The 57,671-nt window shown below is 52.0% G+C and carries 40 protein-coding genes (2 of these 40 cut by a window edge); 5 read left to right on the top strand and 35 right to left on the bottom strand.

The genetic code is table 11. From position 1 onward, the window contains the following. The 5 genes from ACX93W_RS20795 to ACX93W_RS20775 form a co-directional block, all read right to left on the bottom strand. Positions 1-1,158, bottom strand: the 5' portion of a protein-coding gene (locus ACX93W_RS20795) for an MFS transporter (RefSeq protein WP_459394282.1). The gene continues 210 nt to the left of window position 1, outside the view; 1,158 of the gene's 1,368 nt are visible here — the first part of the coding sequence; its start codon is at positions 1,156-1,158; its stop codon lies beyond the left edge, outside the window. Beyond that, a complete protein-coding gene (locus ACX93W_RS20790; RefSeq protein ID WP_459394281.1) occupies positions 1,151-1,636 on the bottom strand; it encodes a MarR family winged helix-turn-helix transcriptional regulator in 486 nt (161 codons plus the stop codon). Before ACX93W_RS20790 ends, ACX93W_RS20795 begins: the two co-directional genes overlap by 8 nt. Positions 1,637-1,749: 113 nt before the next feature. Then, on the bottom strand, positions 1,750-3,069 hold the full coding sequence (locus ACX93W_RS20785; protein ID WP_459394280.1) for an amidase: 1,320 nt from the start codon (positions 3,067-3,069) through the stop codon (positions 1,750-1,752). 98 nt (positions 3,070-3,167) lie between these two features. Further along, complete coding sequence (locus ACX93W_RS20780) at positions 3,168-4,136, bottom strand: MBL fold metallo-hydrolase (RefSeq protein ID WP_459394279.1); 969 nt, start codon at positions 4,134-4,136, stop codon at positions 3,168-3,170. Positions 4,137-4,276: 140 nt separating this feature from the next. Further along, on the bottom strand, positions 4,277-4,726 hold the full coding sequence (locus ACX93W_RS20775) for a GNAT family N-acetyltransferase (protein WP_459394278.1): 450 nt from the start codon (positions 4,724-4,726) through the stop codon (positions 4,277-4,279). 388 nt (positions 4,727-5,114) lie between these two features. Between ACX93W_RS20775 and ACX93W_RS20770 the strand changes: the two genes are divergently transcribed. Further along, positions 5,115-6,818, top strand: a complete 1,704-nt coding sequence (locus tag ACX93W_RS20770; RefSeq protein ID WP_459394277.1) for an RICIN domain-containing protein — start codon at positions 5,115-5,117, stop codon at positions 6,816-6,818. 212 nt (positions 6,819-7,030) lie between these two features. On the opposite strand, the gene ACX93W_RS20765 is transcribed toward ACX93W_RS20770, so the two are convergent. From ACX93W_RS20765 to ACX93W_RS20755, 3 genes are all read right to left on the bottom strand, one after another. Then, the gene (locus ACX93W_RS20765; protein WP_459394276.1) at positions 7,031-7,840 is read right to left on the bottom strand and encodes an alpha/beta hydrolase; all 810 of its coding nucleotides are present in this window, start codon (positions 7,838-7,840) and stop codon (positions 7,031-7,033) included. 75 nt (positions 7,841-7,915) lie between these two features. Then, positions 7,916-9,433 (bottom strand): glycoside hydrolase family 43 protein, encoded by a 1,518-nt coding sequence (locus ACX93W_RS20760; RefSeq protein WP_459394275.1) that lies wholly within the window; start codon positions 9,431-9,433, stop codon positions 7,916-7,918. 115 nt (positions 9,434-9,548) lie between these two features. Further along, positions 9,549-10,577 (bottom strand): endo-1,4-beta-xylanase, encoded by a 1,029-nt coding sequence (locus tag ACX93W_RS20755; RefSeq protein WP_459394274.1) that lies wholly within the window; start codon positions 10,575-10,577, stop codon positions 9,549-9,551. A gap of 267 nt (positions 10,578-10,844) precedes the next feature. On the opposite strand from ACX93W_RS20755, the gene ACX93W_RS20750 reads away from it, so the two are divergent. Continuing rightward, the gene (locus ACX93W_RS20750; RefSeq protein WP_459394273.1) at positions 10,845-12,551 is read left to right on the top strand and encodes an SGNH/GDSL hydrolase family protein; all 1,707 of its coding nucleotides are present in this window, start codon (positions 10,845-10,847) and stop codon (positions 12,549-12,551) included. Between the two features lie 175 nt (positions 12,552-12,726). Here the strand turns inward: ACX93W_RS20750 and ACX93W_RS20745 are convergent, their stop codons facing one another. The 11 genes from ACX93W_RS20745 to ACX93W_RS20695 all read right to left on the bottom strand — a co-directional run bounded on the left by ACX93W_RS20745 (position 12,727) and on the right by ACX93W_RS20695 (position 29,416). Then, complete coding sequence (locus tag ACX93W_RS20745; protein ID WP_459394306.1) at positions 12,727-15,012, bottom strand: glycoside hydrolase family 95 protein; 2,286 nt, start codon at positions 15,010-15,012, stop codon at positions 12,727-12,729. Positions 15,013-15,148: 136 nt separating this feature from the next. Further along, a complete protein-coding gene (locus ACX93W_RS20740; RefSeq protein ID WP_459394272.1) occupies positions 15,149-16,483 on the bottom strand; it encodes an endo-1,4-beta-xylanase in 1,335 nt (444 codons plus the stop codon). 113 nt (positions 16,484-16,596) lie between these two features. Continuing rightward, a complete protein-coding gene (locus ACX93W_RS20735) occupies positions 16,597-17,541 on the bottom strand; it encodes a carbohydrate ABC transporter permease (RefSeq protein ID WP_459394271.1) in 945 nt (314 codons plus the stop codon). Positions 17,542-17,557: 16 nt separating this feature from the next. Beyond that, positions 17,558-18,505 carry a carbohydrate ABC transporter permease gene (locus ACX93W_RS20730; protein ID WP_459394270.1) on the bottom strand — a complete coding sequence of 316 codons (948 nt, stop codon included), beginning with the start codon at positions 18,503-18,505 and terminating at the stop codon, positions 17,558-17,560. Continuing rightward, positions 18,502-21,054: a DUF5696 domain-containing protein gene (locus ACX93W_RS20725; RefSeq protein WP_459394269.1), complete on the bottom strand. Its 2,553-nt coding sequence runs from the start codon at positions 21,052-21,054 to the stop codon at positions 18,502-18,504. Before ACX93W_RS20725 ends, ACX93W_RS20730 begins: the two co-directional genes overlap by 4 nt. 16 nt (positions 21,055-21,070) lie before the next feature. Next, positions 21,071-21,697 (bottom strand): YIP1 family protein, encoded by a 627-nt coding sequence (locus tag ACX93W_RS20720; protein WP_459394268.1) that lies wholly within the window; start codon positions 21,695-21,697, stop codon positions 21,071-21,073. Next, the gene (locus tag ACX93W_RS20715; RefSeq protein WP_459394267.1) at positions 21,694-23,151 is read right to left on the bottom strand and encodes a hypothetical protein; all 1,458 of its coding nucleotides are present in this window, start codon (positions 23,149-23,151) and stop codon (positions 21,694-21,696) included. Before ACX93W_RS20715 ends, ACX93W_RS20720 begins: the two co-directional genes overlap by 4 nt. Positions 23,152-23,163: 12 nt before the next feature. Continuing rightward, positions 23,164-24,024 (bottom strand): carbohydrate ABC transporter permease, encoded by an 861-nt coding sequence (locus ACX93W_RS20710; RefSeq protein ID WP_459394305.1) that lies wholly within the window; start codon positions 24,022-24,024, stop codon positions 23,164-23,166. A gap of 17 nt (positions 24,025-24,041) precedes the next feature. Then, entirely contained in the window at positions 24,042-24,998 is a 957-nt protein-coding gene (locus ACX93W_RS20705; RefSeq protein WP_459394266.1) for a carbohydrate ABC transporter permease, read from the bottom strand. Between the two features lie 17 nt (positions 24,999-25,015). After that, positions 25,016-27,907 carry an extracellular solute-binding protein gene (locus tag ACX93W_RS20700; RefSeq protein WP_459394265.1) on the bottom strand — a complete coding sequence of 964 codons (2,892 nt, stop codon included), beginning with the start codon at positions 27,905-27,907 and terminating at the stop codon, positions 25,016-25,018. 132 nt (positions 27,908-28,039) lie between these two features. After that, positions 28,040-29,416, bottom strand: coding sequence for an ABC transporter substrate-binding protein (locus ACX93W_RS20695; protein WP_459394264.1), 1,377 nt, complete (start codon positions 29,414-29,416; stop codon positions 28,040-28,042). Positions 29,417-29,692: 276 nt separating this feature from the next. Here ACX93W_RS20695 and ACX93W_RS20690 point away from each other — a divergent pair, with 276 nt between their 5' ends. Further along, a complete protein-coding gene (locus ACX93W_RS20690; protein WP_459394263.1) occupies positions 29,693-30,511 on the top strand; it encodes a helix-turn-helix transcriptional regulator in 819 nt (272 codons plus the stop codon). A 136-nt stretch (positions 30,512-30,647) separates the two neighbouring features. Here the strand turns inward: ACX93W_RS20690 and ACX93W_RS20685 are convergent, their stop codons facing one another. Continuing rightward, positions 30,648-35,189, bottom strand: coding sequence for a bacterial Ig-like domain-containing protein (locus tag ACX93W_RS20685; RefSeq protein WP_459394262.1), 4,542 nt, complete (start codon positions 35,187-35,189; stop codon positions 30,648-30,650). Between the two features lie 314 nt (positions 35,190-35,503). Between ACX93W_RS20685 and ACX93W_RS20680 the strand changes: the two genes are divergently transcribed. After that, positions 35,504-36,532 (top strand): pectate lyase family protein, encoded by a 1,029-nt coding sequence (locus tag ACX93W_RS20680; protein ID WP_459394261.1) that lies wholly within the window; start codon positions 35,504-35,506, stop codon positions 36,530-36,532. Positions 36,533-36,652: 120 nt separating this feature from the next. On the opposite strand, the gene ACX93W_RS20675 is transcribed toward ACX93W_RS20680, so the two are convergent. The 13 genes from ACX93W_RS20675 to ACX93W_RS20615 all read right to left on the bottom strand — a co-directional run bounded on the left by ACX93W_RS20675 (position 36,653) and on the right by ACX93W_RS20615 (position 52,887). After that, a complete protein-coding gene (locus ACX93W_RS20675) occupies positions 36,653-37,543 on the bottom strand; it encodes an ABC transporter ATP-binding protein (RefSeq protein ID WP_459394260.1) in 891 nt (296 codons plus the stop codon). Positions 37,544-37,546: 3 nt separating this feature from the next. Beyond that, entirely contained in the window at positions 37,547-40,426 is a 2,880-nt protein-coding gene (locus tag ACX93W_RS20670) for an ABC transporter permease (protein WP_459394259.1), read from the bottom strand. A 49-nt stretch (positions 40,427-40,475) separates the two neighbouring features. Further along, positions 40,476-41,528, bottom strand: coding sequence for an efflux RND transporter periplasmic adaptor subunit (locus ACX93W_RS20665; protein WP_459394258.1), 1,053 nt, complete (start codon positions 41,526-41,528; stop codon positions 40,476-40,478). Beyond that, positions 41,497-42,180, bottom strand: a complete 684-nt coding sequence (locus tag ACX93W_RS20660) for an ABC transporter ATP-binding protein (protein WP_459394257.1) — start codon at positions 42,178-42,180, stop codon at positions 41,497-41,499. Before ACX93W_RS20660 ends, ACX93W_RS20665 begins: the two co-directional genes overlap by 32 nt. Before the next feature lie 117 nt (positions 42,181-42,297). Next, positions 42,298-43,359 carry an efflux RND transporter periplasmic adaptor subunit gene (locus ACX93W_RS20655; RefSeq protein ID WP_459394256.1) on the bottom strand — a complete coding sequence of 354 codons (1,062 nt, stop codon included), beginning with the start codon at positions 43,357-43,359 and terminating at the stop codon, positions 42,298-42,300. Positions 43,360-43,561: 202 nt separating this feature from the next. After that, positions 43,562-44,041 (bottom strand): GyrI-like domain-containing protein, encoded by a 480-nt coding sequence (locus ACX93W_RS20650; RefSeq protein ID WP_459394255.1) that lies wholly within the window; start codon positions 44,039-44,041, stop codon positions 43,562-43,564. Positions 44,042-44,043: 2 nt separating this feature from the next. Beyond that, on the bottom strand, positions 44,044-44,820 hold the full coding sequence (locus ACX93W_RS20645; RefSeq protein ID WP_459394254.1) for a hypothetical protein: 777 nt from the start codon (positions 44,818-44,820) through the stop codon (positions 44,044-44,046). After that, positions 44,817-45,362, bottom strand: a complete 546-nt coding sequence (locus ACX93W_RS20640) for a sigma-70 family RNA polymerase sigma factor (RefSeq protein ID WP_459394253.1) — start codon at positions 45,360-45,362, stop codon at positions 44,817-44,819. The genes ACX93W_RS20645 and ACX93W_RS20640 overlap by 4 nt, the downstream gene beginning before the upstream one ends. Before the next feature lie 356 nt (positions 45,363-45,718). Further along, positions 45,719-46,657 (bottom strand): carbohydrate ABC transporter permease, encoded by a 939-nt coding sequence (locus ACX93W_RS20635; protein WP_459394252.1) that lies wholly within the window; start codon positions 46,655-46,657, stop codon positions 45,719-45,721. A 17-nt stretch (positions 46,658-46,674) separates the two neighbouring features. Beyond that, on the bottom strand, positions 46,675-47,649 hold the full coding sequence (locus tag ACX93W_RS20630) for an ABC transporter permease (RefSeq protein ID WP_459394251.1): 975 nt from the start codon (positions 47,647-47,649) through the stop codon (positions 46,675-46,677). Positions 47,650-47,745: 96 nt separating this feature from the next. Continuing rightward, positions 47,746-49,440, bottom strand: coding sequence for a type 2 periplasmic-binding domain-containing protein (locus ACX93W_RS20625; protein ID WP_459394250.1), 1,695 nt, complete (start codon positions 49,438-49,440; stop codon positions 47,746-47,748). 113 nt (positions 49,441-49,553) lie between these two features. Then, positions 49,554-51,296 (bottom strand): sensor histidine kinase, encoded by a 1,743-nt coding sequence (locus ACX93W_RS20620; RefSeq protein WP_459394249.1) that lies wholly within the window; start codon positions 51,294-51,296, stop codon positions 49,554-49,556. A 25-nt stretch (positions 51,297-51,321) separates the two neighbouring features. Then, positions 51,322-52,887 carry a response regulator transcription factor gene (locus ACX93W_RS20615; protein WP_459394248.1) on the bottom strand — a complete coding sequence of 522 codons (1,566 nt, stop codon included), beginning with the start codon at positions 52,885-52,887 and terminating at the stop codon, positions 51,322-51,324. 125 nt (positions 52,888-53,012) lie between these two features. Here ACX93W_RS20615 and ACX93W_RS20610 point away from each other — a divergent pair, with 125 nt between their 5' ends. Next, positions 53,013-54,173, top strand: coding sequence for a glycosyl hydrolase family 8 (locus tag ACX93W_RS20610; RefSeq protein WP_459394247.1), 1,161 nt, complete (start codon positions 53,013-53,015; stop codon positions 54,171-54,173). Between the two features lie 92 nt (positions 54,174-54,265). Here the strand turns inward: ACX93W_RS20610 and ACX93W_RS20605 are convergent, their stop codons facing one another. Then, positions 54,266-56,251 (bottom strand): glycoside hydrolase family 43 protein, encoded by a 1,986-nt coding sequence (locus ACX93W_RS20605; protein WP_459394246.1) that lies wholly within the window; start codon positions 56,249-56,251, stop codon positions 54,266-54,268. A gap of 626 nt (positions 56,252-56,877) precedes the next feature. Next, positions 56,878-57,671, bottom strand: partial view of a response regulator transcription factor gene (locus tag ACX93W_RS20600; protein ID WP_459394245.1) — the 3' end only. The gene runs 838 nt beyond the window's last position; 794 of the gene's 1,632 nt are visible here — the last part of the coding sequence; its start codon lies beyond the right edge, outside the window; its stop codon occupies positions 56,878-56,880.

The following is a 57,671-nucleotide window of genomic DNA, read 5'->3' as shown; positions in this document are numbered from 1 at the left end:
CAGCAGCAGGGATACAAGCTTAGACATGGATGATTGAATAAATACAACGCCAATATTGGGTAATATTAAAGCAACCGCCACTACCCATGCTCCAGCCCATGACAATCCGGCAAGCAGCACGAAACCAACAATCATCATCGATGCGGCCATCAATAATATCGGTATGCTGCCAAAACGATCTGTCCAGCGTCCGCCGATTCGCCCCATCAGCGCAGCAACAATTGCCGCCGGGAACAATACCAGACCTATTTTGTCCGATCCAAGTCCAAATGACGCTTTCAGCATAAGCGGAATAACAAGCATCATGCTGAACCCGGCCACGGATGACAGAAAGATGGCCAAAATCGCATATCGAAACGGGCCTTTCGTAAACAACGAAAGAGAAATGAAAGGCTCCTGCGAGCGTTGGCTTCGCATAATAAATGCGCCCATTAATAAGATGCAGAGCGCGCCATACAGCAACGCTATTGCCGTGCCAAAACTAGTGATGGTTAACATCAATAAAGATACAGCTCCTGCAAGCAAGACGGCCCCAATCATATCGATCCGCCCTGAACGGCGCGTTTCCGTCGGTAACGAACGCCGAAGAAATGGCAGGACAACCAATGTTCCCAAGGATAGCAAAAACAAAAATTTCCAATGAAGGCCACCCGCTACGATCCCCCCGATAATGGGGCCAATACCTGAAGACAGCGCGATGAATGAAGCAATAAGACCCATCACCGCGCCTCGTTTGTCGGGCGCAAAGTAACGCGCCGGAATCATCATAGCTAACGCCGGAATGGAGGAGGCTCCCGCCGACTGCACGATCCGGCCAACCAGCAGCCATACATACCCTTGCGACAGAAAGCCGATCAAAGAGCCCGCTGCAAAAATAAGGATACCGATCGTCATCAGCCGCTTCAGCGGAAAAATGTCCGCCAGCTTGCCATAGAGCAACGCCCCGATCGCATAAACCATGGCATAGCCCGTACTAACCCAGCCTGCAAGCGAAGAGGAAATCTGAAGATCTCTTGAAATATCAGGCAGCGCAATATTAAATACGGTCACGTTCATAACCGAAAATAACAAGAGACAGCCAAGCAAATAGATGATGCCTTTTCCTGGCTGTGAATGGTCATTGACCGAAGAAACAGGAGGTTTCCTTCCATTATCCATTGTGCTTTCCCTCCTCTTTTTGAAGCACCATGGCATGTATATTATTAAGCATTCGCTTGATAAAAACGAGGAACAGCTCGTATTCTTCATTGCTAAAACCTGTGCGTCCAATCATCATCAGCTTGTATAGGCGTTCTTTCACTTTTGGCACTACAGCTTTGCCATCCTCCGTCAAATAAAGATGGTTGCAACGCTGGTCCTCCGGCGATGTAACGCGTCTTACATAACCTTCTGCCTCCAGCTTATTAATCGCCTTTGCGGTTGTTGTTTTGTCAATAAGCAGCATCTCGCTTAGCGCCTTTTGCGTTATACCCTCCAATTCCGCTATTTCCAATAAAAAGATAAATTGCCCGCTTCCGATTCTAAATTGTGCTAGTTCATCGGAAATGACGATTTGGAGATGCCGATAAATCGCCGACACGTATTTATTCGCCGATTCAAATACAAGCGGCTTCTTCTCATCACCGTTCTGATCCATATTGATCCTCCTCGTTTCTACAAAAGAGAAATTAGCATGTTATTGCAACTAATTTTTGTGTAGATGGAGTATATCAATAATAGGATGTTATTGCAACTATATTTGATTGCTGTTTAATTACTCCGCTGCAATAGTTGTGCTATTGAAACCGCATGATGCAGCAGGATTTCGTCCTGCCCGAATTCAGCAATACATTGAAAACCAAGCGGAAGCCCTTCTACCTGACCTCCGGGTAGGCTGATTGTCGGCAATCCGGCATAGGTCCAGATCGCGGTCATGCCAGGCCAGCCGGTACGCTCGCCATGCGGCGGAGCTACGCCGCCTTGGGAAGGCGAAATCCAAAGATCGATTCCCTGCGAACGCCTGAATTCCGCGAGTTTATATCTTAGGCTCAATTGTCCCTTGCGATAACGATCCAGCTCTTCTTCACCAACCGTTTTTCCCTGCTGGATGGCTTGTTGTACCGCTTTTCCATATTCTTCGCCGTGCTCATTAAACCATTGTTCGTGCACCTGGGCCATTTCTGCCTGAACAAAACGAAGCATGGCATCCCCGCTAATGAACTCATCATCCCAAGGCATGGCGACAGATCGCACTTCATAACCTGCTTGGCTTAGCCTGGCCACCTGCTTCCGGAATGACTTTTGAACCTCGTCGCTCATAAACCTCATGTAGGTGCCGACAGGAATTCCAAGCACCGGCTTACGGTCCAGGTCAAGCTGTTCTCTTCCTTGCAAAGGCGATGTCCAACCGGGAATAAGATGCGGCGCAACCGCGGCCATTGAGTCAGCATCCGCAGTAAAAATTCCCGCAGTATCAAAGGAAGGCGACAATAATATAGCCCCATCCAACGGAATGCGGCCATAGCTTGGTTTAAACCCAGTAACTCCGCAGAATGAGGCAGGCGCCGTTACGGAGCGCAGCGTTTGGGTACCAATAGCAATCGGGCACATGCCGGACGCTACGCAAGCTGCCGAACCCGCGCTTGAGCCGCCTGAAGTGCGCTCCGGGTCATGCGGATTGCGGGTTGGAATCGGCCCGGCATACGCAAACTCCTCGGTTTCGGTTTTTCCGGCTATCCAGGCCCCTTGTTCGCGAAGTCTATGAATCAAGCTTCCTTCGCCACCCGTCAATACAGATGGCGGTAGAGAAGATCCCGCATTTGTCAGCAAACCGTCGGCATGAAACAAATCCTTAACGCCGACCGGCATGCCGTACAATGGCGGTTTTGCTTGACCCGCGAACCGGTTTCGTACCTTTTCAGACTCTCGCCGGATGCGCTCCTCTCTATTCTGTTCGTTGACAAAAGCACGAATTGTCGGTTCCGCAGCGCGGTAGCGTTCCAAGTGCCTATTGCATGCAGCGTCAACAACGCTTTCCTGATCCTCTGGCGAAACCTCCGATAACCTCCAGCTTTCCGTAAAAACAACCATTAGGCCCTGCCTCCTTCTGCTTTGTTTTGCCGAAGTCCCGCTAATTCAACAAAACGATGGCTCTGTGCCATCGCTTTGTGTTTTCATTCGTTGCAGCTTTATTGCTCCTCTGATTGATTGACCATGTCATAAACTTTACTTACATTTCCCTTAAAATAGCTCGTAAAGTACCACTCCCGGTACCTCTCCGGCACTTCAACTTCATCTATGCTTTTTTGGCTTCGAACAGCTTCCGTCGCTACAGCCATTATATCGTTTAAATACCCCTTTACCTCGTGAAGCTCTTGCATCGAACATACTCCGCCATGTCCCGGCACAATTGTTTCTACTTCCAGCAGCTCGATCTGCTCCAAAATCGTCAGCCAATCCTGAGGGGCCGCGTATGCCAAAACAGGGTGATGGTTGGAGACCACCAGATCCCCTATGAGAAGAATTTTATCCTCCGGGATATACACGATGGCATCGCTTTGCGAGTGTCCCCCTCCATATGTAATAAGTTGAATGGAGCAATTACTGCCATGGATCGTCATCTGCTGTTCAAACGTCATCGTTGGCAGCGATAAAACGAGATCGGGGAGAATTTTCGTAAATTCACGGTCCGTCGCATTTTCCCAGATCATTTCCCTTTTTAACTTTTCATCACTCTCTTGTTGAATTTGCTCTTGTAGTTCGTTAATGGCTTGATGGAACTGATCCGGATTCCCCTGGAATCGGGCCAGCCTGTCTCTGGCGAATGTATCCATAATATGACGGGTCGCCGATGTTGAAATGATTCCAGCCGAAGGGCTAAACACTTGATTGCCAGAGGTATGGTCACTGTGCCAATGCGTATTGATGACATAGGATACTGGTTTTCCCGTAAGATGCTCCGCCGCTGCTTTCAAATCCTCTGCGGCCTGTATGGTCGCGAATGTATCCACAACAACCGTTAAATCGCCCAGATCAAGAATCGTGGAATTGGACAAAGAACCAGTGCCTGGGATCGCAATTGCTGCAACGACACGATCAGAGATGTAATTCAGTTGAAAATGCTTGGAGCCGCTAAATGTTTCTATTCTATTTTTCATAGTCATCTCTCCCATCCAATATGGGAATACATTATATGCCAAATTCATGCGGTAGACAATGGCTTATTTCCAAAAAGCAGGATATAAAACCAACTCAGCCGAAAATCCAATCGAACAGTGCCAGCAGGCGGTAAATGTCTTTATGATCCCGCTACCATTGACATAAAAATATCTACGGGATCTTCGCTATCTACTTTAAACCCAAATCGTTCATATAGGCGCCTTGCCGGACTCCCTTGAAGAACATTTAAAGAGACACGTTTTCCTAAAACATAATTTTGTGCAAGGAAATACTCCAACACTTGGCTGCCAATGCCTTTACCTTGATAATCGGGATGAATGTAAAAATGCTCCACTAAGTAGCCCTCGGATGCCGGTTTGAAAGCAATACAACCAATAAATTCAGAATCCGATTTGATAATCCATGTATGTTCCGGGTCGAAGGAATCCCTCAAGCGCTGACGAACCTTTTCATCATTAAATCTGCCTAACCTTGTTAAGTCATCATAAAGCACGACCGCCCTTAAATTGGCAATCGCCTCAACATCACAGGATTCAGACTTATCAAGTGTAAAATTAAATTCGCTCATCTAACGTGCCTCATTTCCTTGTTCCAATCTTGGGCTTCATACTAGTAGTTTAACAAATAATGATTCATGGCGTGCGCCTATGCCAATATTGCTAGGGTTACGCAGGCGTTTATGCTAGCATCAGACAGGTTGTTTTCCCCCTTCCGCGGATAGTAAACTCACATTAATGAAAGCGCATACAAAGAAGATGCAACCTCCGCTAACCTTTTCTTCACTTCAACCCGTTCTCATTCATTCAAATTTGTTCTAGTCCATTCCAGTTCTTTCTAGTCCTTTCTAATCAATCCTTATCCTTTCTGCTTCCGGACAACCTGCTTCTCTTTTCTTTTGCCTGCGAACTTCCATGAATTCACATAAAAACTCTATTAAAAAGGAGCTGGTATGAAAGATGAAGTTGAAAAGCAGTCTGGCCGTAAAGTTGTTGCTTCTCCTTGCGCTATTGTTATCGCCGATGGCGTTAACCGGTGCTCCGGCGAATGCATGGGTGGGCATGCCGATGTCCAAGCTGCATGTGAGCGGCAACCAATTGGTTAACAGCAGCGGGCAGCCGGTTTTGCTAAGCGGTTGGCATCAGCCCTCCGGATCGTATTGGACGTATCAGAGCAGCAGCTATTACCTGAATCAAAACGGAGGCAATCGGCACGCAGCCATCTTGGCGTATTTGAAAGATATTACCGACACTTTTACGAGCACATCTCCCAAATACGGAAATAATCACGGCTGGTATATGAATCAAGTTCGTTTGTTTATCGACCGCGAGGACATGGGCGATGTTGCGGCCGGAACTTACAGCTTCTCCGGATTGCAGGCAGTCACCCAAAACGTCATTATTCCGTATATCGCCTATGCCAAAACAAAAGGGCTTTACGTGACGCTCGGCCTGGATTTCACTCTTTCCAACGATCGAGCGACAACCCCGGACAACCTTGCCAAATTCAATGAAATTTGGGGATACCTCGCCAGTCAGCCGGAAATTAAAAGCGCAGATAACGTTATGTTCGAGCTGATCAACGAACCGGTATTATCAGATGTAAACGGCGTATGGGGCGGACATCCCTCCCAGCCCAATTTTGCAGCCTATTGGAACTCGCTCAAAAACTTCCAAAACTCCTTAATCTCCACGATTCGAAGCAAAGGCGCGGATAATGTCATTTGGGCGGCGGGACTTGGCTGGGATCAATATTATCAGCTTTGCGCGACCTACCCGCTAACCGATCCTTTGAACAACATCGGTTACTCCGTGCACTGGTACCCGGGTTATGGCGCTGGCGACAATTTTGCGACCTTGCAGCAGCAGTGGGATACCAATATCAAGCCTTGCGCCGACAGCTACCCAATCAACATTACGGAGACGACATGGTTCAAAACGCTACCGGGAGATTCGGCTTATTGGAGCTTGTTTAACGGATCCAACGAAGGATTCGGCAAAAATACAAAAGCAATCTTTACAGCAGCCGGAAATGTCAGCATCGCTGTTCATATGAACGGATTTTTGCTTCAGCCGGGAACAAGAAGCTCCTTTGCGGACCCGACGGCAGGTCTATTATATGACGGCAATGCAGCTCGGGACGGCATGGCGCGGTTTATTTTCGAATGGTATTACGAGCGGGCGCAATTCAACCCTTGGAACGGCATATGGAACGGCATTTCGTCGGGATCCACATATAAGCTCGTTAACCGCGCAACGGGCAAAGTTCTTGAAGTTCCAGGCGGACAAAATACAACCAGCTTGCAGCTGCAGCAGTGGCCGGATAACAATGCAACGGCGCAGCGCTGGACGATTACCGATCAAGGCACCTATAACAACTTCTACAAGCTGCGCAGTGTCAGCTCAAGCGATAACAAAGTCATGGATGTGCGCAACGGGACAAAAAACAATGGCGAAGCAATCCAGCTTATGACCGATTTATCCAGCGCGGCCCAACAATTCAGGCTAATCAAGTTAAGCAACGGATATTGGAGCATCCTGAACGTAAACAGCAACAAGGCAGTCGAAGTGGCCGGAGCTTCAACGGCGGACGCAGCCAAAATTCAGCAAAATATGTATCGCGGCGATCTTCATCAGCAATGGAACCTCATTCAGATTAATTAAGGAACTTGCTTGTATTGAAAAAGAGTTTTGGGATGAACTTCTTAAGTGAATGTGTCAAGCCCATCAGACATGTCCGGCATTTCACTGTAAATAAAAAACTGCACTCCCTAAGCAGCTGTTCTGCTGCTGCGGGGTGCAGTTTTTATATAACGGCATGCGGACGATTGCAACATAGCCAACCTCCGTGCCGCAGCCTTACATCCGCTTGTTCGTTACGCTTGCGATTGATCCTTCTCCAAACGAGTCGACTGCTTGGACCATTCCAGCGCATCAACAATTTTGTCATTCCAAAACTCCCAGGTATGGCTGCCGGGCGATTCCCTGTACGTATGCCGTACCCCTTCATCCTTCAGAAATTGACCAAGCTCCCTGTTTACATCCAGCAAAAAATCCTCGGTGCCGCAAGCCATATAGATTTCGGGAACGGGAGAACCGCTTGCTTTTAAACGCCGAACAAGCGCTTCCGGGTCTTTGTCGCTGCCACGAACGGAGTCCAATTCTCCGAAGACGGCTCTGTAGTAACTATATCCCGCTATGCCGTTGTGAGTGCCGGGTTGAATATCGGCGACTCGATAAGATAGAATAGCCGATGACAAAGCGATGATTTGCCCAAATGTCTCCGCATAATGCAGGCCATTTCGGAGAGCGCCGTAACCGCCCATGGACAAACCGCCGATCAGTGTATCCTCCCGCCGATGGCTGATCGGGAACATCCGCCGGGTAAACTCAACCAGTTCCCTGCCGACAAATTCGCCGTATAAAGCCTCTCTTTCCACATCGTCCAGATAAAAGTGGTTTTCGCCTGATGGCATAAAAACGGCCAGACGGTATCGATCCGACAGCTCCCTTATCCGTGAATGGCTAAGCCAGTCCGTATAGCTTGCGGAATAGCCGTGCAGCAAATATAGCGCCCCAAGCGGCGGCTCTCCTTCCGGCGGCGGCCCGTCTAGCGGCAGCAGGGCATTAAAGGTCGTTTCTCTTTTTAAACATTTGGAAAAAAAGCTGATTTGAAGCAGTGCCATTTGCACTCATCTCCGTTTCAAGAAGGAATAAAAAACCTATACTGCGGCCTTCCCGGAATAAGACTCCGGTCCCCTCTATTCGCCGATTATTTTTGCGTATCGGAAATAGTCGAAGTCGGCGCTTCCGCCAGTCTCCTTTGTTGCGTATTGGAATAAGCCGATCCGGTAGCCCATAAAATGATCCAGCGTATATTTCATCTCCAGGTTTTCCCCCAGAGCCGTCCATTCGGTTCCGTCTAGAGAATACCAGAAAGTGGCGATGTCCTCGCTGTCCTTGAAGTTGAAATGAATCTTTAGATCAACTGCGGTTGCGGAAAGCGGAATAGACGCCAGCTCCTTTTCCTCTCCTTGGCCTCCATTAATGCACATCGCAATTTTTGCTTCGCCGTTTTCTCCCATTTTTACGCCGATTGTGCCAAAGCCGTTTTGCATCGCAACAAGTCCCGCATGGTCGCCTGGCTTCATAAGAGCCGTATCCAGCCGAACCGTTCCTTCGCAAGCCGGACCTTCCGTCCGTTGAGTCAGCGTATTGCGCGCCTGCAGCACGCTATCCGCAAGGCTTCCCGCAGTCAGCCTCAGAAAGCCCGGCCGCTCCGTCACGGACCAGAACCGGTGATCCGGATTGTGATTCCACTGCCAATTCAAGGCAAAGCGGTTGGAGGAGTAATGGAACTCGTCGCTGATGACAATCGGCCCCACCGGCGCGGGAGGCAGATTAACTTCAAACCGTTCCGGCACTTTGCCGTCGACGCCAAAAACCGGCCAATCGTCCTGCCAGGATACCGGAACCAGACACGGTATGCGCCCAACGGCGTCATGATCCTGAAACAACATGGCGTACCATTCATTTTGCGGTGTGTCGACAATGCCGCCTTGCGCCACTCCTTTATTGCGGTAGCCCAAATCATCGTCTAATACAATTTTGCGTTCGTAAGGACCCAGCAGTTCCCGTGAGCGGTAGCAAATTTGCCTGCGGCGCCCATTGCCGGTGCGCGGCCACTCAATAAAGAGCAGATAATAGTAGCCATTCAACCGGTAAGCATGGCAGCCTTCACACCGCAGCCCGATTCCTTCAGTCTCCGTCTGGAACAGAAGCTGGTTGATGCCTCCGTCCTTTACGGCAGAAGCGTCAGGCGTAAGCTCCGTTATGTAAATATCTCCGTTGCCATAAAAAACGTACGTCCGATCCCCGTCAAACAGCAGTCCGGGATCATGGCGAAGTCCGGGAATGACGCTGCGCGTCCACGGCCCTTGCTCGATATTGGCCGTTGTATACACATAAAAAGACCCTGTGTCGTTGCTGGAGAAGCAAACATAAAAAAGGCCGTTATGATACTTCAGGCTGGCCGCCCAGGAGCCTTTGCCGTAGATGTGCCGGCCGTTGCTCAAGTTATGGGCGTCATTGTCCTGAAACGTTTCATAGAGGTATCCCGCAATTTCCCAATTCATTAAATCCTTGGACTTCATGATGGGACAACCCGGCATGGAATGCATGCTTGTGCTAACCATGTAATACGTATCTCCCGCCCGAATGGGGTCCACATCCGGCACGTCGCTCCAAATAATGGGGTTGGTTACGATTGTTTTAGTCAAAATCAGATCCTCCTGCTTCATTGACATTCCAACTTTCACAGTTTCTTCAACTCGCTCATCTATCTCGGCTTCAGCGGCACTTCATCGATTTCAACATCTACAGTTACTCCGCTTTCTACAGCTTACGGCCTTCCTTCGCGCCCTCCACGACTTTCCAGAATGACGCTTTTGGCTGACCTTCTTCGTCGAACAGGAACGGCCAGTTTTTGCGTCCGCGAACCGGAAAGCCATCCAGCCATGTATACCGGTCACACGCCCCCCAAAAGGTTACGGACGTAACATTGGAGCTATATTCGCGAAACAAGGAGAAAAACTGATCGTACCGCTCCGCTTGCTTTTCCAGCATTTCGCTCGTTGGTTCGGTCACATCCGTCCGTCGGTCTTCATGCAGGAATACGGATACATCCAGCTCCGTAATATGCAGCTGCAAGCCAAGGCTGGCGTATCTTTCAATCGCCTGGCGAATATGGTCAACCGAAGGAACCTCCAGATTCCAATGCGCTTGCAAGCCAACTCCGTGAATCGGAACCTCTTGCTCCTTCAACGATTTCACCAGAGAATGGATTTTTTCTCTTTTTTCAGGAACGGATTCGTTATAATCATTGTAAAACAGCAGGGCGGCCGGGTCTGCTTCATGTGCGTAATGGAATGCCTTGGCGATAAAATCGTCCCCGATGATATCCCGCCAACGCGAAGAACGAAGCATTTCCGGACCGCTGTCGGAGACCGCCTCGTTAACGACATCCCATGCGTAAATATCGTTCTTGTAGCGGGTAACGACGGTATTGATATGCTCCTTCATTCGGGCCAGCAGCGTAACGCGGTCGGCATCGCCGCCGGAAGAATTTTTAAATACCCAATCCGGCGTCTGGTTATGCCATACCAGAGTGTGGCCCCGTACATCCATCCCGTGCTCCCGGGCAAAAGCAATCAACTGATCCCCATGCTGAAACGTATAACGGTTTTCCTCCGGGTGAAGGCTTTCGAATTTCATTTCGTTTTCTGCGGTCAAGCTGTTAAAGTGCCGCACCAGCAAATCCTTTTCACCCGCCAGTATCCCCGGATTTACGGCAGCTCCTATGCGAAACCGATCCTTGAAGATTTCATGCAGGCTTGGTGCGGAATTGGAACGTTCAATGGACATGTTGTGTAGCCTCCTCTTTATTGCTTATGGTTTGATCCTGCTCGCCGGCAGGAAAGCCCACGGTTTGTCACCGTGTAACCGCCGCGCAGGTCGCTTTGCCCTCCAGTTTAGCGCCGTTGCCAGGCAGCGGCAACCTGCCGAAAGCTGGTTCATTGCTCGTACAATTGGCGGATTGCCGCTTGCGCCAACAGCCACTCATAGACAGGTTTTTTTGCCTCGTCGTTTATAGTAAAATATGCGAATCAATTCCAGAGGAGGCAACTAATCATGAACAAGAACTTGAACACGGGCATTAGCGCGCCCAGCTCAGCTTTTTATGTCTATCTCGCCACTGAAATGGAAGGCATGCCGCGTCAAAACGGCTTTATCTCACAGCCGTTCCCCCTTGAAGGCCCGGTTTTGGCGGAACGGGCCAAATGGACGGGCGGCATCCAGGACAGCAGCATCCTGGAGCTGCTTGGAGACGGCGAAGGCATCCGAAAGCTGGTTCAGAGCATCGGAATTGCCGTCCATGCGGAAAGCGCAGGCCTCTCCGAAATGGAGGCGACTATTGAAAACCGCGCCGCGGCGGGAGAACATTCCGATAATAGACGGCTTTCCTTTGCCTGTCGGACCGATGGTACCGAAACTCGCTTGGAGACAAGCCTTTTCCCCTGGATGAAGGAAGGTTCCCTTGGTCTTGGCCAGCTTTCTTTTGCCCTGCCTCATGCCGGAGCTGCCGGAACGGTTACGGTTATCTTTTATTTAAATGAAGGGTTTCACGCGCCTGCCCTCGTTTCCGATCACCCGGTTGACTTTCAATCCTCCGCTTACAGGGAAATGATCTCTCGTTCCCTGCTCAGCAGCGGCAACAACAAAAGGTTGAAATCTGCCATTCAAAAGGCCCAAAACGGCGAGCCGGTCACCATCGCCTATATCGGCGGCTCCATTACGCAAGGCGCCTGCGCCAGACCCGCTCATGATTCCTGTTACGCTTATTTGTCCTATTTGAAGTTTAAAGAAATGTACGGCAAGGGCGGCGGCGATTCCATTTCCTTTATTAAAGCGGGCGTTGGCGGGACGCCTTCGGAGCTAGGCATGATCCGGTATGACCGCGATGTCTTGAGAGACGGAGCCGTTCAGCCGGATATCGTCATCGTGGAATTCGCAGTCAACGACGCGGACGATGAAACCAAAGGCAAATGTTATGAAAGCCTCGTTTTGAAAGCGCTGTCCGGAGAGAAGTCGCCTGCCGTCATTTTGCTGTTCAGCGTGTTTATCAATGATTGGAATCTTCAGGATCGGCTTGCTCCGGTTGGAACCTATTACGGACTGCCGATGGCAAGCATTAAGGATGCCGTCACGCCCCAGTTCTCCCTCTCCAGAGCGGAAGGCGGCGTCATAACCAAGCGGCAGTTTTTTGATGATATCTATCATCCAGGCAATGCCGGACATGTCATCATGGCCGACTGCCTTGCTTATCTCTTCGCAAAAGCAGGCGAAGCAGAGTGCGACAGTGAAGATATCATGACCGCCAAACCTCCGCTGATTGGCAATGAATTCGTCAACGTCACCTTGCTGGATCGATCAAACGCAGCGGAAATGGTCCGTTTTTCGGAAGGTGGCTTTCAGGACGTTGACAGGGAGCTGCAGGCGGCCGAATTTGATGACAACCTCCATGCCGAACCGCTCTTTCCCCATAACTGGATGCACAGAGCGGATAGCAGGAACGCTCCCTTCATCATGACTCTCCGCTGCAAAAGACTGCTGCTGATCTACAAAGATTCCGGCAGCAGCGAGTTCGGGACCGCCGAAATCTCGGTGGACGGAAAACTCGTCAAGAAGGCCGACCCGCAGCTGATCAAATGGACGCATTGCCATGCTTCGATTTTAATTAATGAAACGGTATCCGACCTGCACACGGTCGAAATTGCAATGGCTGACGGACACACGGACAAATGCTTTACCATTCTGGGATTTGGCGTCGTGGACTAGGATGTGTCTTCAAACTCCGTTGGCCCTTGAGACAGTTTGATGACACGCCCAACACACGGCTTTCGAGACCAGCGGGTTTCGAACAGCCGTACATAGTCTCATAAGCTATGCGGGTCAAACGGACTGCTTTGTCCGCTTGACCCGCATGCTGTTCCCCTTCCGACAACGCCACTCATTACACCGGCCGCAGCACGTATTCCCTGCCCTGCTCCGCCGCCCATTCCACGGCTCCATCATCCTGTCGAACGCCGGGCTCCGGCGCGCCGCTGGCAAAAACAGATAATTCGGAATCCCAGCGGACCCGGCAAATGCCGATTCGGGCAGGGCGTACGCGAGCCTCCCGCAGCTTTCCTTTATCCCAGCTTACATCCACTTCAAAACCGCCTCTTGCCCGCAAGCCTTGGATTTCGCCGCTCGCCCAGGCTTTGGGTAAAGCCGGAAGGAGATGAATATCGCCAGATTGGCTTTGAAGCAGCATTTCCGTTATGCCGGCAGTTCCGCCAAAATTGCCGTCAATCTGAAAGGGCGGATGATTGTCCAATAAATTGGGCAAGGTGGAATGCGCCAGCAACTCTCGGATATTGGCGTAAGCCTTTTCGCCATCCTCCAGCCTTGCCCAAAAATTAATAATCCAGGCGCGGCTCCATCCCGTATGGCCGCCGCCATGCGCAAGACGGCGCTCCAGCGTCACTCTGGCCGCTTTTGCCAGCTCCGGGGTCCGCTTTGCAGAAATCCCCTTGCCGGGATGCAGAGCGAATAAATGTGAAATATGGCGGTGGCCCGGTTCTGCCTCCTCATAATCCTCGAGCCACTCCTGAATTTGCCCGTGCCTGCCGATTGCCGGCTTGGGCAGCTTCTCCATAATTTCTTGCCATAACACTCGCAGCTCCTGGTCGCGTCCGAGGACTTCCGAAGCTTCCAGACACGCCTGGAACAACTCGTTTAATATTTGCGCATCCATAGAAGGCGCGATGCTGAGCGCCCCAGACTCTCCGTTGGGCAAAATATATACATTTTCAGGCGAGACAGATGGCGACGTTACCAGCACGCCGTCCCCGTTTTCTTCCAGGAAATCGACGAAAAACGCCGCTGCATCGACAATAAGCGGATAAGCCTTTTCCAGAAAAGAGCGGTCCCCGCCATATTCGTAATGCTCCCACAAATGCAGGCACAACCAGGCTGCGCCCATAGGCCAAAAGGTTGACGGCGGAAACTTGTCCTGCGGCGCCGTATCGCCCCAAATATCCGTATTGTGATGCGCAACAAAACCACGGCATCCATACATGGTCCGGGCGGTGACGGCGCCTGGTTCTCTCATTCGTTCAATCAAATCAAACAAGGGCTCGTGCAGCTCGGCGAGATTGCAGGTTTCAGCCGGCCAATAATTCATCTGGGCATTAATATTGATTGTATATTTGCTATCCCAAGGCGGAAGCATATGCTCGTTCCATATCCCCTGCAAGTTGGCGGGTAGCGAACCCGGGCGGCTGCTGGATATGAGCAAATAGCGGCCAAACTGATGATAAAGGGAAATCAGGCCAACATCCTCTTCCCCATCCTTCAGCCGCTGCAGGCGAATATCCGTCGGCAGAGGCTCCGGCTCGCCTGGCGAATCCAGCCTAAATGAAACCCGATCGTACAGCGAACGGTAATCGGCGACATGCCTCGCTTTTAGCGCCTCATACTCCATTTTGGAAGCGGATTCAAGATATTGAAGAATAGCAGACTCCGGCGCTTCATGACGAAAGGCAGTCGCCGCCGCAACCAGCAATACAACGCTGTCTGCCCCCTCCACCAGCACATGCTCGCCCAATGCGTAGACCCGGCCTCCATTGGCAATGACCCGCACCGCACAGGCAAAGTCCATCCCCCCGGCTCCGCCGCAGTTCCCTTTCATCATCACCGTATTTTCGCCAGACTTAACAAACTCGTCAACATAGCGGTTATGCCCTCTGCCCAATCTTGCTTTAAGCGATACGCTGCCCGGCCGGTCACCCTGTATCCGCGTGACCAGCACCTGGTCGGGATGGCTGGCAAACGTTTCTCTTGAGAAATGGACTCCTTCCGTCTGGAAGGCAACGCTTGCGATCGCTTGATCAAGCGACAGCTCCCTGACGTAAGACTCCGGGGCTCCTCCCGAGGCAAATGAAATCCAAAGGTCGCCAAGAGGCATATAGTGACGCTGCGATTCAGGCACCCCGGCCATCGCCAATACCGACAGATCGTGCGCCTCCCGCAATTTCCCCTCACGCAGCAGAGCACGGATACGGTGCAAATTAGGCAGCGCGTCCGGATTGTTGCGGTCGCGAGGTCCTCCATACCACACGCTGTCCTCGTTCAGCGCAATACGCTCCTCCGCAGGATGGCCAAATACCATGCCGCCCAGCTTTCCGTTGCCTACCGGCAAAGCTTCGTTCCAGCTTGCGGCGGGCCTATCGTACCAAAGTCTTGCTGTTTGTATAGAACCCAATGCAACTCACCTCGAGTAAGCAAAAAATTTTAGATAACGCTTTCTTATTTCCAGATGGAGTCAGCTATTTCCTTTATTTTTTACGGAAATCATGAATGCTGCCATACAACAGACGATATCGTCTGGATCAGGGAGCTTCAGTCCGGGCCGCCTCACGTTTGGAGGGATCAACGATGGCCCAAAAGGCCGATTTGGCCTGATACTGGCGGTCAAACAGCAAAGGCGCGTTTGTTCGCGTGACCGGGAAGCCGTTCAGCCATGTATGGTCATCCGAAATTCCCCAGAGCACAACCGCGCTCAAAATATCTTTATTGGCCTTGAAGGCTTCAAACAGCTCGCCGTAACGATCAGCCTGCAGCTCCAACACGCTTTCGGGAACTTGATTGCCGTAATCGCTGCGGTCGTTCCATCTGTAAAGACTCATATCCAGCTCGGTCACCTGATTGTCCAGCCCCAAATCTGCAAATTTAACCATGGAGTCTATGATAGAATTAACCGTCGGACCGTAAACGTCGATATGGGTTTGGTGGCCTACGCCGTCGATGGGCACGTCTTGCTCCAGCAGCTCTTTTACAAGCTCGTACAGGCGGTCGCGCTTCACCGGATTGTCCGTGCCGTAGTCGTTGATGTACAGACGGATTTCCGGGCCGCCGGCTTCCCGAGCCGCGCGGAACGCCGTAGCGATGAAGTCCGTTCCCGTAATCTTGTACCACTCGCTTGCCCGCATGCCGTCCGGATCGCCCGGCTCAATCACCTCATTGACGACATCCCAGTCCCGAATGTCATCCTTGTAGCGCTCAACAATGGCAGTAACATGAGTATCCAGCCGCTGCAGCAGCAGCTCCTTGTTGCGTTCCATTTTGTCCGGGTCCGTTTCATCGATCATCGGCTGCCCTTCGGCATCCTTGAAAAACCACGCGCCGACCTGGCTATGCCAGACCAGCGTATGGAAGCGAAGCGCCATTCCATTTTCTTTGGCAAAGCTAACGATGCGATCCGCATTATCCCATCTAAATACCCCTTCGGAGGGCTGAATGGCATCCATCTTCATTACGTTTTCGGCCACCAGCATGTTGACATGTTTCTTCAACAGCTCGGCTTTTAGGCCGCCCGTTTGGGCAGGCTCGATCGCAGCCCCGATGGGGAAATAATCTCCCAGGCTGGCCGCAAGCGACGGGATATCAGCCTGTACGGAAGGTTCCGCAGGCGGCGCCGAAGCAACTGACGTTGCCTTAGGCGCTTCACTGCTCTCTGCCGCTTCCGTCTCCGCTTCTCCCTGCCCGTTCTCCGAACCAGAGGGATTTGCGTCCGGCGTTGCCAGCGCCGTTTCAGGAGCTCCCTCCTTGTTACCCTCTCCCGTTTCCTGTCCCTGCCGGACAAACAGGGCAACCGCCAAAGCCAATACAACCGAGGCCGATATAAAAGCCAATGCAATCCTTTTGTCTTTGCTCAATTTCGCCAAACCCGCAACCTCCTTTTGCTCTTCAGGTAACGATAACGGTCAAATCAAGCAGCGTCCGGCAGGGAACATGATTCGCCTGCCGGACGCCGCGTATGAGTGCCGCTTCCTGAAAATTAACCTACAATGCCCGTTCGCTCGATGCTTTCGACAAAATAGCGCTGCACGAACAAATAAATGATGATCAGCGGCAGAATGGCCAGCAAAATGCCGGTATCCTGCACCATGCTCATATAAAACGGATCGGACTTGTTAATATCGCCGTTCAACTGGATCGACAAATTGTAAGGCAGCGACGACAATTGGGTGGACAATACCTTGCTGGTGGTCAAATAGGTGGTCGTGTAGAAGCTGTCATTCCATTGCCAAACAAAGGAGAACAGCATGGTCGTCATAATCGCCGGCATGGCGTTAGGCAGCATAATGCGGGTGAACGTTTGCCCGACGCTCGCGCCATCGATGTAGGCGGCCTCCTCGACCTCCTTGGGAATCCCCCGGAAAAACTGACGGAATATAAAGATGTACAATCCCGCCTTCAACGAATTCGCGGTCAACGCCGTCAGAATAAACGGCCAATACGAATTCAGCAAATTAACCGACTTTCCCGTTAAGAGAGGAATTAGACCCAGCAGCGTAAAATCCTTCAAATTCAAATAAATCGGGATCAAAATTGTTGTTGGCGGAACCAGAATGGTCAAAATGACCCCGGCAAACAGCAAATTGCTGCCTTTGAATTTCAGGCGGGCAAAGCCGTATCCCGCAAACGCGCAGGATGCAGCAGTCAATAGCGTCGTGACGGCCGACAAGGAAAAGGTGTTGCCCAGCGTTTCCCAATAATCCATAATGCGGATGGCATCCTTGAAATTCTCCAGCGTGAAATTTTTTGGAATCCACACGACAATGGGAGAATACAGATCCGCCTTGTCTTTGATGGATGTAGAAATCTTCTGGATGATCGGATACAGGATGACAAAGGACAGCCCCGTTATGAGCATCAGCCTGACGAAGGACCAGAGCCATGACTTCCAGTTCTCCAGAGACTTCAATCGCGTCAGCAGCATCTGACATTCCTTCTTTCTAATCGTGGTAAAAGACTTTTTTCGATACGACATAGGAGCTGATCACCAGAATGACCGCGATGCAGAGAAAATAAATCCACGCCATCGCCGAGCTGAGACCAAAGTTAAACTGGGCAAAACCCGTTTCCCGAATGAGCGAGGTCATATCGTTGCGCGAGAACGAATCGATAATGGTATAAATCATATTGACCAGGATAAGCGGGCTGACCATCGGAAACGTAATTTTCCAGAAGGCTTCATACCCCGTAGCTCCCTCCATCTTGGAAGCCTCGTACAGCGTAGGCGATATCGTCTGGATGCCGGCAAGGAAAATAAGAATTTGCACGCCGGACTGGCTGACGATCTGGTAGATGCGGTCAACCGCTCCCGTCAAATAAGATACAATCGTCGGGCTGACGCCGGCCTGCTCCATCATCATGGCCAGCTCAAAGCTGCCTAATAGGTTCAGCACCCCGCCGGATCCCGCGTTTTGTTCATTGATTGCATTGACCAGAGACGAGCTTTCCAGCGTCATGATAACGCCCGATGCCAGAATAACCGGCAGGAAAAAAATCGATCGGGCCACTGATCGGCCAAAAAACTTCTGATTGAGCAATACGGCAAGAAATAAGCTGAAAATGACGATAAGCGGAACGTTTACCACCATGTTGACGATGGCTTCCGTTAAGGTCCGGTTAAAGGTGGTGTTAACCGTCAGAGCGTCCGTAAAGTTTTTCAGGCCGATAAAGTTTACGCTTAGTCCCTGAGGGCCGGCTTCCACCTTGCTGAAGCTGTATTGCAGCGACAGGAACAACGGAATGAAAAAGAAAAAGAGAAAACCAAGCAGCCAAGGCAGTACATAAATAAAGCCCCAAACTGCTTTTTGCCCCTTGTAGGACAATCTTCCGATGCCGGCTTTTTTGGCCGGCTTCAGCGTTTCAACGCCGAGTTTATTTGCCGTCTTCATGATTGCACACCGCCTGTCGCATAACCTTCGGCTTCAATGCTGATTCCGTTTACCGTCACCGGATGACGGTTGTAATTGACGATGACATACCCGTTTTCATAAACCGTTTTGTATACGCCATCCGCCAGCTTTTCGTGGTCAATGATCCGATCATGGCGAACCGACTGTAGGAAGCCGTTAACCTCCTGCTGCAGTTCTGCCGCCTGATCGATCCACTGGTCATACTGAACGGCGTACAAATCGGTATAGTCCGTATCCTTAACGTTATGGTTTGGCGCATAAATCCATTTGAAGGACAAACCCGCGCCATACTCCAGATTTTTGAGCACATAACGCTTCACGTCCGTATACGAGGACAAATTATAGGGAGCGCCCGCGTAATCAATATATCCGCGCACCACCATTTGATAGAAGGGAACGGCCTCATCCTGTATTTTGAATCCGCTGTTGCCCATCGGCATATTGACGATATCCGACAGATAAGGGAAAGCGTAAGCATTACCTCCCTCCGCCAGGATGGCGAGCTCCGCATCCGCGATTTTTTGCAGCGCCTCGACGGAATACATTTTGGACTCAACCCGGTCTACTCCCTTGTTGGCTCGGAAATCGCTGTTCAGCTTGTCGGCCAGGTCGCGCAGCGCAATGCCGCCGGTGTCATATTTGGAGAAATCCTTAAGCATGCCGTCCACATAATTCCCGATCAGGCTTGGAGAAATGACATAAGACGGCGCTTGGCTCCGGTCTCTCCGGTTAAGGGCAAGATTAACGGGATATACCTCCGCCGAAACATCCCTCAGCGTTCTGGATGCTTCCTTTGTCGCGCTAAAACCTTTGTTGGTATGCGCGTTTAGAATCGCTACATCCGGAAAAACCGTGATGCCCGCATCACCCGCGTAAGCCATGAAATTCCGCAAGCCTTTGCCTCCGCCAATGGTGCCATCCACGGAAATATTGTCCGGCACCTTATGGTCCAGTCCGCCGTTAAACCAGCCTGAATACCGGAGGCGAATATCGGCAACGCCGCGCTCCTGCAGCTCCGTCAAAATATCCTGCGCCTGCTCGAAGGTTGTTAGCGGCTCAAGCGAGCGGTAAGGCACGCCGGCAAAATGCTTTTTCTTATCGATGCTGCCGACCAGCTCCAGATAAAAGGGCATTTCGTCGGAGGAGTCGGGGGAGAGCTCCTGAGGCAAGCCGCCGCCTTTCAGCAAATACTGCTGGTAGTAGGCTGCCATCCCTTGATAGGAAGCCTCTTCCCCAGTCAAAAATACATACCGGACGGAGAAATCCGACTGAGTAGGCTTTTCTTGAAAACGGGGCAGCGAACGCTGCTGCTCGTTTGCGTTCAGGGTCAATTCCCCTTTGTTCAGCACGGTGAAAATAGGATGGACGTAATTATAGCTGTTGAGCCGTCCGCTCACATCGGCCGTAATAAACGCTGCGGAGTCCCCTTCCTCCACAATGCCGAAAACCGCCCCTTTTTCTTTAATAATTCCAAATACGGGAAGTCTGATATTTTCGGAGTTCACTATATTTTCAACCCGGCTTATCGTTTGGTCTGCCCCGTATATCGGCTGCTGGTAAGCGGAATATCTTGTTTTTCCGTTGTTGAAATGGATAAGCGCTCCCGAGCCGTCAGGCACAAAAATGGAGCCTTCTTCCTCTGTTCCTCCCGCTCCGAAAAAGCTGAGCAGCGAAAGCGTGCCCACGGGATATTCATCGGGGTATACAATGCCCTCCATCGGCACTTTGGCTACCAGCGCATCCCCGTCTAGCGTGTACTGCACGGAAGCCAGAAAAATGCGGGGTTCGGGCTTAACCTGGCTCAGATTGTTTTCTTCGATATCAAAAAGCAGGTCCTCCTCCGTATATCCCGCGTCATCAAACGCCTTGAGCGCACGGTCAAGCTGCAGCCCCTTGAGCGCCCCGTCGCTTCGGGTGTAGACCCCTTTTTCCTTATCCTCGGCATAGACGATTTTCAGAGCGCGCTGCCCCGCATTGTCCAGCTTGCCCAGCAGCTTCTCCTCAAAGCGCTCCTTCTGGACCATCATAGGCAAATCGTCCATCGTTTTTTTGCTTGTGCCAAACATATACGATACTTGAACGCCGTTTGGAATCAGCTCCGCGCTGATCTGCCCGTAGGCCGCGCTGTCCGTAAAGGAATTGACGGAATTTTGTTGTCCGAACGAATTGTAAAACTCCAGCTTCAGCTGCGAGGATAATACATCCTTGTTGACGCCGGCCGCCACGGTGTCGGTTTCCCGGTCCCCGGGATTGCTTAGCCACAGCTCGCCGCTGTCTTTATGGAGCACCGCAATCGCGCCGGATGTTTCGTCCACAAACAGCTTAAGCGCCTGCGACTCCGCAACTCCCTTCATTCCTTCTGCGCGGCTGTCCGTAAACGCCGCGGAGATCGGGCTTCCTTTTTCAAAAGAAGCCGCAATGTATTCGGCCTCGCCTTCCGGCGCCTGCTCCGAGTCCGAACATCCGGCAATAAGCAGCGCAGCCCACGCGCATGCCGCTAGAAGCGCCAATCTGGACGCCATGTTCATTCCAATTGCTCCTTCCTTATTTCCTCATAGCCAGCTCTTGATAGATGACGGTTATGAAGGCGACAATTTGCTGCATCAGGCTAAAAAACAGCAGACACAGGAATGCGATAAATCCCATTGCCAGAATCGTCAGCAAAATCGTGCCGATCGTTTTGCCCGGCGAAAACTGATGAACGGTCATGTTTCCCACGAACAAAAGATAAACGAACCAGATCACCGCAGCGCTTGTTGAAAAGTAATAAAACGGCGTTTCCTGCAAGGACAAAGCGTTGCTTAGCCAAATCCAAGGAAAGTTAATCAGCACAAGCGGCGTCAAGGCAAGACAGGTCGAGGTAAAAATTTCGACGAACTTTCCTTCCCCGTCCATAAGCGTGGTCAACGACCAGTTCGCGACGCACCAGAACAGGACCGGCACCACGACATACACGATTTCCATGACGCTGTTGAAGTAGTTTGGATCATAAATATTAACCAGAAATCCGCTATACTGCCGTCCAAGGATGTTGGTCAGCGAGAGCAGAATCAGTATGGCAAAGGACAAAATGACGCTTTGCTTTTGGTCGCGGTCATACTTTAAATCCCAAAATCCGTTAAACGGATGGAGAATCAATTGGAGCGGATAACGCACCCATTCCTTGCTCATACCGTCAGCCCCCTTCTCTTCGCTGCCTTGCGATATCTGCGGAACGCCACTAAGCCAATTACCAGAACGGCCAACGCGGTCATTATGGTTGCAAAATGCTCACGCAGCACTTGCTTGCGGTATAGAAGAAAGGCTTTGGAGTAGTTGCGCTGATCCATGCTCCGCTTAAACTGCTTCATGGCATCGTTGTAATCGCCTTGTCTGACAAGCGCTTTGCCGATACCGGCGTAAGCGAATTCCAGATTGGCGTTAAGGCCGATGGTTTTATTGAACCACTCATAAGCGGCCTCTTCGTCGCCCCGGTAATAGCTTCTGACCGCTTCGTTCAAGGTGCGTCCGTATTCCGTCGTGCGAAACCGCGTAATTTCCCCAAGCGCTTTGTCCAGCACGATAAAATCGTCGCCAAGCCGGTCGATTGCCGTTGGCGTGTTGAAATCGCCCAGCTGATTGCCGATCCCGCCAAAAACGTACATGAAGTGGCCGTCGCCGCTATACGTAAACACTCTGCCGCGTTTGGAATCCAGTACGGAGTAGATTTCACTGTCCGTTACATCGATATCAATCAATCTGGATGGACCAACATCGGAGGTGTACATAATATCGCCCTGAGGGTCAAAATAGCCGGTTCGCCGTAAAATGTCATTGCCCTGCGCATTCAGCTTTTTGATGTTGTTGCCCCACTCGTCGCCGTTTGTGGCATAGATAAATCCTTCGTCGTCGATATCCAGATTGGTGAATTCCGTCGGCGTAAACATGATCATCTGGCTGCGCTGGGCCTGCGTCGAAATCTGCTTCCAGAAATAATCCACGGGATCGACATTAACCCGGTTTGCCCCGATGAAGGAGGAAAATTCCCCGTCGGCGTTAAACTCCATAAAACCGTCGAATACGCCGGTCGCCATTACGTACACGCGCTGCGCGTGGTCCATGACAACCCGGATGGGCTGAAACTGAAACGATGCCGACAGCAGCTCCGATTCCGGAGCCTCCAATAGTTTGACCAGGCTGTTTTGAGCATCAAGGTGAACAACTCGCTTATGGCCCGTATCCGCAACAACAAGCTGTTTGTCGGAGGTGACGAACAAGCCTTGCGGATTAAGAAAGGTTTCTTGCTTTCCATCCAGCAGGAAGGAATCGATGATTTGATTGATTTTGAAATCTTCATCCAGCACGAGAATTCGATTGTTGCCGGAATCCAGCACGTAAATTTGGCCATCCGACGTCACATGCAGGTCGGAAGGGTCCTTTAACGCGCCCCCTCCCATATCCTCTCCCCGATAAAGATCCGTAGGCACATAGGCGGGCGGAGCATTAACCGACAATCCCCAGAAGGAATAGTTGTAAGAAGCGCCCGTTCCTTCTGCGACGGCTAAATCCGCGCCCGCGCTAAGGCCCAGGAGGCAGCATAACAAGGCAAGGAGGGATGTTTTTGCAGTTATCATTTTTTTCAGCATCGCTTTTGCCCCCTAGTCCTTCATCCCGGAGGTCGCCATCGTCTGCATGACGCTGCTCTGAGAAATAATGAAGAGCGTAATCGGAACGATCATCAGCAGCAAGGCTACCGCCGCTCCGACGCCGGCCCGCGCGATGCCGCCTTGCGTAATTTGCCCCAGCGCGTAATGCAGCGTCTTCAGATTTTCGCTGTAGATAAAGCTGCCTCCGTCCGTTCCCCACAGTGCCGGAAACTGAAGAATCATCAGCGTCAACCAGGCCGGCTTGACGTTCGGCATCACGATGCTCCAGTAAATCCGGGCTTCGCTCGCCCCGTCGATTTTGGCCGCTTCCAGAAGGGCATCCGGAATTTGCTCCATAAACTGCTTCATCAGAAACAGGCCCAGCGGAAAAGCAAGCGCCGGAATAATAAGCGACGCATGGGTATTGATCCAGCCCAGCCACGACATCACCATGTAGTTAGGCGTTGCCGTGACATGGGGCGAAAACATGAGGGATAGCACAACAATCGTAAATAGCACCTTCGAACCCATAAAGCGGTATTTGGCAAGCGGGAACGCCGCCGCCGAAGCCAGCAAAATATGGCCTACCGTGCCCACAATGGTAATGAGCAGCGTATTGGCGATATAACGGGACAGGGGCACCCATGAATTCCCCATCAATGCGATGAGGTCAAAAAAATTGTCCATGGTGGGATTGTTGACAAAAAAGCGCGGCGGGAAAATAAACAGCTCATCCAGCGGCTTGAATGCATTGTTGACGGCATAGATCAGCGGCAGCGCCATAAACGCGCCGAAGCCGGCCAACACCACAAAAAGCATAAAGCTGACGGTAAAGGAACGATTGAGCTTTTTAGGCCCCCGCAGCGACGCCATTCTTTTGATGACCAACGTCACTCACCTATCTTTCTGAGCATTTTTTGTACAAGGATGTTGGTCCCGAGCATCAAACCAAACAGGACGGTGGCAATGGAAGACGCATAGCCCATCTCAAACCGGATCGTGCCAAAGTCCATCAAATGGGTCACGATGGTATGAGCGGCATAGTTGACGCTTGGGAAGCCGGCCAGCGCTATGGAAATATCCGCCACCGCAAAGGCTGCGGTAATTTGCATGACCGCGCCAAACATCAGCTGCGGCCGCATGGACGGAAGCGTAATAAACCACAGCTCCTGCCAGCGGTTGCGAATGCCGTCCACCGCTCCGGCTTCAATCAGCGTTTTGTCAATCGTTTGCAAGCCGGCGATAAACGCCAGGAAGCTTGTTCCCAAACTCAGCCACAATTGGACAATCATGACGATAGCCAAAATATACTTTTCATCCAGCAGCCATTGGATCGGCTCCAGAATAAATCCGGCACGCATCAGAAATCCGTTCAGATAGCCGTAGCTGTCTCCCGAAAACACGATGAGCCAGATAAAAAACACGTTGCCCGAAATGGACGGCGCGTAAAAAATGAGCGTCATGACCGCACGCACCTTAGGCGACAGCTCGTTGATAATCCACGCGAACACGAAGCAGGCGATATAGCTGACCGGCCCCGTAATGACGGCGAACAGCAGCGTGTTTTTTAGCGCGATCATAAAGATGTCATCGTTCAGGAACAGTCTGGAATAGTTTTGCCACCCGACAAAACGGGGGAATTCCAGCATGTTGAAATAAAAGAAGCTCAGCAATAAGGAAAACACGACGGGCAGTACGGTAAACAGGAAAAAGATCGTCATGTACGGCGCCATCAGCAAATACAATGTTTTGTTTCGTTTGAGCTCGCTCGCGACATAAGCCAAACCGGCTTTTTTCTTCGGAGTAATGGAGCCTGTAACGTTTGATACGGTTGTTTCGCCTTGCATCGGTCTCCACCCCCTGGCTAATAAGGCAATCCGAATTCTTTACGCTTGATTTCCATTTCGTCGTTAATATAGAGAATATAGTCTGACAAGGCCTCCCGTGGATTTTCGGCGGCATTGACTACTTTACGGAATGCATTATCCAGATGCCGGCCCGTGAAATAACCGCCGGGAACTTGCGGAATGCCTCTGACCCATTGCCATTGGCTCTCCAGATTGTTGTAGTCCTTGACCGGCCATGGCAGCTCCTGAAGCGCTTCGATGTTGGCGGTCGGATATCTTGCCGCTTCGCCCATTAGACCTTCCATCTCCCGGCCATAGGCGATTTGCGTATCCTTCTCCGTCCACCACTTCATAAATTGCCATGCGGCGTCCTTGCGGGTCGAGTTTTCCAGCATCATAACGGCCGTTGTATGGCTCGCTACCTGATGGTTGACCGTTCCGTCAGCCTGAGGGCTTCCCGGAACGATGGTAAAGTCCCATAACCCCTTAATTTCCGGCGCCATAACCGTCAGCATGTTGTATGTGGTGTAGTCGGCTATGCCAATCGGCATTTCACCCGTGCGGAACCGGTTCGGGAAATCCGCGATCAGCGGGAACTTGTAACTGGTATAAAACTGCGTCCATCTTTTGAAAGCCTGCATGGAGATTTCGGAATCCAGATCGCTCTTCTTGTCGTTGTCCCGATAAAATACTCCGCCTGTCTGATACAGCAGCATGGAGAAGGTTGCGTTGGGAACCAGACTGGCGTTAGCGGCCTCCAGCGGCAAATAAAATTCCATATTGTGCTTCTGCAGCACGGAAATCATGTTGTAAATCTCCTGCCACGTTTTGGGCGGCGTCAATTCCAGCTCCTCCAGAATATCCTTGCGGTAGAACAGCATCGGGAAGGTTTGCTGCTCTGGCAGCGCATATATGCCGCCGTCGTACCGGTAAGGCTCCAGGCCGCTGTCGCGGAAACGCATAGCGATTTCATCGAAGTCGCCAAATTGCTTCAAATCGGCTGCCGCGCTGCGCATGGCGTAGTTGACGGGAATGTCCTCGCCAATCTGCATGGCCACGTCCGGCCCTTCGTTTGCTAGAGTCGCAGGCAGCAAAATATTGGGCGGCACAAGCCGGAGCTGCACGGATATATTGCTCTCCGGCGTAAAGGTATCGTCGATCAGCCCTTTCAGCACCTGGGCCTGATCGCGTCCAGTCGTGATCCAGACGGTGATGTTTTCCCCTGCGTCGTTTGTATTGCCGATACTGTCGTAGTCCTCCGTATAGGACGCCACGTAGGCACCAAGCTCATGCTTTACTACTTCAAAACCGCTGGCGTCCGCGCGAGGCAACTCCGCTCCCGGCGAAGAAACAACCAGATAATCCAGCGAAATCGGCTGCTCCCGTACGGTCAAAATCCAGGTGCCGAGGCCGCCGACGTTGATTTTGTACGTATCCAGCCGTTTAGGCGCGGTTTCAGGATATTGGACTAGATCCCTAAGCTGTCTGACCATCGCATGCAGCACGGCCACCTTGTCGCTTCTTTCGCCCGTTGCCTGCTCCAGATAATCCGCCACACTTTCAATCGTATCCGCCTGCTCCTGAAACACCTTCACCATACCGGGAATTCGTTTTTCAAGCTGGTAATCGCGGTAAGGGTCCGGCGTATTGGATGTAATCATCAAAATTTTGCGGTACATTTCGTTCAACTGCAGCACGCTTGATTCGATCGTTCGAAGAAGCGGCGCCATATCGCCCAGGGATACCATCATGCGAATGGTGTGCTTGCCTTTTGTCAGATGAAACTGGTAAGGGTCCTCTCCCCCCAGAACATCCATCTGCCAGTCCCTTGTATAATTAAACGTAATCCGTTTCATTTCCTGAAACGGATATTGCCCGTCAATCATCAGACTTCTTGTCGCATAAATGCCCCGAAGCTGGTTTTGCTTCTGCTTCAGCGCAATCTGGTACAAGCCGTCCTCTTCCACTTCAAACTCCCATTCCACCCACTGCCCGGGCAGCTTCCAGTTTAAGCCTCCGATTGTGTTGATCCGGATTTTGGAGACATCATACGGCGTTACCGTCGGACTGGACCTGTCGGAAACCGGATACAGGGTCGGGGAGGATTTGCGCTGCGCATCCTCCGCCTGAATGAGTATATATTGATCCTCTGCAGGCTTGATTCCGTTCGCCGTATATTGCTGCTCTAGCTCTTCATAGCTTTTTAACCGATCTTCCTGATACAGTTCGATATAATCAATGGCCATCGGCTCTCTCAGAGAGGCCAAGGCCAACGTTTGCTCTCCCTTTTCCAGATAAAAGGAATACGGCTCCTCGTAATAGCCATAGCGATCGTGAAAAGTCCCCAATTGCCATGCCGGTTTTTCGACTTGGCGCGGCCGCAGGTCGTTGCCCCTGTCGTCCTGGCGTATTTCTTCATACCGATTGCCCCATACACGGTCAAACAACAAAATATCGGCGCCTTTAAAAGGAACCTCTCCGTTGATTTCGAATTGCCGCTCAATGGCTGAGCTTTTACCCTCCAGGGGGTAATAATGAACTCGTATATTGTAGAGACCCGGCTGCTCTACAAGCACCTTCCACTCAATGCTTCCCGCTTCAGGCGTCAGAATCGCTTCTCCATCCAGTCCTTCCAGTCCCCGCTCTACAACGAAGCCTTCTCCGGAAGTCCGGAAAAAGTCCTCGCCTTCAATGCGAATCATGCCTGCCGGACGCTCTGCGCTTCCGTGTTTCTCTATATACTCGTCATAACCGCCACTGCCATCGCTTCGGGTTACGGCGTCAAAATCCGACAACGCGCGGACATGCGTAAATTCGGATTCCCCCGAAGGCCAAAATGTCCAGACGGACGTCAAGATGACGGCAAAAACGAGCAGGACAAGCAAAAACTTTCTCTTTCTGATGGCCACCTGGCTTTCCCTCCCGCATTGCAAAGTAAAAAATGAATACCTACCGCCGCAATAATTTAAGGCAGTCCCCGATTAGATAGGGCGGTTTAGCAAACACGCCCCTGGTCCAAAAGGGGACTGCTGGACAATTCGTTATTGGCCGTATACTTCGTCGATCGCGGCCTGGAAGGCTGTTTTGTAGGTCTCGATGACGGTGGATACCGACGTGCCGTTTACGAGCTCTCCATTGAAGCCCCAGTAATCCAGATTCGGGAAGGTGCCGTGGTCAAGCACGATCAAATGCTCTTCGACCGCGCGCGCATTGGCGATATCGTCCTCATTCGAAAATGCTGTCTCCAGACCAGCCTGGTTCGGATAATCGTAGACCGAATCGATATCGTTGATTTTTTCCCAGATGTACATCAGCTGCTCAGGGTTGCTCACCGATTTTGGAATCGCAAGCGCCTGGAAATCAGCCTCTACAGAATGATAGGTCGTTGCGTTAGGCCCTTTCGGGAATGGCACAAAGCCGATATCGTAATCCGGCATATCCGTCTGCATGCCGCTAATTTCGTAGTTGGCTCCCGCATACATCAGCGTGTTGCCTTGACGGAAAAACTGGGAAGGCTCCGTCCAGTCTCCTCCTTCCGTCGGACGGGCTACCTGCTCCGTCGCCAGACGGGATACAAAGTTAAGCGATTCTACCGTTGCCGGATCCTCCAGGTTTTGCTTGTCGCCTTTTGTCAGCGATGTATTGTTGGAGAACAAGGACTGGATGAGCAGGCCCGGGTTGGCTAAGCCCCAAGTATCCAGCTTTCCATCGTTATTGGTATCTTTGTTGGCTTCTTTGGCAACCTGGATGAACGTATCCCAGTTCCAGTTGTCCTCGTTGACATACTCCTGAAGCGGTTTGAGGCCAAGCTGATTCATCAGAGTCCGGTTGTAGAAGATGCCCATAATCAGATTGCCGCGCGTTTCGGAAAAGCCATAGCCTCTTCCCTCATATTGAAAATGGGCCGTTGTATCTTGGGAGAACGCGCGCGAGTTTTTTGTATACTCGTCGATCGGCCAGAGCAAGTCCTGCTTCACCAGTGTTGGAACGGTGTAGTTTTTGCCCAGACGAACGATGTCGCCAACCGGCTCTCCGGCGAGCAGAGACGCAGTCACTTTATCCCGGTATTCGCCGAAATCGATCGCTACGTATTCCACTTTGAAATTATGCTTTTCCATCAGAGCTTCAAGATTTTTCTTTTTCTGAATGTCATCCGGATTGTTTTCTCCGATTTCCATGTTCCACCAGGAAACAATTTTGATCGTTTTGCCGCCCAGGTCAAAATCCATCTCCGGCGTGCCTTCAACATCATCAATTTCTTCCGGCTCGCTGCTAGGCGTCGCCTCGGCTCCGTTGCCGGAATTGTTGCTTGCTCCATTGCCGGCATTTCCCGGATTGTTGCTTGGAGCGTTGCCGCTGCAGGCTGCCAGTACAAGCACAAACGCGCACAGCAGCACCATCATTTTGGTAATCCGCATTCGTAATCCCCCTCAGTAAATGTTGAACACATCAAAAGTGTAGCGCTTACATTTTGAGGCAACAACCTGCCGATAAAGAGATTGAAACCCGTCTGATTATAGGTTTTTAAAAACGCTTTCAAAGAAAAGTACGCGCGTACAGTGAAAAGGTAAAGGAATGGTGGCAATCCAAAAAAAAGCACATTGAGAACCTGATGCGCCTTTCCCATAATGTAAGCGTATCCTTTTTTTTTGATGAACAGCGGCGGCGCCGCAGACAAAAAAATGGGGGGGAGCATGTTGCATAAAGTAATGTTGGTTGACTTGAGTCCTCATTCCATCGCTAATCAGACTCATTGGCTGGATTGGAGAAGACTAGGCTACACACTGGGGGGAGTTGCAAAGTCACTGGGGGATGCCGTTTCCCTGTTTGCCAGGGAGCGTTTTTCGCTGGTTGTCATTCATATTCGCGATGCCCACGCGGAAGGCATTCGCCTTTGCGAACGGATAAGAGAAATATGCAGGAGGATACCGCTTGTTCTCATTGGCGGCCGGATGGATTTCCATTCTGCCCGCGAAGCGATGCATTACGGGGTCAGCGATTATTTGCCTGCGCCGTTTACGCTGGAGGAAGTGACGGATAGTCTGCGAAGCTTGCGCGAAATGATGGGGGAAGAAATCACGACCGCCGGAGCGTCCAGTCATGGGGACAGCCTTTACCAAACCAGGCCGGGAGACGAAACGGGAGGAGAAGCCGCAGAACACGCTCCGGATGCCAGACTGCGGGATGCGCATGTCATCGATAAGGTTAAGGCATACGTCGAAGATAGTTTGGATCAAGCCATTACCTTGAAGGAAATCTCAACAAACATGCATTTTAACTGCTCCTATCTGGGCCAAAAATTCAAATATCACGAAAACATGACCTTTAACGAATACCTGCTTCAACAACGTATGGAAAAAGCCAAGTTCCTGCTTGAGCACACCGGCCTTAAAATTTATGAAATCGCTAACAAAGTCGGCTACATTGAAATTGACTGGTTTTATAAAAAGTTTAAATCCTATACAGGCGTCAGCGCCAATGCGTACCGGAAAATGCGTTCCATTACTGCCTGATACCAGGAAAAGCAAGCCCCAGGAATGGCGAGTTATCCACATTCTTGGGGCTTGCTTTGATGTATGCTTTAATCGTTCAATTATAGCGTTTTTTGGGCCCAATAAGCACGCCTTCGGCAATTACAGCAGCGCCCGGTTACGGCAGCGGCACAATCCTAAGTGCCCGGTCGATCAAGGTTGCGGCCTCCGCGCGCGAAGCTCCCTGGCGCGGGGCAAGCCGGCCCTGCGGATCGCCCTCTACCAGACCGTTTGCAAAGAGCCATGCAATGTCCCGCTCGGCATATCCGGCAATCGACTGTCGGTCTGCAAACCGAACGAGCTGCTCGATGTTCGCTGCCTCAAACGACTCGACATAACCTGCTGCGCGCAGCGCCCTGCCAAGCATCACCATCATATCCTGTCGGCTGATGATGTCATGAGGGCGGAATCGGCCGTTCTCATCGCCTTGGACAATGCCGTAATCGCGGGCAAGCTGCAAGGCATCATAATAATAGGCTCCGGATTCGCTGTCGCTGAACGGCTCTTTCCTGTCGGGACCTTCTGTCATGCCCGGCCCCAGTGCCCGCATCAGCAGCAGAGTGAAGTCTGCCCGTCGTATTTTTCCGGACGGCTCGAAGCGATCCGGAGCCATCCCCTTGATGATGTCTTGCTCGGTCAACCGCCTAATCGCCTCGTAGGCCCAGTGCCCGGCAGGTACATCCTCGAAAAACGCCCCCCGCACCTCACCATTCGTATCGGTCTCCTCCGCAGGCTCGGTCTCTGCTGCGTCAACCTCCGGCACTTCCGTGACAGGCGGCACATACCCGCCCCAGCCGGGGACGCCCGGCTCTTCCGGCGGCTGCGGTGCCAGGAAACGCAGAAAATCTCCCCATATAATCGTTCCGTCAGCCTCGCGTTCATACGTCGCGACCGGCTCCAGACTGGCGAAGTTGGCTGCCGTCAGAGACACGCCCTCGCTGTTCATAGAGGCCGTTCCGTCGAACAGATAATTAAGCGCCGACGCCAGCTCTGCCGGGTAGACATCCTTTGGCAGGTTTGCCTGCTGGAAGGAGACGAACCCCTCCAGCGTAAAGTCTGTCGGGATGTTTGGATAGGTCGTCAAGCTGAGATTGGCCCGAGCATTGTCAAAGGCGATGTTGTCCTTAAGAATCACGCCCGGATTGCTGTTGCTTGTGAAGCCATAGGCGCCGTTGCCAAATGCCATGCTGCCCGTAATCAGATGCGGGACATGGATGCCTTCGCCGCCAAGCTTGAAGCCGTTTTTGTCCCCCGCGCCAACCGTGCCGTCTGTAAGGAAGCCGTTGCCATAAGCAATGCTGTCCTCGATCAACACAGAACCAATCGCTCCGGTGCCTGCTTTGGTGTACAAATCCCAGCCGTCGTCGATATTATGGTGCGCGATGCAACCGCGGAATACATTCCCCGCGCCCGAGGTCAACTTCGCCGCAAAGCCATCAGCGTTGTTGTCGGACGGATCGCGATTGTCAAAGGAGGTGCTGTTCAGTATCAGGTTATAGGAAGGCCAGTTCGCCGGATCTTGCTCCGTGACATCCGTCCGGCTGATCTGCAACCCCGTATCTCCATTCTCGTAAAAGCGGCTGTTCTCGACAATGTTGTAACTGCCGCCAATCGTGAATCCTTTTGTATTTCCGGCTGATCGGGCGAAGTCAAGCCCTGAGATATGCCAATGATTTCCGCTGAGGACGACACCCTCCGAGCGACGATTGAAATCAATGACCGGACGTGCCCCCGGCTCGGCGATTATCGTCTTGGGCGCGCCTTCGCGGCCATCATTGTACCTGGCGATTTGCAGACTGGAGTTGCGGACATACTGTCCCTCCCGAACGACGATTCGCTGCCCCGGCATGACGAAGGCTACCGCCGTATCCAGATCAAGCGGCCGCTCAATGCTGCCGTCCCCAGACGGCATGCCCTCCGGCGCGACATAAATATCCTCACCGTCCCGGTAGCTCTTCCTCTCCACCAGCAGATTGCGGACGATGCGATCATAATGGGTCAGCCGCTGCGTGTCGTCCGGCAAGAAGCTGACGCTGAAGCTCGATGACAGCTGCTCCGTCAGCACAGCCGGAATCTCCAGTCGCTCGCCGGCAGTCAGCTCCACATCTTCGGCAATCGACTCCACCCCCTGCCTGACCGTCACTACGCCGCCAACATTAGCCCGCAAAATGAGCCGGTAGTCGCTCTCGGACGTCTGCTCCCGCGAAAGAATCTCCAGCTCGGGAACGACTGGCTCCGGCTCGGGCAGCCGTTGCGGCGGATCGGTCGCCGCCGCGCTTACTTGCAGGTCGATACCGCTCACCTCTATCGTCGCCAGCCGCGCCGCGAAAAAGCCGACATACATACTTTCGCCATCCTGCGACAGCAGGATGTCCGGCTCGAAGAAGATCGCTTCTGCGCCGTCATTAAGCTGACCGAGGAAGCCGCTGTTCGTTTTGGCCAGCGTCAAGCGGTACGTCGTTGCCGGATGCGTGTTATCCGGGCCGGGCAGCTGCTCCTGCAACATGATTGCCCTTATTCCCTGACTGCCCGCGCCGTCGGGAGACTCGACACCCGTGCGGATGAACAGTTGCGTGCCATTGGTCAAGCGGGTGCCGCCGCTGTAGCCGCCTACGGCGGCGATGTTGGAGGCAAAGACGCTGCTCGTATTCGGCGCGCCAATGACATCTCTGGCCATGATGCCAAAAGCCTCCTGCCCGTCATGAGGCTGCTTGGCATAAGCATTTACGGTGATATTCGCAGACAGCGTAAAGTTGTCCTCTACGGCATCAAGCGCCGTGTAATAATAAGCGATGCCGTCATGATCGCTCGTAACCTTGCCGCCGCCCTCCAGCGCGATCAGCCGGATCGTGCCATCATCCAACAGCTCAACGCGGTTGTTCGCCGAAGAGCTGGATTGCCCGAACCTGATTGACTGCCACTCCCGCTCCACTGGCGCCCGCACTGTGATTGGCAGCGTAATCGGAGACAACCCGCTCTCCTCCGCAACAATCGTCGCCTCATACAACCCCGGATGCAAGCTGTCCATTGCCGAAGCGTCAACCGTGTAGGCCGCATACGGTTCAAGATCGCCGTTGTCGTAGCGCTTCGACACCTCCAGTCCGCTCGCATCAAACGCTTCTCCAACGAGGTAGGTCGTCTTTGGATAAACTGTCACAGTCAGCCCCTCCAGCGTTCTCTCCTGCACCGTGACGGCAAGCGAGATGAGCTGCCCTTTATGCGAAAAGTCGAGCTGCTTCACGCCAGGCGTATCCGTAGCCAGCGGCGACACCTCATATTCGTCCGCCAGCAGACGTACGCCGCTGCCGTCGCTGTACATCGCGTACAGTACAAGTCCGTCCAGCTGCAGTGTCTCGCCAAGGTAATAACGGGTCTTGAGCGGCTCCTGCCGGATTTCCAGCCGGACGATGTCCGCCGCCTTGACCGTCACGGCGAACGCGGCGCTCACCGTCGGCGCGACGCGCGAGGTCAGCGTTACTGTCGCTTCGCCGGGCTCGTCGAGCCGGGGCAGCTGCCCGCCCTCGACAACAGGTTGCCCGTCTACATTAACGATATAGTCCGCCTCGTTCAGTTCCTCCACCCGCTCGCTGTTATCATAGCTTGCTTCGACGACCAAGCCTTGCAAATCAAGCCGATCTCCTGAATAATAGGTTAGCTTGGCCGGATAATACTTGATCCGCAGCGCCGACATCGCCAGCTCCGTAACCGTAATTTGCAGTACGGCCTTTTGTCCCAAATAGTGGACGGCCAACGTTTGCGCGCCAAGCTGGCTGCTGTCAAAACCGGTAACGAAGAAATCCGCCGCAGTCAGCAATTGCTCGCTCCCGTCCGCAAAGCTGGCCTTCACTTGCAGGCCGTGCAAGTCCAACTCCTCGCCAACGCGGTAGACGGTCTTCATGCCTGAAGCATCCGTCTGCAACCCGTCAACAATGCGGGAATCCACGGTCAGCGCATAGCTCTCGAAAACAATCTCGGCATCACGCGCCACATATAACCCCCCATACACCGGAGCTTGCGACGAACGACTCCAGGCGATGGTCTCGCGTTGTCCGTTCACGCTAAGCTCGATCATCTCGCCCGACTTGCGAAGACGCAATTCATAAGCCTGGCCCTGGCTCGGCGCGGCAGTATTTGCAAAGGCGGGCAGCTTGGTCTGCGTCCCTTGCTGCTTTGAGAAGACCTTTATGACGGTGTCCAGCGCCCCCACGGCAACATAGTCCGACGTCTGCGTCGAGGCATCGCCGTCCTCTCCTACCGACTCGCGCACCATCAAGCCAAATGACTTCTGATTGGGCGTGCTGATTGCGGTCGTCTGATTGAAGCTGCGGACGACAACCCGCGCTTGCAGGTCATAGCTCGCTTCGTGGGGTATTTCCTGAAAATAAAAGGAAAGCCCCTCGTCGCCGGAGGCAATCTTCCCTCCTGTCGCCGACAGAACAAGCGCGTCCGAAGCCTCCACGGCAGGCGCCGGGTTGCGGCTGCTGCTCGTATTGGCGCCAAAGGCGCTGAATTGCCAGGCCGCCGACGCCGACTCTGCGCCGGCGCCCGACTCCGCTTCAAGCTCTGCGACCTCGGCGGCCGCAAGCGGCAATGCAGTCAGGAAAACCAACGACGCCAGCCCCAATTTCAACGCCGATTTCCACCAGGTTTGTCTTCTCAAGGTTTCCATCATCCTTTCCATTAATATAATTTGCAAGCGTTTTCATAATAATTCACTACTGAAGTTACCTCAATAATCATTAGCTCAGGTTCGTTCGGCCTATCGCTTTTACCGACATCGCACATCCCCCCGAAAGGCGATTAGAGCTTGTTCTATTGAAGTGATTATTGGCGTTATCCCCCCCTCATGCTACCTTTTCAGTGTGGAGGGGGGAATGCCCATGCAGCAGCATTGAGGTCGTACACCATGACGCACACCAGGGGAGGATCAAGTTGTAAGCGTTACCAAAATTAATAGGAAAAGGATGTGTATTCATGCGGAAAAGCTTATCTTTTGGGCTGATCATTGCAATGGTATCATCTCTTGTGGCGATTGTTCCTGCCGCGGCCTCTCCGTCGCTTCAAGCGGACGCGGTTATCGCCAACGCCAGCACGCCTGATTTTTCGATGAAGGGCTTTGCCACGTTCGGCGGCGGCACCACCGGCGGCGAAGGCGGCACCACCGTTACGGTCAGCACGGGCAACCAACTTTTGCAAGCACTCTCCAGCAAGCCGGCCGGCACTCCTCTAAAAATTTACGTCAACGGGACGATTACGCCGGCCAACACCAGCGCTACCAAAATCGACATTAAGGACGTTTCCAATGTTTCGATCCTTGGCGTTGGCACAAATGGCGTGTTCCGCGGCATCGGCATCAAGATTTGGCGGGCAAACAATATCATCATCCGCAATGTAAAGATACACGAAGTAGCCATCGGCGACAAAGACGCCATCAGCATCGAAGGACCGTCCAGTAATATTTGGATTGATCATAACGAGTTGCATCACAGCCTTAATGTGGATAAAGATTACTATGATGGATTGTTCGACGTCAAAAAGAATGCCTTCAATATCACCTTTTCATGGAACTATGTGCACGATGCCTGGAAATCAATGCTTATGGGCTCCTCCGACAGCGACAACGCACAACGCAATATCACCTTCCACCACAACTGGTTCAGCAATCTGAATTCCCGCGTTCCCAGCTTCCGCTACGGCGAGGGACATTTGTACAACAATTATTTTGAAAACGTCCTTGAGAGCGGCATCAACTCCCGCATGGGCGCTCGCCTGAGAGTCGAAAACAACGTGTTCGAGAACTCCGTCAACCCGCTTGGCTCCTGGTACAGCAGCGGGATTGGCTTCTGGCACGTCTCGGGCAACCAGTACATCAACAGCAGCGGCAGTATGCCAACGAGCTCGACGGTCAGCTATACGCCGGCTTACAGTTACACGCTGACGCCCACCAATCAGGTGAAACAACTGGTCATGCAATATGCCGGAATTGGCAAGGTTAATCCGTAATTCAAGGATCTCCTCTTGAACACCCGTGCGCTGCCTACAGCGGCGCACGTTTTTTTTGGCAACCCATTTTGGAGTCCGGGCCAACTCTTGTGTCCATATATGCGCTGCCATTCAGTCAATTCATGCCGAGTCCTGATCCGGGGGATACAGGATGATTTTTCCGTCCTCGACCTCCACCCGTACTTTGTTGCTCTGATGAAAGCCCCCATCCTCCAAATAACCAGCGGGTATTTGCAGGCGGCCCGCCTTGTCCAGCACCGCATATTCGATGTGGCTATCCTCTTCTTGCTCAGCGGTATCCCGCTCCGGCCCGCTTTTCTCCGCGCTTCCTGGTCCCTTGCGGAGTATTTCCGCCGATGTTTTTCCGTCGCGGATTTGCACGACGCGATCTACTTTGCGCGCCAGCAACGGATCATGCGTCACAATAACAATCGTAATGCCCGTTGTCCGGTTCAGCTCCCGGAACAGATCCAGCACCTGCTCCGAGGTTCTGGAGTCCAGCGAACCCGTCGGTTCATCAGCAAGCAGAAGACGCGGCCGGTTGGACAGCGCGATGGCAATCGCCACGCGCTGCTGCTCCCCGCCGGAAAGCTCGCTGAGCCGGTTCCGCATTTTGCCGCCCAGCCCAACCGCCTCCAGCAGCTCCTTTGCCCGTTCCCGCCGCCGTTTTCCGTGCAGCAGCATGGGAAGCTCGACATTTTCCATCGCGGTCAAATACGGAATCAGGTTGCGGGCATTATTTTGCCAAACAAAACCAACCAGCTCCCTCTTGTAGGCGACGAGTTCGCGTTCCCGAAAGGTCAGCAAATCCCGTCCGCCTACCTTCAATTTGCCTGCCGAAGGTTTATCCAGGCCGCCAAGCATATTGAGCAAGGTTGATTTGCCGCTTCCGGAATTTCCGATAATGGCCATCAGCTCGCCGTCCTCCACGGTCAAGTCCAGCCCTTGCAACGCCACCACTTCCAGATCCGCCGTCTTATAAATTTTGACAAGCCCTTCGCAATGAATCATGATTTACTCCTCTCCCAGCTTTAACGCCGATGCGATCCGGATGCGTGACAGACGATAACCAAGCAGGAGAAGCCCCACGCCAAGCGTCGAACCAACAATGCCGTATAGCTGAATATAATCGGCGGCCCGGTACACCACCTCGAAAGGCGGCACCTGCTCCGCGGTGGCAAACGACATTTCAAACAGGGGCACAAACCGCTCGCTGACAAGATTGCCGATCAAAACGCCCATCAACACCGCCGCTCCGGAGGTCAATAGCTGCTCCGCCGCCAGCATGCCAAAAAGCTGCGGAAACGGCAGGCCCATCGCCCGCAGCACCCCGTATTGAAGCGTTCTTCCCGACAAGGTCAAAATCCAGAACAGCAAAAAGCCAAAAAAGCAGATCGCCATAGAAATCACAAATCCAAGCGTCATGACGCCGTTAATCGCCATGCGGAACGGGTCGTTTCGTGATTGGCTTAAGTCCTGCTGCGCATCCTGCAGCCCGGTAACGGGCACCTTTCGTTCCGCAAGCTGACTGTAAATATCGCTGCTGGATACGCCCTCCTCCAGCTTCAGCCATACCTCGTAAGGCTCTACGGCCAGGCGGTTCTGAATGGTCGCCAGATGGCCTACGACAAGACGCGGAGCCGCAGCTTTTCCGTCCTCCTGCACGGGACCATCCGGAAGCGGATTCCAGCTTGGCCAATAGTCGATGATTCCATAAACCGTAAAGGCTGTTTGCTCCACGCCGTCCCAAGATATCCGCAGGGGATCACCCGGCTTCAGCTTGGCCTCCTCCGCAATCGAACGGGACACCAGCACAGCCCGAGGGTCCGGCGCCATCACATTCAAATAGCTGTTGATGGGGTGTTCCAGCAAGGAATCTTTCATCCATACCGTGTTGCCAAAATCCAGCGTATGAATGCCCATCAGGGTTGTTCTGCCTGCCTGGCCGCTGCCGGGAGCGCTAAAACGGGCATCCTCTTTCTTGAACACCTTGGCTGCTGCTTCCACCCCCTCCAGCTCCTGGAATGGGGCAAATGGCGGCTCCGTGTATTGCACGCGGCGCGTGGTTGTTGCACTGCTGTCCCCCTGAAGCTGCTGTGGGGCGCCGCCCGACATGACCGGAATCGGGGCATCGCTTTTCCAGCGGGTCGTCAGCGCCATATCCGCCCCCACGCCGTACCTGATTTTGCCCTCCAAATTATCATTGATCGTTCTGGCCGAGCTTGCGCTGAAAATGCCCGTGGCAACCGTCATAATGAGGAAAACCATAATCGTCAGGTATTGCCCGGAGGACCGGCTGACCTGCACCAGCGTTCCGTACATGGATGGCGGCCACCAGCGCTGACCTGCCCGGAACACCAGCCTGATCAGCCACGGATAAAGCCGGAGGGCCAGCAGGCCGCAGCCAAGCGCGAACAAGGCCGGCAGCAGGAATAACATAGGATCAATTTGAAGCGCATCGGAATCAATGGCCAGACGTTTCAAATCCTCCTGCCTTTTGTTGAAGTTGTGCAGCAAATAAAGGGATAGCGCAATCAGCGCTATATCCACTCCCGTTTTATGCCAAAACGACATTCCGGCAAGCCGGGCCGTCGCCTGCTTTCGCGCAACAATGCTGGTTCTCGTGGCTGCAAAAGCCGGAATCAAAATCAGGATGATCGCCGCGCCAACCGCAATGGCGGCTATTTTGTAGGCAATGCCGCTTAGAGCCACTTGAAGGGCCGATCTCTGCACGAATTCGAGAAAACCGCTGGATGCGCCCAGCACCTTCGTAATGGCTACGCCCAGAAAAGGCCCCGCGGCCAATGCGGCTCCACCCAGCAGAAGACTTTCGAATGTATAAGCCGTCATTATTTGCAGGCGGCTTGCGCCCCGGCTGCGAAGCACGGCAATTTCCGTCTTCTGGCGTTCGATAATCAGGTTGGCCGTCATGTACAAATAAAAGGCAAGCATCAGCATGACCGGCGAATAAAGGGAAAGCATCATCAAATCCAGCTTCTCCCGCTTGCCCTCATAAGAGGCAATGGTTTGAATTGCCGGAACATTAACTTCTTCGGCTCCCAATCTCCCCCGGAAATAACGGCGAAGCTCCGTGCTCGCTGTCGTAAACGACTCCATGTTCTCCAGATTCAACCCGCTGTAATCCAGGGCGACGCGCCATTCCAGTTCCGCAATACGGGCTTTTCCGCCCTGCACAAATTCCCGTTCAAACTGCTGGAAGGGCACGATAAAGCCATCCGACGATTCCGTTGTTAAAAAGGGAAGGTACGGGTCGGCCGCAGGATTGGTTTCGATAATGCCCACGGGAATAACTCTAAATACGGAGCCATCCTGCTCTGTCGATTCCGCCACAAGCTCCTCGCCCAATCCCCGTTTTGCGGCAAACAGAAACTTTTGCGTCACCAGCGCCTCAAAAATGCCGTCGCTCCGGTCCACGGGCATTCGGCCTTCGATCAGCGACACCCTGGACTCCATTTCGGACAGCGACTTAAACGCGCCCGCTGTTTTTTGCACCTGTCTCTCCGCTTCTCCGGCGTCAGCGCCGTACACTTTCATTTTTGGCGTGAACCTCTGCCGGTATGAGGACAGTTGATCCAATCCCGCACGGGCGGAGAGTCCCTCGACGTAACGGTCGGCGCGGGCAATCGCTTCCGCCGTATCCTCTACGCTTTTGGTTGAAGAAATCGTTGTTGCCGCCCGGACAAAGCCCGGGTACACGGAACTTTCGCTTTGCAGCCTTTGAAGCTCCTTTTGCAGCGTCCGCTGAAGAATCGCTTCGGAATAAAGCGGCATCGAGCTGAACAGCGCCACGCATATCGTAAGCCCTAACCATAGATTTAATTGCAGCCACTTGTTGCTGGCCATCTTGCGAAGGATCATGGTCCACAAGGCCATACGCACACCTCATTTGTTTTTCGTCCCTGCCGGGCATACCGTAATGGATTTAGTGGTTGACGATCACCATCTGCCCCTCCTCCAGTCCACGGACAATCTCTGCTTCGGTCGCCGTTGTCAAGCCAACCTCGATATCTATCTCCTTGCGCTGGCTGCCGTCGGCGATTTGCACATAGCTGCGCCCCATATAGGAACGCACGGCGGAACGGGGCAGCAGAATAACGTCGGCGCGATTTTGCAGCTCGATGGTCATTTCCGCGCTGTGCCCGATCTGGACATCCTCCGGCTGCTTCTCCATTCCGACGATTAACATGACGGCATTGCGCTCCGCCTGAATTTCATCCGCCGTCAGCGGGGCATTCGCCGGCGTTTGCAGCACCGTACCGCCATAGTCCTTGCCCTTGTATCTCAACTGAACCGGCATGCCGGCTTCCACCATCATCAGATCCTTGGAGCTTCCCGCCGTATAGATCAACTCGATGCGCGCGGGATCGGCAATTGTCATAACCGATTGATGAGCGCTAACAGTATCGCCAGCCTGCAAGGTTTCCGCAAACGTAACGATGCCATCGATGGGAGCGTATAGCCTGGAATGCTCCATGCGGCTCTCCATGGACTCCAGCAGCAGCACCTCCCGCTCAAGCTCGATCTCACGCAGCCGCAAATCCGTAGCGGAGGCGTCAGCCGATTTTGATTGCGTATACAGCAGCCAGCCTTTTTCCACATTCATTTTCTGAAGCCGAAGCTGTAGGTCCAAATCCCCGCTTTCCAGCTCGACAAGCACATCACCCGCTTTGACGCGGTCTCCTACCGCAACATTGACCGACCTCACTCTTCCTCCGGATTCCTTGAATGAAACCTCCTCGGTGGCTGCGGATACAAAACGGGCCGTTCCCTTGAGATACGTCTGGATATTTCCCTTGACCGCCTGCACCAGATTCAGTTCCTCCTCCATCGGCTGAATAAGAGGCGGCTGCATGCTTTCTTCTTCCATCGGAAGAAGGGAGCACCCCGAAAGGACTACACTTGCAACAATCCATATTGCAGCCAGCTTTGCAAAGCTTGGCCGGCTAAACGTCCGCTGGTTGGTTTTGCGTAACAATACGTCCATCCTCCAATGCCACAACATAGTCGGCAAGCTCCATAATGCCGGGATCATGCGTTGTCATCACAATCGTCATGCCGGCTTTCTGCACCAGCTCCCGAAATACTTTCATTACCTGAAAACCCATTCTGCTGTCAAGTTCGGCGGTTGGCTCATCTGCAATCAGCAAAGTCGGTTTGTGCGCGATCGCGCGCGCAATGGCTACGCGCTGCTGCTCCCCGCCGGATAGTTCCATGGGGCGATGCTTCATTCGATCTTTCATGCCAACCTTCTCCAGCGCCTCAATCGCCGCTTCGCGGTTGCCGCCGGAGGGCGTTCCCGCGATACGCAATCCGTATTCCACATTTTCATAAGCGGACATCAGGGGAATCAAGCCAAAGGATTGGAATACAAGTCCCAGCTCTTTTCGCCGCAGCCGGCTTCTCTCTAGGGGCGACAATCCCGTTATTTCTCTATTTTGCAAAAAAACCTGTCCCCCGGTTGGCTCATCCAACGCTCCAAGGATGTTAAGCAGCGTCGTTTTTCCCGATCCCGAACGTCCCTTGAGCGCAACAAGCGTCCCGGTCTTTACAAGCAAATGAATGTCTGCAAGCGCTGTCACGGCTGTTTGGCCTTTGCCGAATACCCGCCGGATGCCAACGGCCTTCAATAGCGTTTCCGAAATGATAACCCCCTCCTCCCCATCGATGCGCGAACAACTGAAGTTTGCTACTGTTCGGGGCCAGCCCCGCCATTGTAAGCTTCAGGTATCAACCAGCTCAGCAGCCTACGGGTTCACAACAACCTGCTGGCCTTCCTCAACGCCCTCGACGATTTCAATGTCCCCGCCGGATACAAGGCCTGTCTCGACATCCCGCACCAGACGTTTTCCTTGCTCCAGAATCTGCACGTAGCTCCCGCTGGCAAGGGAATATACAGCATTGCGCGGTACAATAATGACGTTTTCCCTTTGCTGGAGTGTAATCGCGATGTCCGCGCTGTGACCGACGACAACATCCGGGGGAAGCTGGTCTAAACCAATAACGATCCGGGTTGCATGATAGAGCCTTTTGCGAGGATCGGCCCGCAGCGGCAAAGCGGAGGGTGCCTGTACAACCGTTCCTTCGTAGATCGCTCCCTTGTAGGTCACCTCAACCGGCATGCCCGTCACAATGCCAAGCAATTCAGCGGGCTGCTTAGCGGTGTACACAAGTTGCAGGCTTGAGGGATCGGCCACGGACGCAACGATTTGATAGGGCTGAACCGTGCTGCCGGCTTCCAGCTTTTCAGCAAAGGTGACAATGCCTTCGAAAGGCGCGGTTATTCCGGAATTCAGCAATGTATTCTCCAGCGTGCGCAGCGCCGCCGACTCCCTTTCCAGATCCAACTTCCTCGATAGCAGCGCAACCTCGTCGCCATCCCGGCCAATGGCTTCTTTATAAAGAAGGGTAGCTCTCTCTACATTTAGCTTTTGCAGCTGAATCCTCTCTTCCAACGCTCCCGTGTCCAGCTCCGCCATCGCTTCTCCGCTTTCCACTTTTTTGCCGATTTCGGCATAAAAGGCTTTAACGACCCCGCCCGTATCGCCAAAGGCCAGTTGAGTCACTCGGGCCGGCACAAAGCTTGCGCTGCCGCGCAGCCGGGTTTCGATTGTTCCCCTTGTCGCGGATGAAGTCTCCGCCTTTTCCTCAAGGGGCTGGAATAACGGCGCTGCCAGTTCGGCGGGTTTGCCATTTCCCAAGGCGCAGCCGCCCAGCAGCAGAACCGCCAGGGCAAATACGCCAACCCGCGCCGCAAGTCCCCTCCCCATTGGGACGAACCCCCCGGCTCCTTTTTGTCGATCAACCACCGTGAAGCCTCCTCTGCTTGGCTTGTTGTCTGCTGCGTATTCCTCTGTTCATCGCTATTATAAAATAAGAACACCTTAATCAGCGCCCGTCTGATTATAGGTGTTCACATGTCATTTGCTATGAAATGCCGGCCTGGCATGAATCAAAAACAAAATACGCTTTACAGAAATTCTGCCGCTCCGCAATATGTGCAGCTTTCGATTATGTTTGCTTGCTTATTGGAATGAGTATTTCGACGGGTTCTTCATCTGCTTCCTCATCGATATAAAAGATTTCGACTTGACACGCATCATACCATTTATGCACATATTTATTTTGTTTCATCCATTCAAAAAGCTTATTGTAGCCTTCTCCAATCGTCTTATTTGTACATAACACTTTTACATATTCTGTAGCCGGAAGCACAAAGCCAATCATTCCATCCGGGACAAGATCGATTTCGGTAACCTCGACACAAGCCAAATAGGTAGCAAGAATACCATTACACATTCCCGGACTAAACAACGTTTCATAATCCGCTGCATGTTTTATTTCTTTTCTTCTTTCCCAAAATGCTCTTTGAACATTGATCGCGATTTCCGGCAATGAATCCGGATAATTTCCGGTGACAGACATTCCAACAAGCTTAAACTCCCTGTTAACCACTTCAATTTCAAAGGACGGCTTCAATTGCGCACCCATTCTTAATCATCTCCCGTATTTTTTTTAGTAATGCCAAGCGCCAATTCCATAACCTGTCCCTTGTCGAAGTCGCCGGTTCGGATTTCATACTGTAGCCTTTGACCGTCTGCTTCCTCTATCCACAGAAGCTGACGGTTGAACGCATCACCCAAATAAACAGCCTTATGACCGCCAACGCGGGTTAGCTCCACCTCATGCGAGGAAATATCGGGTACATGAACCCGATTTTTGGTCGTGGTCAGCACATGCTGCTCCCAACGGGCCCCATCATCCTCGCAAACCAGCTTGAAGCCAACCATTTTTCCGCTTGGCGGCAGCGGCCGGACAACCGTTTTTCCGCTTTTTTCCGCCTCCTTGCGCATAGCTGCAATTTCGCTTTCAGCCAGTGAACCAAAGCCATACATCGCATATATTTCCTTAATGACCTCGTTCTGTGGCCGTTTAATGGCATAAGGCTGCATTTCCTTCAGAAGCGCCTCCAGTCCGCCGCTCCAGCGCACAAGACCATAATTCGTCTGATTGCTGACCGTCCGGTCGGGGTTGTCCGCCAGACTATAGATGGCAATCCCTGATCCCGGCGGCAATCCGCCGACGAGCTGGTCGAAGGGATCATCCGGCTTCAGCATAGCTACCGTCACCTTGCCCAGGAAGCCGCCTCCGTCGCTCCAAAGCTCCAGCTCCTTGAATATTTTGTTCTTCAGCTCCCCGGGAGGTTCGATTTCAGCCGCCTGATTACGTAAAGCCGCCAGAATGGTCAAGTCGCGATCTTGATCGATCATTCCACATTCCTCCCTATCGTCGTTCTTAGCTTTCTCAAGGCCAGATTCAATCTCGACTTGACCGTACCCAACGGGATACCGGCAATTTCCGCAATTTCCTCCTGCGACAAATCATTCAGGTAGCGCAAGATAACGACCTGCTTCAGCTTGTAGGACAAGCCCTCAACCTCCGTAATCGCGGCATTGGCCGACAACTTCTCAACAACGGCATTGGAAAAATCAAATTCGACCATAGCGTTCTGAAGCTGCCTTTCCTTGTGCTCCTTGCGTGCCTGCCTCCACTTTTTTCTGCGATAGGACTGGTGCTGGCGGATTGCAATTCCGTACAGCCATGACTGAAGGGAACGGGAAGAATCAAATCGGGGCAGGCTCCTGTACAATTCCACATAAACGTCCTGCACGATATCATCCAAATCCGCCTTGCTTTCGGTTAGGAAATACAACATCCGGTAAACCGAATGGATGGTCTCGTTGTACAGCTCCGAAAACGCTGCATGATCGCCTGCCAGCACTTTATGCACTTTGGCGTTTGGTTCGCTCAACCTGTCACCTCCCGGGGCTGTTCGCATATTCCGCATAGAACAGATTTTGCTGTTTACACCTTATATTGGCCCTGTTCTGCACATTCGTTCGCCAAAAAGGCAAACAGCGCCCCTCCCATCCTGTGGAAAAAGCGCCATTGCTTTAAAAGATTGTTCCCCGCACGGGGTTGTCAGAAAAGTCTGATACGGTGAATCATTATTCAGCAAAACCGTTCCCTCCCGGAAAAGGGTGTCTTGGAAGCTTCAAACCTTTTTGTCCGCTTTTGTTTGATCCTGCCCTCAAGACACCATTTCCCGTCCGTTCCTCTCTGCTGAATATTTATTCGTTCCACTTGAGTTTTCGGAAATCCTCTTCATTACCCCTTAACCCCGCCAACCATCATGCCTTTTACAAAATACTTTTGCAGGAACGGATAAACCATAATAATCGGCACGGAAGCCACAATCGTCATGGTAGCGCGCACGGACAGTGGCGTCACTGAGCTTTGTGTGCCGCCGCTCATACCGCTAATCATGCCGGATATGGAGCCTGCGCTGTTTGTTGTATTGGAATTTTGCAAAATTTTCTGCAGCTCATATTGCAGCGTGCTTAAATCAATATCAGAGGAATTGTACAGGAATACGTCAAACCACTGATTCCATTGATAAACCCCGGAGAAAAGCGCCACCGTCGCAAGCACGGGAGTCGTAAGGGGCAGTACGATGCTGACAAAAGTACGGAATTCCCCTGCTCCATCAATTTTTCCCGATTCCAGAATGCTTTCCGGCAAGCCTTCAATAAAGGAGCGGATAATAATTAGATTAAATACGCCAATCAACCCTGGCCAGATGTAGACCCAGAAGCTTCCGATCAAATCCAGATCGCGCATCAGCAAGTAGGTTGGAATAAGTCCGCCGTTAAAATACATGGTCAATATAAAAGCAATCGTTACAAATTTACGCAATACGTACTCTTGTTTGGTCAGCGTATACGCCACCATCGCCGAGCAAAATACGGTCAATACAGTCCCGATGACGGTCCGCAACACTGAAATGAATGACGCATGAAAAATGGTGGCCTCTCTAAAAATGTAGGCGTAATTATCCAGCGTCCATATGCGGGGAACAAGATAAATCCCGCCTTTGATCGTATCCTGCGCCTGATTGAATGAAACCGCAAGCACATTCAGAAACGGATACAAGGTTACAATCATTAGCACAATCATAAATGCGTAGTTGCAAATATCAAATATTTGGTCGCCCGTCGACTTTTTAATTCGATATCTTTTAGATGCGTTGACGCTGCCTGAAGCCATTTCCCTGCACCCTCCCTCTAGAATAACCTGGATTCGCCCATTCTTTTCGCCAGATTATTGGCGGCAAACAACAGAATAAAGCTGACGATCGTTTTGAACATGCCCGCCGCAATGGAAAGCGAGAAGTTGCTTTGCGCAATGCCGTATTTCAAAACAAATATATCAATGTTCTCGGAATAGTCCACGTTAAGGCCATTGCCAAGCAAATATTGCGGCTCAAATCCCGATTCCATCAAATAGCCGATATTCATGATAAGCAAAACGATAACAACCGCTTTGATCCCTGGAAGGGTAATATAAAACATCTTTTTGAATCTGCCTGCGCCATCTATTTCCGCCGCCTCATATTGGGCTGGGTCGATGGTCGTCATCGCGGCCAAATAAACGATGGTATTCCAGCCAAGATCCTTCCAGATCGAGCTGGCGCCAAAAATAGTCCAGAACTGATGCGGAATGCCTAAAAACAATATTTCATTCCCTTTATCGATAAAACCAAACCAGACCAGCATCTGATTAATAATGCCATCCGGCGATAAGGTTGTCTGAATAATGCTTGCCGCTACGACCCAGGAAATAAAGTGAGGCAAATAACTGATGGTCTGAACAACCCGCTTGAACGCTACCCTGCGAATTTCATTAAGAAGCAGCGCAAGTGTAATTGCCGTAAGAAAGCCAAATACCAGATTGATGCCGCTCATCACAAGGGTGTTGCGCAATACGCGAAGGAATCTTTCGTCGCCAAACAAAAATTTGAAATGTTCAAAGCCAATCCAGGTTTGATCCCAAAAGCCGAGAGCCGGCTTATAATCCTGAAACGCAATGGTCCAGCCCCAAATCGGGACATATTTAAAAATGAAAAGCCAAATCACAAACGGGATCGACATAAACACCAGAACGCGTTGTTGCTTGAGCTTGAGCGCAAACGTTCCTAAGCGCGACGTCTTGCGTTGTGCTCCTGCTGCAACTGCCGCCTGGGCAGTATTGTTCTCCATCTTGCATTCTCCTTCCGATGCCATATCGCGAAATCGCAGCGGAGCCTCGCGGGAGAGCGGATAATTCCGCGCTCCCGGCCTGGCATCCCTTTTTGTTTATTTTGCGTCTTCGACTCTTATCTTAACTTGCTCGGTTGTCCACTTCTCGTAGCCTGCCGTATCAAGCTTGTTGAAGTCCTTCAGGTATTCCTCCCAAAGAGCGTCAAATTTATCCGGCGCGCCCAATACCAATTTTGGATAATGCTTTTTCGTCATCTCATCTTTGCTCGTTTCCCACATTTGCTCAGGAGAATTTTGCTCTTTGGCAAAGCCCCATGCCGGATACCATGGACGATAGACAGGCTCTGCAAACATTTCGCTGTAGGTTTTAGCGCCGTATTTGTCCAGGAACTGCTTATCGCTGTCCGTCAGTCTCATTTGGAATACCTCTGGCTGATAAAGGACAGCCTTGGCGTTGCCGTTAGCCAGCGTGGAGTTGGCATTGTAGCTAGGCCAGTTCCAGCTATATTGTTTGAAGCCGAATTTTTCATTAAAGCTTTCATCGATTGTGGCGATTTGCTCCGCCGTACGGTAGTAACGGCCATTGTCGTCAACTTCGAAGGTTTCTCCTTGAATGCCCCATGAGGTCAATGTTTGATTTTCCTCGGTCAACAGGTTGTCAAAATATTTGATAATGCGAACCGGGTCCTTGGCGCTTACTGTAATGCCAATACCGCGGTTGGTTACAAGGCCGCCTTGCGGATCAATGTAGGCATCAGGCGTTCCCTCGTCAAACGTTACAGGCAGCGGGAAATAGTTGTAGGCGTCCAGAGAAGGATCCTTGCGCGCAGCGTCGCTCAGCACGTTCAGCCCTGTCTGCACCTGCCATCTGTAGTCGAAGAAGCCCAATACTTTATGAGAGGTCAACTTGGCAATATATTGGTCATAGTTGTCGACAAAGGAAGACTTGTCGAACAATCCTTTTGCATTCAGCTCGTTAAGCGTTTTCAACCATTTGTAGGTCGCATCGGTTGCAGCATACGTCTTGGCTTCATTGCTGTTCAGGTCAACCATTACGTTGCCTTCGTTTGGATAACCCATCAAATGCATTGGCGGGTTGGAGGTTGCGAAAAATCTCCAGTCATGCGTCAGCGATACCATGCCTGTCAAATTTTCATCCTTGTGCTTTTCAGCGTAATTGGTAATCAACTCAATGTATTGATCAAGGGTTTTTACTTTAGGGAAACCTGCCTCTTCCAGAACGCGCCGCTGAATCCAGAATGCCGCTCCTGGCTCGGGGTCCGGAACATAATCGCCGACTTGAACGGCAATCGGAAGAATGAACAGCTTGCCGTCTTTGTCTCTCATTTGATCCAGATAAGGACCGTAGACCCGTTTAATATTTGGACCATGTTCATCAATTAATTTATCCAGTTCAATGAAAGCGCCTGCATTTAAAACCTCTTCCATCGCGGCGTCCGGAATCAAAACTTCAGGATATTTGCCGGATGCAATCATTGTGCCGATTTTGGTATTGAGATCGCCTACCAGAAACTCAAGCTTGAAGTTTACTCCGGTTTGGTCTTCAAGCAATTTGCCGATTGTAGTTTCATTGGTGTTGATGTCCTTGGTGCCGGCAACGCCGTTGTAAATGGTGTAGGTTACTTTCTCTTGTGTTGTCGATGTCGGTGTGCCTGAGCCGTTGTTGGTCGATCCTGTGGCCGGTTTGTTCGTATTGCCGGAACAAGCGGCGACAAGCGATACCAGCAGAGCAGCCGTCAGACCGAGAAGCAAACGTTTTTTCATTTTCATTGCTCTTTTAACCCCTCTCTCGAACTAAGTTGGTCGTGCAACTCCAGTATAGAATTGATTGCCCCGCTTGATTACCGCCCAAATTATTGATTCTGTTTTATAAATTATAGGTCTCATTGTTCAAACGGTATCGACAATCGCACAAAGGTTCCATGCCCTGGACTGCTTTGTATATCAAAGGCGAAGCCGTCCCCGTAGATAAGCTTGCTGCGATATACGACGTTTTGAATTCCGATTCTCTCCCCCATGATTTCATCCGAAATCAGGTAATGCCGCAGCTCCGCAACCTTTTCATCCGCCATGCCAATCCCGTTGTCCCTGATTTCAAAGATCAGCGCTCCATGATCTTCCTCTATCGAAATATCAATTCTCCCGCCTTGCTTCATCGGTTCTATGCCATGAATGCATGCATTTTCTACAAAGGGTAAAAAAATCATTTTGGGAAGCAGGCAGCGCTGCGCCTCCGGGGATACGTCGATGTTGTAATCCAGCTTGTCCTCAAAGCGGTATTTCTGAATATCCAGGAAACAGCGAATGAAGACCAACTCCTCATCAACGGTAATTCTGTCCTTGCTCCAGGTTAACGAGCTGCGGAAAATTTTGGCCATGCTGTGGATAATATGAGCCGTTTCCTCCTCTTGCTTCAGCAAACTCCGCATACGGATGGTCTCCAGCGCGTTAAAGAGAAAATGAGGGTTTACCTGGCTTTGCAATGCGTTAAGCTGAGCCTGGCGCCTCTCCAATTCCAGCGATTTCTTCTGGATGTCAGCCATATAAACATCCTGAATCAGCGACTTGATTTGTTGGGTCATTCGGTTGAACTCCAGCGTCAGCTGCCCGATTTCATCACGCGAGTCGGAGTCCTGAATGATTTCAAAGTTTTGGCTTTTTACTTTTTTCATATGCTTTAATATTCTGATAATTCGTCTGTTAATGGATCGGGACATTAGCAATATAATCAGAGTTGGCACCGTCAGCATGAGGCCTGCGGACCAAAGAATAAAATCGCGCGATTCCCATACCTCGCTAGCAATTTCTGCTCTATCCACCATGGCGACGATCTTCCAGCCGCGCAAATAACGAATATCATCAAAAACGCTCTCAAATTGAATTTGCTGCGAGGACTCGATAGCGTCGAATCGGATTCGCTGGCTGCCGTCATGGCCCGGTTCACGGCTAATTCCATATTGGAGAAAACCTTCGGGATCAACGAGGTAAATATCGCCCGGCACATTCAGATTGCCTAATATTTCATCCAGGTCCCTTGTTTTCAAATCAATTTTGAGCAGCTTTTCCTTGTTCATCCGGTCGGGAAAATAATCCAGCCTGCGCAGCAGCGAAAAGTCGCTTTCATCCCCGTTTCCTTCGGCTATACGAATAAAAAGCGGACCGGAGCGTGATTGTCCGATTGCCGCCTGATACCAGTGCTTAGCGCGTATCTCATTGGATAAGTAGCCGATATTGCCGGAATGCAGCAATGTCTTGTTATCCGAATAAATCGTAATGTTTTTGAAGGAAACCGAACCGGGATTGTAGCTGTTCAAAAGCTGCCTCAAATAATTATCGTACGTCTCTACATATTCCTCCGGGTAAGCATATTCGCGCTCTAAAATTTCATTGGTGCGAAAATCAGCATAAAAGAAGGACGACAGGTTGACCGCATCGTCAATCCACAATCGAAAATCGTTGCCAACCTGCTCTACGGCCCTTGAAATATCCAGTATTCTCTGCTCTCGTACATTCGTTGTAATAATGTTGAAGAAAATAACATTCATCAGCAAAATCGGCACAAACACGCAAAAGAAATAATTCGCCAGCATTTTGTCTCGCAAATTCATATTTTTTAACCAGCTCATGTGTCTTCCTCCAGAACCTGACGTATTATTTCCAGCGATTGCGATATTCGGTAGGCGGCATGTTTTCCAGCTTCTCGAATTGGGTAACGAAGTAGTCGGGCTTGTTGAAGCCGACGCGGCTGGCGATTTCGTAAACCCGCAAATCGCTTTGCCTCAGCAGCCGCTTGGCTTCTTCGATTCGCAGCTGCAGCAAGTAGTCATTGAAGTAGACGTCATACGTTTTTTTAAAAAGCTGGCCCAAATAAGCCGCATTCATGTAAAACTGCGCGGATATGCTTTTGAGATTAATATTTTCATGAAAATGGTCGTCCATGTATTGCTTGACTTTAGAAATAACGCCTAAAGCCGACGTGCGGGTTAAACCTCCGATCATCTCTGCGGCTTCAAACGAAAAATCCTCCAGCATTGTCCGAAGCTGGTTCAACGTAATGTTATGGTCATGCCAGCTGATGATAACCTCCATATGCCGGAGTCCCTTTTCATCGCCCTGCAGCTCCCGAATCAACCGGCCGGTTTCCAGCACACATTGAACGATAGCCGTTTTGATCGCTTCCGGAGAAAAACGCTCCCTCTGAAATTCGGCAATAATGATGACAATTGCCTGACGGATCGCCTCCCCGTCGTTCCTTTCCATCGCATCCGTCAGTCCTCGCTGCGCCTCTTGGCTCAAATGCTTGTAATATAGCGGGGTTCCCGCGATGTCGGCATGAAGCAGCACAGGTTCGCCGGGTTTCAGAAATTTGTAAGCGACGGTTTCCTTTGCGCTTGCGTAAGAGGCTTGGAGCTGCTCCAGCGACTGCACGGAATGGCCGGCATAGATGCAAACCTCAACGCCGGTTCCAGCCTCGATGCGCTGAAGGACACCTTGCAGAAACCGGCGCAAATTTTCGTCGCCTCCCTTCTCGTACACATCGGGAACAACAAAGCCGTAGCTTTTTCGATGCTCGTACAGAACAGGAGCGCCAAATGCCGGGGCTTCCGCCCTTACCGCTTCGCGGATTTTCTCCCTTAACTCGTTTTTGGACTGCAATTCCCCGCGGCTCCATGGAGGAGCGACATTCAGCTCGACCAGCGCATAGTTGTAGACCGAAGCTCCCGCCTCCAGCCACGGCTTGGCCCACTCGGACAGCCCGTCCTCCTTTAATTCTCCGCGAATCAGCGCTTCGATTTGTTTTTCGCCGCTCTCCAGCCTGCTTGCTTCCCGCCGTTTCTTTTTTTCGGCCAATTTATCCCGAAGCTTGGCCAAAGCCTGGGCGATGTCCTCCTGGTCAATCGGCTTCAGGACATAATCCGTCACCCCGAAACGCATGGCCTGCTGGGCGTAACGAAAGTCGTTATACCCGCTAATAATGACGAATTCGACATCCGGCGCAAGCTCCGAAGCGGCTTGTATCAGCTCGATCCCGTCCATGCCGGGCATGCGGATATCCGTGATGACCAGATCCGGCTTGCAATCCCGAATCAGGTCCAAAGCGTCATCCCCGTTATCCGCCTCGTCGATGACGACGTAGCCGTTGCCGCTCCAGTCGATTAATCCGCGAAGCCCTTTTCGCACAAACAGCTCATCATCTACGATTATAACGGTATACATTCCGATGACCCTCTTTCGATTGGGAGTAAAAGAACTATAGTTTTTAAAGCATTTTCTAAAAAAACTTAAACTTCACCGATGATAAAATGTCACTATAACGAATATCAGGGAGGTTGATGAAAAGGATGACCGACAAAAACAAAGGGGCGTTTCACAACGGAATTTACCGCAACCGTTTTCAAGACTTCGGCTACGATGAAGAAGCCGTGACTCAGAAACTGCAAAAAACCTGGTCTGACTTATTTTACGGTGATGATACCATCAGATTTTATTATCCCGCAAGCTCCAATATGGGCTATATTCTGGACACCGGCAATAACGATGTTCGGACGGAAGGCATGTCCTACGGGATGATGATGGCCGTGCAAATGGACAGGCAGGAGGAATTCGACAAGCTGTGGACCTTTGCCAAAACCTACATGCAGCATGCCGAGGGGCGCTATAAGCATTACTTTGCCTGGCATTGCAAACCGGACGGCACGGTAATCTCCCAAGGCCCCGCTCCCGACGGAGAGGAATTTTTCGCTATGGCGCTTTTTTTCGCTTCGCACCGTTGGGGTGATCGAGCAGAGCCGTATGATTATTCAGTCCAGGCCAGAATCATTCTGCGCGCCTGCGTCCATCAAGGCGAGGACGGGGAAGGCGATCCCATGTGGGATCCCGCAACCAAGCTGATTAAATTTATACCGGAATCGCCTTTCAGCGATCCTTCCTATCATCTTCCCCATTTCTACGAGCTTTTTGCCCTTTGGGCCGATGAAGAGGATCGGCCATTCTGGAAGGAAGCCGCTGACGCCAGCCGGGCCTATTTGCAAACGTCATGCCATCCCGTCACCGGCCTGGCGCCGGAATACGCGAATTACGACGGAACGCCGGCTCCTCCGCAGCCTCATGGCGATTTCCGGCATTTTTACAGCGACGCTTACCGCGTAGCGGCCAATATTGCGCTGGATTGGGAATGGTTCCGCGCCGACCCATGGCAAGTCAAACAAAGCAATCGCATCCAGCACTTTTTCCGGGGAATCGACGTTTCGGATTACCGCCGTTACGCCATCGATGGCAGAGCCTTCGACGAACCGGCCTTGCACCCCATCGGCTTGTTGGCCAGCAACGCCATGGCTTCCATGGCGGCGGAAGGCGACAATGCCGAATATTTTGTCCGCCTCTTCTGCGATACGCCGCTGCGCGATGGCGACCGGCGCTACTACGACAATTGTCTCTATTTTTTCAGCCTGCTTGGTTTAAGCGGAAACTATCGCATTTATTGGCCAAATTCCCGAGATTAGTGAAGCAATAAAACGCTCCCGATTCGCCAGCATTGGCAATCGGGAGCGTTATTTCTTTGCTGCGAAGCAGAGTCTTCAACGGTATCGGGGCATCAGGACCGATTGAACTGCCAAGTCCCCAGCGTGAACAGCGGAACTTCCTCTTTGCCTTTAAAAACAAGATACAAATCGCGGATACCGGCTGCGCCCGATACCTCCGTTCTCCATTCCTGCCAGCTATCTCCGTTTGCTGAAGGAGTAACGGTCACTTGTCCGATTTTTTCCCCTTCCGGGTTATCCAGCCGCAGTTCAATGATCCCGCCTTCTCCTCCGGCCGCCGATGCGGCAAAGGAAGCGGCGCCTTCGCCAAAGTCTGCTCCTGACACAGCTACCCAATCACCATTGTGAATATCCGTGACGATAAGGGAAGGTCCTTTCTTTTCCGAAGCCGCTTCAACCAGCTCGGTTGCGATTCCAGCGCTCCATCCAATCGTCGCCGCGTCGGTCAGCTCATACGGATCAAGGTGACGTACCTGAGCAACGCCCTCAAAGTTCGCTACGATTTCCCGGATATCGCCGTTGTCTTCAAATACGACCTGATTCAGATGGGTCGAGCGGTAACCTTTGGGCTGCCCCATTGCTTTGGACAATGTTTGGGCATGGTAGGCAATATAATAGGATTCTTGGAATTGGAAAATGACATGGTGATTGTTGCCGCCAACTCCAAAGAAATGGCCCGGATTTTTCAGAATCGTCCCTTTGTAGCTCCAAGGGCCCATGGGGTTTTCGCTGACCATATAAGCAATTTCCCCGGCAGGCGGGCTATCCGCCGTGCGAACCTCCTGAATAAAGTTGGTGCAGTAGGTGTAATAATACAGCCCGTTTACCTTATTAATACCGGAATCCTCAAACATGAAGGGAGCCGGAATAACGGCGGCTTCGCCCACAACGCTGGTCATATCGACGCCAAGCTCCATCACGCGGGCCGTATTCGGCATAGCCGCTTGCCCTTCCGGAATACCGCCGCCGAAGTAAATATACGCCTTGCCGTCATCATCCACCAGCACGGCGGGATCGAACAGCCAGGTCACATCCTTGACGCCAGGTGTTTCTCTTGTAATTAGCGGCTTGCCGATTGGATCTCTCCAAGGGCCGGTAGGGCTGTCTCCAACCAATACCCCGATATGGCTGGCATTGTTGGCGAAATAAAGGAAAAATTGATCCTTGCCGTCGATGACTTTATGGGCGGCGGCGGGAGCCCAGGATTGCGTCGCCCACTTGGCTGCGCCTTCCCGCCCCGCTACATTGATGTAGCCGTGATCGGTCCAGTTGACCAAATCATCGGAGGAAATAACCGACAGCCTGTTGATGGAGCTGTAGGAATTGTCTTTAACGTTGCCTTCAGCATCATATTCAAACACGTCATAGGTATTGTACAGATAGACCCTTCCATCAAAAACAAGAGTATACGGGTCGGCTCCAAATTTATGGGCGACGACCGGATTTCCATTGGACGGCAGCTTGCCGACAGCAGCAGTTGGCGGACTGTAGGCCGCAGAAGCCGTTGCTCCGCTCACATCGTAGGCTTGATTTTCCCCGTCAGAGATTGTTGCTTCCAATTTGTTCACTTTAATTTCTTCGCTCATTTTTCCCCTCAACTCCCGATTGCTTTTTAGAATCAGCGTCAACAATTCGTTGCCCGCGGCTTCGTTGGAAAAAGAAACGGCAGAACCGTCTCCATTGCGCATGATAATCCGTATGCCTCCGTCTGCTGGACTAAAGCTCACCTCATCCGCGACCAGATTGCCCGAATTGGGCACCACGGCGTCCGCTTCAAACAGATCCGGCAGCTGTACAAATGCCTCCAGGCTTATGGCTTCCCACCCCGCAGGCAATGGGTCGGCAAGCAGACGCAGCTGGAACATGCTTCCCGCTTTTTTCTCCAGCTCGCCATCCGCTTCCAAATAAACGGCTGGAAGGAGCGCAAGCGTTTCTTCAGCCTTGGGCGCCATAGATGGCTTGTAAAGGATAAACGCCACAACCGACAGGATCATGACCACGGCGGCTGCCAAAAGGATGCTTCTTTTTCCGTTCAGCAATCGTAACGCCTCCCTTGCCCATTTAGTCCAAGCCCTCTTATGGCCTCTCCCGCTGGGCGGGATAAGACGAAGCGGCTTACACTAAAAAGTGTACGGCCTCGCAGATCGGGGAACAACCTGCCGAATCGCGTTTCTCTTACCTGTCAAAGTCTATATAAGGTGAACGATGAGCTACGACGGACTTGAACAATAAAGTTCATAGCTTCGACAGTTGACCGCCGCGTGAATACTTATTCCGATCGCTGTTGTTTCCACATTTTCGCCTGTCTAATGGTCACCGATGGCCGCTAGAGCCTCAAATGGCTACATTGACCCCAGCTAACGGTCACCAGCGTCCTTTAGAGTCTCAAAAGTCACGTTTTGGGGATGAATGTAAGCTTTTACGGTCATGCATGACCTTTAAAATTGGATATTTCATCAAAACAAGGCTTTAACGGTCATGGATGTCCGTAGCGTGCAGCTAGCCTCCGGCCCCGGCACTCCGCAAAGACGCAACGTACCGTTTATAAGCCGAATTCAGCAAGCGGAAGAACCCTTTTTTCCGCAGCGGTTCATCTCGGTTGAGGCCATGCACTGGATTTTGTTCGAGTCACTTTTATAGCTGAAGCTTAGACAGCAGAACCGCTTTACCCGTATTTGACCAAGCTGTCCCGGTATTCCTGGGGGGTCAGGCCCGTAGCTTTTTTGAAGAAACGCGTGAAGGAATGGGCAGCGTCGTAACCTACCAGCAAGGCAACCTCCCTGATTTTGAGATCCGCGCCCTTGAGCAGCTCCTTGGACCGCCTGATTCTGCATTTGTCGATATATTCCGATAAATTGATGCCGCGCTCCTGCTTGAACAAACGGGAAAGGTAGGAGGGATTGAAATAATGGACCTCCGCCAGATGAACAAGAGAAACATCCTCGCCCAGATGCTCCTCGATGTATTGGCAAAGCCGATCGATTACATGACTCGTTTTGTCCCGGTCATCCATGGACTTGAATCGGAACAGCTCCCCCGCCGTCTGCTCCAGGTAGCGGAATGCTTCTTTGATGGAGGCGTGACCGTCCAGCCGCAGCAGCTTCTCGCGTTCTCCAACCCGCGCCTGCGGGCCTATTCGCTTTATGCCGGAGAGCAGGACCAAAGCGACGGAATAATAGGCTTGGGCAGCCAGCTCCACATTGCCGTTGCCATTCAGAACGGCCCCTTCCAGCTGCTTCAGCTCCCGCAGGAAATCATCTTCGCGCCCGGCCTCCAGATGAGCCTCCATGCTGTCCGATCTGACCGCAGCTGCGGCATCGCTTTTTTCGCTGTAGGTCTCGGACGGTTCTGTGCGATCCTTCAAAATCATGGAGATGCCGTCGCCGACCTTTAATTGCTGCAGCTGTCTCAATCGGTCGTATTGCGGCGTTATCTCCTTCCACTGGCAAGCGCAGCCGC

This window comes from Paenibacillus sp. CAU 1782 (assembly GCF_054551715.1).
This window is presented reverse-complemented; position numbering and strand designations above follow the sequence as displayed.

What these genes read in the sequence shown, in the direction of transcription:
- ACX93W_RS20790 (WP_459394281.1), bottom strand. Translation starts at nt 1,636, where the DNA reads ATGGATCAGAACGGTGATGAGAAGAAGCCGCTTGTATTTGAATCGGCG.
- ACX93W_RS20785 (WP_459394280.1), bottom strand. Translation starts at nt 3,069, where the DNA reads ATGGTTGTTTTTACGGAAAGCTGGAGGTTATCGGAGGTTTCGCCAGAG.
- ACX93W_RS20780 (WP_459394279.1), bottom strand. Translation starts at nt 4,136, where the DNA reads ATGAAAAATAGAATAGAAACATTTAGCGGCTCCAAGCATTTTCAACTG.
- ACX93W_RS20775 (WP_459394278.1), bottom strand. Translation starts at nt 4,726, where the DNA reads ATGAGCGAATTTAATTTTACACTTGATAAGTCTGAATCCTGTGATGTT.
- ACX93W_RS20770 (WP_459394277.1), top strand. Translation starts at nt 5,115, where the DNA reads ATGAAGTTGAAAAGCAGTCTGGCCGTAAAGTTGTTGCTTCTCCTTGCG.
- ACX93W_RS20765 (WP_459394276.1), bottom strand. Translation starts at nt 7,840, where the DNA reads ATGGCACTGCTTCAAATCAGCTTTTTTTCCAAATGTTTAAAAAGAGAA.
- ACX93W_RS20755 (WP_459394274.1), bottom strand. Translation starts at nt 10,577, where the DNA reads ATGTCCATTGAACGTTCCAATTCCGCACCAAGCCTGCATGAAATCTTC.
- ACX93W_RS20750 (WP_459394273.1), top strand. Translation starts at nt 10,845, where the DNA reads ATGAACAAGAACTTGAACACGGGCATTAGCGCGCCCAGCTCAGCTTTT.
- ACX93W_RS20735 (WP_459394271.1), bottom strand. Translation starts at nt 17,541, where the DNA reads ATGCTGCTGACGCGATTGAAGTCTCTGGAGAACTGGAAGTCATGGCTC.
- ACX93W_RS20730 (WP_459394270.1), bottom strand. Translation starts at nt 18,505, where the DNA reads ATGAAGACGGCAAATAAACTCGGCGTTGAAACGCTGAAGCCGGCCAAA.
- ACX93W_RS20725 (WP_459394269.1), bottom strand. Translation starts at nt 21,054, where the DNA reads ATGAACATGGCGTCCAGATTGGCGCTTCTAGCGGCATGCGCGTGGGCT.
- ACX93W_RS20720 (WP_459394268.1), bottom strand. Translation starts at nt 21,697, where the DNA reads ATGAGCAAGGAATGGGTGCGTTATCCGCTCCAATTGATTCTCCATCCG.
- ACX93W_RS20715 (WP_459394267.1), bottom strand. Translation starts at nt 23,151, where the DNA reads ATGCTGAAAAAAATGATAACTGCAAAAACATCCCTCCTTGCCTTGTTA.
- ACX93W_RS20710 (WP_459394305.1), bottom strand. Translation starts at nt 24,024, where the DNA reads ATGGCGTCGCTGCGGGGGCCTAAAAAGCTCAATCGTTCCTTTACCGTC.
- ACX93W_RS20705 (WP_459394266.1), bottom strand. Translation starts at nt 24,998, where the DNA reads ATGCAAGGCGAAACAACCGTATCAAACGTTACAGGCTCCATTACTCCG.
- ACX93W_RS20695 (WP_459394264.1), bottom strand. Translation starts at nt 29,416, where the DNA reads ATGCGGATTACCAAAATGATGGTGCTGCTGTGCGCGTTTGTGCTTGTA.
- ACX93W_RS20690 (WP_459394263.1), top strand. Translation starts at nt 29,693, where the DNA reads ATGTTGCATAAAGTAATGTTGGTTGACTTGAGTCCTCATTCCATCGCT.
- ACX93W_RS20680 (WP_459394261.1), top strand. Translation starts at nt 35,504, where the DNA reads ATGCGGAAAAGCTTATCTTTTGGGCTGATCATTGCAATGGTATCATCT.
- ACX93W_RS20675 (WP_459394260.1), bottom strand. Translation starts at nt 37,543, where the DNA reads ATGATTCATTGCGAAGGGCTTGTCAAAATTTATAAGACGGCGGATCTG.
- ACX93W_RS20670 (WP_459394259.1), bottom strand. Translation starts at nt 40,426, where the DNA reads ATGGCCTTGTGGACCATGATCCTTCGCAAGATGGCCAGCAACAAGTGG.
- ACX93W_RS20650 (WP_459394255.1), bottom strand. Translation starts at nt 44,041, where the DNA reads ATGGGTGCGCAATTGAAGCCGTCCTTTGAAATTGAAGTGGTTAACAGG.
- ACX93W_RS20645 (WP_459394254.1), bottom strand. Translation starts at nt 44,820, where the DNA reads ATGATCGATCAAGATCGCGACTTGACCATTCTGGCGGCTTTACGTAAT.
- ACX93W_RS20635 (WP_459394252.1), bottom strand. Translation starts at nt 46,657, where the DNA reads ATGGCTTCAGGCAGCGTCAACGCATCTAAAAGATATCGAATTAAAAAG.
- ACX93W_RS20630 (WP_459394251.1), bottom strand. Translation starts at nt 47,649, where the DNA reads ATGGAGAACAATACTGCCCAGGCGGCAGTTGCAGCAGGAGCACAACGC.
- ACX93W_RS20625 (WP_459394250.1), bottom strand. Translation starts at nt 49,440, where the DNA reads ATGAAAATGAAAAAACGTTTGCTTCTCGGTCTGACGGCTGCTCTGCTG.
- ACX93W_RS20620 (WP_459394249.1), bottom strand. Translation starts at nt 51,296, where the DNA reads ATGAGCTGGTTAAAAAATATGAATTTGCGAGACAAAATGCTGGCGAAT.
- ACX93W_RS20615 (WP_459394248.1), bottom strand. Translation starts at nt 52,887, where the DNA reads ATGTATACCGTTATAATCGTAGATGATGAGCTGTTTGTGCGAAAAGGG.
- ACX93W_RS20610 (WP_459394247.1), top strand. Translation starts at nt 53,013, where the DNA reads ATGACCGACAAAAACAAAGGGGCGTTTCACAACGGAATTTACCGCAAC.